Origin of the sequence: Flavobacterium croceum DSM 17960, from assembly GCF_002917885.1 — a bacterium.
Classification (GTDB): domain Bacteria; phylum Bacteroidota; class Bacteroidia; order Flavobacteriales; family Flavobacteriaceae; genus Flavobacterium; species Flavobacterium croceum.
The window spans coordinates 1-49,229 of the sequence record NZ_PQNY01000017.1 but is presented as its reverse complement, the minus strand read 5'-3'; the positions used below and the strand labels follow the sequence as shown (position 1 = coordinate 49,229).

Annotated in this window: 49 protein-coding genes; 22 read left to right on the top strand and 27 right to left on the bottom strand. The window is 31.3% G+C overall.

Going from position 1 to position 49,229, the window contains the following annotated elements:
• From Q361_RS13755 to Q361_RS13750, 4 genes are all read left to right on the top strand, one after another.
• Positions 1–2,805, top strand: a 2,805-nt coding sequence (locus tag Q361_RS13755; protein WP_169929301.1) for a hypothetical protein, incomplete at its 5' end; no start/stop codon positions are given.
• 56 nt (positions 2,806–2,861) lie between these two features.
• Positions 2,862–3,338, top strand: coding sequence for a hypothetical protein (locus Q361_RS11600; RefSeq protein ID WP_103726902.1), 477 nt, complete (start codon positions 2,862–2,864; stop codon positions 3,336–3,338).
• A 13-nt stretch (positions 3,339–3,351) separates the two neighbouring features.
• Positions 3,352–3,642: a hypothetical protein gene (locus Q361_RS11595; RefSeq protein WP_146047016.1), complete on the top strand. Its 291-nt coding sequence runs from the start codon at positions 3,352–3,354 to the stop codon at positions 3,640–3,642.
• A 440-nt stretch (positions 3,643–4,082) separates the two neighbouring features.
• The gene (locus Q361_RS13750) at positions 4,083–4,277 is read left to right on the top strand and encodes a hypothetical protein (RefSeq protein ID WP_169929300.1); all 195 of its coding nucleotides are present in this window, start codon (positions 4,083–4,085) and stop codon (positions 4,275–4,277) included.
• Positions 4,278–4,815: 538 nt separating this feature from the next.
• Here Q361_RS13750 and Q361_RS11585 read toward each other — a convergent pair.
• The 7 genes from Q361_RS11585 to Q361_RS11555 all read right to left on the bottom strand — a co-directional run bounded on the left by Q361_RS11585 (position 4,816) and on the right by Q361_RS11555 (position 9,438).
• Positions 4,816–5,040, bottom strand: a complete 225-nt coding sequence (locus Q361_RS11585) for a hypothetical protein (protein ID WP_103726899.1) — start codon at positions 5,038–5,040, stop codon at positions 4,816–4,818.
• Positions 5,041–5,231: 191 nt separating this feature from the next.
• Positions 5,232–5,420 (bottom strand): hypothetical protein, encoded by a 189-nt coding sequence (locus tag Q361_RS11580; RefSeq protein ID WP_146047015.1) that lies wholly within the window; start codon positions 5,418–5,420, stop codon positions 5,232–5,234.
• Between the two features lie 104 nt (positions 5,421–5,524).
• The gene (locus Q361_RS11575) at positions 5,525–5,899 is read right to left on the bottom strand and encodes a hypothetical protein (protein WP_103726897.1); all 375 of its coding nucleotides are present in this window, start codon (positions 5,897–5,899) and stop codon (positions 5,525–5,527) included.
• 67 nt (positions 5,900–5,966) lie between these two features.
• Positions 5,967–6,335, bottom strand: a complete 369-nt coding sequence (locus tag Q361_RS11570) for a hypothetical protein (protein WP_103726896.1) — start codon at positions 6,333–6,335, stop codon at positions 5,967–5,969.
• 6 nt (positions 6,336–6,341) lie between these two features.
• Positions 6,342–6,812, bottom strand: a complete 471-nt coding sequence (locus tag Q361_RS11565; protein ID WP_103726895.1) for a thermonuclease family protein — start codon at positions 6,810–6,812, stop codon at positions 6,342–6,344.
• A 62-nt stretch (positions 6,813–6,874) separates the two neighbouring features.
• Positions 6,875–7,441 carry a M23 family metallopeptidase gene (locus Q361_RS11560; protein ID WP_103726894.1) on the bottom strand — a complete coding sequence of 189 codons (567 nt, stop codon included), beginning with the start codon at positions 7,439–7,441 and terminating at the stop codon, positions 6,875–6,877.
• Positions 7,442–8,361: 920 nt separating this feature from the next.
• On the bottom strand, positions 8,362–9,438 hold the full coding sequence (locus tag Q361_RS11555; protein ID WP_146047014.1) for a hypothetical protein: 1,077 nt from the start codon (positions 9,436–9,438) through the stop codon (positions 8,362–8,364).
• 81 nt (positions 9,439–9,519) lie between these two features.
• On the opposite strand from Q361_RS11555, the gene Q361_RS11550 reads away from it, so the two are divergent.
• Genes Q361_RS11550 through Q361_RS11540 form a run of 3 tightly spaced genes read left to right on the top strand, consistent with a single transcriptional unit; the run spans position 9,520 to position 11,952 of the window.
• Positions 9,520–10,242: a SprT-like domain-containing protein gene (locus Q361_RS11550; RefSeq protein ID WP_103726892.1), complete on the top strand. Its 723-nt coding sequence runs from the start codon at positions 9,520–9,522 to the stop codon at positions 10,240–10,242.
• Between the two features lie 28 nt (positions 10,243–10,270).
• On the top strand, positions 10,271–11,536 hold the full coding sequence (locus tag Q361_RS11545; protein WP_103726891.1) for a Y-family DNA polymerase: 1,266 nt from the start codon (positions 10,271–10,273) through the stop codon (positions 11,534–11,536).
• Positions 11,533–11,952 carry a LexA family protein gene (locus Q361_RS11540; protein WP_103726890.1) on the top strand — a complete coding sequence of 140 codons (420 nt, stop codon included), beginning with the start codon at positions 11,533–11,535 and terminating at the stop codon, positions 11,950–11,952. Before Q361_RS11545 ends, Q361_RS11540 begins: the two co-directional genes overlap by 4 nt.
• A gap of 18 nt (positions 11,953–11,970) precedes the next feature.
• On the opposite strand, the gene Q361_RS11535 is transcribed toward Q361_RS11540, so the two are convergent.
• From Q361_RS11535 to Q361_RS11515, 5 genes are all read right to left on the bottom strand, one after another.
• Positions 11,971–12,171, bottom strand: coding sequence for a hypothetical protein (locus tag Q361_RS11535; RefSeq protein WP_103726889.1), 201 nt, complete (start codon positions 12,169–12,171; stop codon positions 11,971–11,973).
• On the bottom strand, positions 12,168–12,455 hold the full coding sequence (locus Q361_RS11530; RefSeq protein WP_103726888.1) for a hypothetical protein: 288 nt from the start codon (positions 12,453–12,455) through the stop codon (positions 12,168–12,170). Before Q361_RS11530 ends, Q361_RS11535 begins: the two co-directional genes overlap by 4 nt.
• A 333-nt stretch (positions 12,456–12,788) precedes the next feature.
• A complete protein-coding gene (locus tag Q361_RS11525) occupies positions 12,789–13,094 on the bottom strand; it encodes a hypothetical protein (protein WP_103726887.1) in 306 nt (101 codons plus the stop codon).
• Positions 13,084–13,590, bottom strand: coding sequence for a hypothetical protein (locus Q361_RS11520; RefSeq protein ID WP_169929299.1), 507 nt, complete (start codon positions 13,588–13,590; stop codon positions 13,084–13,086). Before Q361_RS11520 ends, Q361_RS11525 begins: the two co-directional genes overlap by 11 nt.
• A gap of 93 nt (positions 13,591–13,683) precedes the next feature.
• Complete coding sequence (locus Q361_RS11515) at positions 13,684–14,205, bottom strand: hypothetical protein (protein WP_146047013.1); 522 nt, start codon at positions 14,203–14,205, stop codon at positions 13,684–13,686.
• Between the two features lie 353 nt (positions 14,206–14,558).
• On the opposite strand from Q361_RS11515, the gene Q361_RS11510 reads away from it, so the two are divergent.
• Complete coding sequence (locus tag Q361_RS11510; protein WP_103726884.1) at positions 14,559–15,131, top strand: helix-turn-helix domain-containing protein; 573 nt, start codon at positions 14,559–14,561, stop codon at positions 15,129–15,131.
• A gap of 75 nt (positions 15,132–15,206) precedes the next feature.
• On the opposite strand, the gene Q361_RS11505 is transcribed toward Q361_RS11510, so the two are convergent.
• The 15 genes from Q361_RS11505 to Q361_RS11435 form a co-directional block, all read right to left on the bottom strand.
• The gene (locus Q361_RS11505) at positions 15,207–15,581 is read right to left on the bottom strand and encodes a DUF6876 family protein (RefSeq protein WP_103726883.1); all 375 of its coding nucleotides are present in this window, start codon (positions 15,579–15,581) and stop codon (positions 15,207–15,209) included.
• Between the two features lie 677 nt (positions 15,582–16,258).
• Positions 16,259–16,642, bottom strand: a complete 384-nt coding sequence (locus Q361_RS11500; RefSeq protein WP_103726882.1) for a hypothetical protein — start codon at positions 16,640–16,642, stop codon at positions 16,259–16,261.
• 497 nt (positions 16,643–17,139) lie between these two features.
• On the bottom strand, positions 17,140–17,460 hold the full coding sequence (locus tag Q361_RS11495; RefSeq protein ID WP_103726881.1) for a hypothetical protein: 321 nt from the start codon (positions 17,458–17,460) through the stop codon (positions 17,140–17,142).
• Positions 17,453–17,830 carry a hypothetical protein gene (locus tag Q361_RS11490; protein WP_103726880.1) on the bottom strand — a complete coding sequence of 126 codons (378 nt, stop codon included), beginning with the start codon at positions 17,828–17,830 and terminating at the stop codon, positions 17,453–17,455. The genes Q361_RS11495 and Q361_RS11490 overlap by 8 nt, the downstream gene beginning before the upstream one ends.
• A gap of 227 nt (positions 17,831–18,057) precedes the next feature.
• A complete protein-coding gene (locus tag Q361_RS11485) occupies positions 18,058–22,989 on the bottom strand; it encodes a DEAD/DEAH box helicase family protein (RefSeq protein WP_103726879.1) in 4,932 nt (1,643 codons plus the stop codon).
• A 62-nt stretch (positions 22,990–23,051) separates the two neighbouring features.
• Complete coding sequence (locus tag Q361_RS11480) at positions 23,052–23,516, bottom strand: hypothetical protein (RefSeq protein ID WP_103726878.1); 465 nt, start codon at positions 23,514–23,516, stop codon at positions 23,052–23,054.
• Positions 23,500–24,840, bottom strand: a complete 1,341-nt coding sequence (locus tag Q361_RS11475; RefSeq protein WP_103726877.1) for a hypothetical protein — start codon at positions 24,838–24,840, stop codon at positions 23,500–23,502. The genes Q361_RS11480 and Q361_RS11475 overlap by 17 nt, the downstream gene beginning before the upstream one ends.
• A 9-nt stretch (positions 24,841–24,849) precedes the next feature.
• Positions 24,850–25,227 carry a helix-turn-helix domain-containing protein gene (locus tag Q361_RS11470; protein WP_103726876.1) on the bottom strand — a complete coding sequence of 126 codons (378 nt, stop codon included), beginning with the start codon at positions 25,225–25,227 and terminating at the stop codon, positions 24,850–24,852.
• An 8-nt stretch (positions 25,228–25,235) separates the two neighbouring features.
• Positions 25,236–26,606: a hypothetical protein gene (locus Q361_RS11465; RefSeq protein WP_103726875.1), complete on the bottom strand. Its 1,371-nt coding sequence runs from the start codon at positions 26,604–26,606 to the stop codon at positions 25,236–25,238.
• 115 nt (positions 26,607–26,721) lie between these two features.
• A complete protein-coding gene (locus Q361_RS11460) occupies positions 26,722–29,052 on the bottom strand; it encodes a TraM recognition domain-containing protein (protein WP_103726874.1) in 2,331 nt (776 codons plus the stop codon).
• Between the two features lie 106 nt (positions 29,053–29,158).
• Positions 29,159–30,064: a hypothetical protein gene (locus tag Q361_RS11455; RefSeq protein ID WP_103726873.1), complete on the bottom strand. Its 906-nt coding sequence runs from the start codon at positions 30,062–30,064 to the stop codon at positions 29,159–29,161.
• Between the two features lie 17 nt (positions 30,065–30,081).
• The gene (locus tag Q361_RS11450) at positions 30,082–30,627 is read right to left on the bottom strand and encodes a hypothetical protein (protein ID WP_103726872.1); all 546 of its coding nucleotides are present in this window, start codon (positions 30,625–30,627) and stop codon (positions 30,082–30,084) included.
• Positions 30,628–30,696: 69 nt separating this feature from the next.
• Positions 30,697–33,066 (bottom strand): type IA DNA topoisomerase, encoded by a 2,370-nt coding sequence (locus tag Q361_RS11445; RefSeq protein WP_103726871.1) that lies wholly within the window; start codon positions 33,064–33,066, stop codon positions 30,697–30,699.
• A 54-nt stretch (positions 33,067–33,120) separates the two neighbouring features.
• On the bottom strand, positions 33,121–34,377 hold the full coding sequence (locus Q361_RS11440; RefSeq protein ID WP_103726870.1) for a relaxase/mobilization nuclease domain-containing protein: 1,257 nt from the start codon (positions 34,375–34,377) through the stop codon (positions 33,121–33,123).
• Positions 34,367–34,759 (bottom strand): plasmid mobilization protein, encoded by a 393-nt coding sequence (locus Q361_RS11435; protein ID WP_103726869.1) that lies wholly within the window; start codon positions 34,757–34,759, stop codon positions 34,367–34,369. Before Q361_RS11435 ends, Q361_RS11440 begins: the two co-directional genes overlap by 11 nt.
• 672 nt (positions 34,760–35,431) lie before the next feature.
• Between Q361_RS11435 and Q361_RS11430 the strand changes: the two genes are divergently transcribed.
• The 14 genes from Q361_RS11430 to Q361_RS11365 form a co-directional block, all read left to right on the top strand.
• On the top strand, positions 35,432–36,190 hold the full coding sequence (locus tag Q361_RS11430) for a ParA family protein (RefSeq protein WP_103726868.1): 759 nt from the start codon (positions 35,432–35,434) through the stop codon (positions 36,188–36,190).
• 4 nt (positions 36,191–36,194) lie between these two features.
• A complete protein-coding gene (locus Q361_RS11425; protein ID WP_103726867.1) occupies positions 36,195–36,536 on the top strand; it encodes a hypothetical protein in 342 nt (113 codons plus the stop codon).
• 22 nt (positions 36,537–36,558) lie between these two features.
• The gene (locus Q361_RS11420) at positions 36,559–36,864 is read left to right on the top strand and encodes a hypothetical protein (protein WP_146047012.1); all 306 of its coding nucleotides are present in this window, start codon (positions 36,559–36,561) and stop codon (positions 36,862–36,864) included.
• Between the two features lie 41 nt (positions 36,865–36,905).
• A complete protein-coding gene (locus tag Q361_RS11415; protein ID WP_103726865.1) occupies positions 36,906–37,229 on the top strand; it encodes a DUF4134 family protein in 324 nt (107 codons plus the stop codon).
• A gap of 7 nt (positions 37,230–37,236) precedes the next feature.
• Positions 37,237–37,512 (top strand): hypothetical protein, encoded by a 276-nt coding sequence (locus Q361_RS11410; protein ID WP_103726864.1) that lies wholly within the window; start codon positions 37,237–37,239, stop codon positions 37,510–37,512.
• Between the two features lie 9 nt (positions 37,513–37,521).
• Positions 37,522–39,942, top strand: a complete 2,421-nt coding sequence (locus tag Q361_RS11405) for a TraG family conjugative transposon ATPase (RefSeq protein WP_103726863.1) — start codon at positions 37,522–37,524, stop codon at positions 39,940–39,942.
• A 19-nt stretch (positions 39,943–39,961) separates the two neighbouring features.
• Complete coding sequence (locus Q361_RS11400) at positions 39,962–40,564, top strand: hypothetical protein (protein WP_146047011.1); 603 nt, start codon at positions 39,962–39,964, stop codon at positions 40,562–40,564.
• A gap of 3 nt (positions 40,565–40,567) precedes the next feature.
• Positions 40,568–41,536, top strand: coding sequence for a hypothetical protein (locus tag Q361_RS11395; RefSeq protein ID WP_103726861.1), 969 nt, complete (start codon positions 40,568–40,570; stop codon positions 41,534–41,536).
• A gap of 3 nt (positions 41,537–41,539) precedes the next feature.
• Positions 41,540–42,157: a conjugative transposon protein TraK gene (traK, locus tag Q361_RS11390; protein ID WP_103726860.1), complete on the top strand. Its 618-nt coding sequence runs from the start codon at positions 41,540–41,542 to the stop codon at positions 42,155–42,157.
• Positions 42,141–43,106, top strand: a complete 966-nt coding sequence (traM, locus tag Q361_RS11385) for a conjugative transposon protein TraM (protein WP_103726859.1) — start codon at positions 42,141–42,143, stop codon at positions 43,104–43,106. Before traK ends, traM begins: the two co-directional genes overlap by 17 nt.
• Before the next feature lie 3 nt (positions 43,107–43,109).
• Positions 43,110–44,027, top strand: coding sequence for a DUF4138 domain-containing protein (locus tag Q361_RS11380; protein WP_103726858.1), 918 nt, complete (start codon positions 43,110–43,112; stop codon positions 44,025–44,027).
• Positions 44,028–44,051: 24 nt separating this feature from the next.
• Positions 44,052–44,561, top strand: coding sequence for a conjugal transfer protein TraO (locus Q361_RS11375; protein ID WP_169929298.1), 510 nt, complete (start codon positions 44,052–44,054; stop codon positions 44,559–44,561).
• 16 nt (positions 44,562–44,577) lie between these two features.
• Entirely contained in the window at positions 44,578–45,003 is a 426-nt protein-coding gene (locus Q361_RS11370) for a TraQ conjugal transfer family protein (RefSeq protein ID WP_103726856.1), read from the top strand.
• 33 nt (positions 45,004–45,036) lie between these two features.
• Positions 45,037–49,229: beta strand repeat-containing protein (locus Q361_RS11365; RefSeq protein WP_146047010.1), on the top strand; the 4,193-nt coding region annotated here is incomplete at its 3' end.

Below are 49,229 nucleotides of genomic sequence, written 5' to 3'. Positions count from 1 at the left end.
GGTATAACCAAAACAATATCATTTACATATCCTGATTTTAATTTATCGACTTCAGGAGATGGATCATTGTTTTTAAATGCGCTAAAAGATTTTAACGTGTTCCTTTCACAAGTAGCTCAAAATAATGCGATAACATATCAAGTGCGCTATTCTATTGCATCAGGTTCTACAGGTAACGGACAAGTACTTGCCAATAATACCCCCGTAACACCTACAGTATATACGCCTATTGCACTTGGTTCTACTTCGCTACAATTTAAAGGAACATCGGTAGGAACTGTCAATTTACTTGTTGAAGTAAAAGATAGTAATGGTCTTGTACATTCTTCTACTGTGACTTTCAATGTAACGGCAGTTACTTTTACTTTTAGTGCTGCAGCGCAAAGTAATGCAATTTATCTAGGAGATAATACGCAATTAAATTTTGATATAACCGAAAGCGCTTCTTCAGGTACGAACTATGAAATGAAATACGTGTTCCAACAAGGTGATGGGCTTATATATAATGGTTCGTCTTTAATTTCATCAAATACTTGGTCGCCTGTTAATGTAGGTTCTTATGGTAGAGTTTTTAAAGCAAACACTACTGGTACAATAAAAATACTTTTCACTGTAAGAAATACTACAACGCTTGTAGAAGCCACGCAAGTTGTTACTATAAATGTAAGCCAACAAAACTTTACATTTACGGCAACCAACAGTAGTAATTCCATTACAGTTGGTAGCCAAACGCAAATTAATTTTACATTAACACCTCAAGGTTCTGTAGTTACAAGCTACACCATGCAGTTTACAACAACAGGAAACGGTACTCTTGTTTATAATGGAACAACTTATACGGCTGGACAACCAATTAATATTATGCCTGGTTCGTTCTCAGCACAATACATTCCAAATTCTCCAGGAATACACAACATAAACTTTACTGTAACAAATACTCTGCAAGTAAGTAACTCAAGTAATGTTAGTTTGAGTGTCTTAAACCCTGACTTTGTAATATCAACATCGGGTGATGGAACGGTAACATTAAACACTCAAAAAGATTTTAATGTGTTTTTTGCGCAATTACAAACCTACACATCTACCTACCAAATAAGATTTTCTTATGCTCCTTCAACAACAGGAACAGGAGAAGTAACAACGCAATCAGGAACAGTAATAACTTTAGGTGTATTAAATCCGATTACATTAGGAAATACAACCTTTAAATACAAAGCATTAAGTGCGGGAGTTGTTAAACTAAAAGTAGAAGTTATTGATTCTTATAATACAATACGTTCTTCAATTGTAGAATTTACAAATCAATCTATTAACTATACATTTAGCGGAGCTTCTCAAAATAACTCTATCTATACAAATCAAACATCTATAATAAATTTTAATATAACCGAAAGCGCTCCATCAGGTACGAACTATGAAATGAAATACGTGTTCCAACAAGGAACAGGTACAATACTCAATGGAACAAATACAGTATCTGCAGGAGTTTGGACACCAGTAAATGTAGGTGCGTTTTCTAGAACTTTTACCCCTAGTGTGGCAGGAACTGTAAAAATATTATTTACTGCCCGTAATACTGCTACTCTTGTCGAGCATACACAATTAATTACTATTGAAGTAAATAATATAGATTTTACTTTATCATCAAGTGGCGATGGAACTGTACAAATTGATAGTGAAAAATTCTTTGATATTTATCTTGCGCAAATTGGAAGTGCTTTTCCAGGTATTACATACAATATTAAATTTACTGTAGCAAGTGGCACAACAGCCAACACATTTGTAATAAAAGATAATAATAATGCTACAATAAATTTAACCCAAAATTATAATATCAATTTAGGAACAACTAGCTATAAAATCATTCCTTCATCTATAGGTGTGATAAGACTTAATGTTCAAGTAACAGATAGTAATACTATTACTCATACTACACTAGTGGAGTTTAACGTACCAGTACCAACATTTAATTTAACAAAAGACAATCAATTCCAATACAATACAACGCCTTCGTTGGGCTTTACCATTGGAAATGAAGTGGCTCTACAAAACACGTATGAAATTAAATATTCTATATCGAATTTAACGTATGTGCAGGACCCAAATTTAGCACCAAATTTTACTAGAGTTTATGCTTCAAATACTACCAATAATGGTATTGAAACAGATTTAGTTTCTCAAAATGTATTTTATCCATGCTCTGCGAGTATCACACAAGGGGTATCAGATAAAAACTTTACTTTATATTTAGATGGATATAAATATTCCTCGTTTAACTTAACTGTGATTGTAAAAAATCAATACGGCTATACCCAAACTCAGAATATAACTCATGTAGGTCAAAATTATCCAAATGTTGATTTTATTAATTGTTTTTCAAGACATGAAGTCTATAGTATAACCACTGATGCTTCATTAAATTATATATTTACCTTGCTAAATAATTATAAAAAATATTATATAAATTATTCTCTTCCATCAATTTCAGGAGCTACTGTATATAATGTTAAGATATATGCTAGAGCAAATAGTACGGATCCTTATACACTTTGGTACGATGGAGCAGTACAAACAGACTCTCAAGGAAACCCAACCTATGTAAAATTACAAAATGATGGTTTAAATTGGAAAGTTAAGATTGTGCTTACCTATTCAAACCTTAATACCCGAACTTGTATAAAAGACTCATATACAAATAGTGGTACTGTAATGCCTTGTTCAGGACCAGAATATCAAGGGTTTAGTCCACTAAGAGTTACTTATCCTCAAGGTCAATCAAATATTCCAAATTTTTGTATATATTAATTTTTAATATATAAAATATATGTGTATATTTGAAAAATAATTATAATTTATATAAAATGAAAAAACTACTAGTAATTTTAAGTGTTATAATATTATCAAGCTGTTCAAAAGATGATTGTAATTGTTCAACAACAACCCCTACAACACCTATTAATGATAATATTTATGAAAACCATAGCAAATTTACATTTGCTAAAAATACTCCACATATATGGTCATACTCAGGTACAAAAACAGGTTTATCGTATTTGATTACCAATACCAGTGCAGAGAACCCAAATATGGAGTATGAAATTAAATACACGATAGACAACCCTGCTATACAAACTATTAATGTCTTGGACTCAGCTTATGCTTTAACGCCAATTAGTGTAAATACATGGAACTCTGTAACCTCTCAACTTGTAAATGTAAGTGAGAATAAAAAAAGATTGTCACTAATGGTTCCTACTAGTTCTACCTTTACCATTAATGTTTTTATTATGGATAAAAATGGATACCAAAGAAAATTGGCAACTTACAACGGAAACTAAAATACACACCATTATGAAAAAATTACTAATTCTATCATTAATAGCAATCTTCTTATCATGTAAAGAAGAAAAAACAGAAAAAAAAGTGGTAGAGGAATTCAAAGCCTCTGTAACAAATACCAAAAACAGTAAAGATGAATTTGACAAAGAAATTTATCCAAAAGTTAAGGAGTTGTATGCCATGAATAAGAAAAAATATTCTTTAATAAACAACATTGCTGAAAAAGCAAAGAAGCAAAAGGATAAAAAAATATTTGAAGCAAATCTTAAAGATTTGAAAAATGAACTTAAGTATATCAAATAATACTTATATTTGCTAAAACTTTTAAAGTTTTAAAGATAGACAAAAAACCCATTCTGATTTATTTTAGAATGGGTTTTATCTTTATTGAAACTTTGTCAAAGTTATTTGATAGATATTATCCCTATATATTGCCCTTCCTGCCATTAATTTATGTTTAATGGTATATTTATATGCAAAAAGATAAATCTGCTCCAAAGAAGCCTTAGAATTGAAAATTAATATATACTTTCACTACAGTTAAAGATACTCTAACCTCTATAAACAATAATAAAAAAAATTTGTAATACATAAAATATATATGTATCTTTGAAAAATAATTATATTATATATAAAATGAAAATTCTAATATTAATATTAAGTGTTGTATAACGTAAACTAAAACCCATTCCATTATGAAATTTTTAATATTTTTTTCGACAGTTATATTATTATGGATAAAGATGAGTACAAATGAAAATTGGGAATTTATACAAGAAGATGAAATAGACATTACGTTGAAAAACTTAATATTTTTATTTATAATTATAATCTTCTTATCATGTTGTAAAGAAGAAAAAACTGAAAAAAAAGTGGTTAAAGAATTTAAAGATTCTGAAACGAACAATAAAAACAGTAAAGAAGAATTTGATAAATAAATTTTTCATAAAGCTAGACAAAAAACCCATTCTGATTTATTTTAGAATGGGTTTTATCTTTATTGAAACTTCGTCAAAGTTATTTGATAGATATTATCTCTATATATTGCCCTTCCTGCCATTAATTTATGTTTAATGGCATATTTATATGCAAAAAGATAAATATACTCCAAAGAAGCCTTAGAATTGAAAATTATATAGTGTGTATCATTATCGATATACATTTCATTTACAAGATGTTTGTTTTTACGTTGCATTAGGATATAGTTAAGATTGAATCTATTCTAAATTTACAAAATAACATTGATACATTACTCGGGTTCTGCATCTAGTTTGGCATTGAATAGTACTTGTTTTTTTTCCCTTTTGTTTAACCTCAATAGGGTAGAGCGCAGAAGTAAAGCTCTACCTTATTGGTATACATCGCTGAAGCTTTTATTAATTTTCGGATTTAGTGAAGTGCAGCACATAATCATTCTATGATGTGCAGCGCAAATGGTTCCGAAAATTAATAAGTGCTGTAAGATTGATAAAGTTCCTAAATACTTGATTTAAAAATATAGCAAAAATCGTTTTGGTAGTAAGTATCGTCAAAGTCAAATTTATACAACGTATGTATCGAAACATGAATTTTCTCAGCAACTGTATGGTTGTAAATGGCTTTAATTGAACCAAAATAAAAATGCGCTTTATAAGGAAATGTATTTTTTAAATGAACATGGTAAAGCGTTCGTTTTTTGGGTTTTGATTTTATTGTTTTCATTGTAATTAAAACTGGGTACTAAAATAGTAAATATAATAGTATTTTAAACGAACTATAATTTATCTTATGTAAAATAGAAAATTGGGTGTAAGTTTATAAAAAATTGAAAATATGTTTTATGCTATCTCTGTCTATTAATTTCATGACCGTTGTATGCATAAATCCGGTTTTTATAAGCAAGCTATGAAAAGCTAAACCCACAAATTAATATCATTAATAACACCTTTTATTATTTGTCTATCTATCTCAAAACTTTCTTGCAATTCTTTAATTGAAAGTTTCTTTTTTAATGCCTCATTTGTAGAGGGGCAATCCATTCCTAATTCCTCTAATTTATTTTTACGATGAATAATTTCTTTTTTTGTCAATTTATCTATCATTTTATTAGAATTTAGCCTGCTTATAACAGGTGTTTGTAGATACCAGCCGAAAATAAAATGCGTGTAGGCTGGCATCTACAAGCACCGAAACGTTGGCAGTAATGCTACAGCCAACTGCAATCTTTCCAAATTATTAATTTACCTGTAAAATTTTCTGTAAAAAATGTCTTCATTTCTTCCCAATTATCAAAGCCATCATTTACAGCAATATAATCTAGGTTTTCTTTCTCATAAGTGAAATTTTCTACAATTATTTTATTTTCGTTTGGATAAATTTCTATTGGCAAAACTCTATCAACAATTGCATTACCAAATTGATAAGGTTTCATTTTGCCACGAGTATTTCTTGGGTTTCCATTCCAAAATTGAATTGAATTACCAGCTTTCCAACGGTTAGTTTTATCAGCTCTAATTGTGTGTTGTTTGATATTTTTTTTTATTAAATCCTCAAACTTTTGTTTTGAAAATGTTAGTAACATAATTTTTAGTTTTATTTTATAAAAGCACTACTGCCAACAAGTGTTTGTTATAAAATTGGGTGTAAGTTTATGAAAAATTGAAAATATGTTTTATGCTTTCACTGTCTATTAATTTCAAATTATGTGAATAGCCAAATGAATTAGTATAGTCCAACCTGTTTTTAATCTTGATATTTACATCAGATTTTATTTCAAAGATTTCATACATTGTTGTTTTGAAAAACGGATTTTTTAATATTAAATGACCGTTGTATGCATCAATCCGTTTGGAAAAAGTTTGTATACCTGGAATTTTATAACCTTTAGATGTTATACATCTAAGTGTTTTTCTTAAATCAATAATGCTAGGAGAATAAAAAAATAGAAATTCATCAGGTTCTGTTAAAAAAAAATCATTTTTACTCTTAGCTGCTTTTAATATAAATTTTCTTGCCATAAATTATTAATTTCTTCTCCAGTTCCAAGGTGCTATAGCGTTTGGTTCTGCCCATAGTCCTCTCTTGCATCGGCGAGCTTCTTTCTCAAATTTATCCAATTCAATTGAATTTGAATAGCGTTTGTAGTGCCAGGCTAAACCTGCTTTGACCAGTTCTGAAGAAACATAGGTTTTTAAATTAGGTTCTAAATAAACTTTACATATTTCTCTACCATATTTATCAATATTTAATACTTGACAATAAACAGTTTTATTAAATATCAAGTCAGATAAAAATTGTTTTGCATTTTTTCCAAATGGCTGTCCGCTTTCTGGACAATCTATTTCTGCTAGTCTAATTTTATGTTGTGTTTTGGTATCATCTAAAAGAACAAATGTATCTCCATCATTTATTGCTACAACATAACCATTTAATGGTTTAGCAAATGATAAAGCAGAACAAAGAAATAAAAATAAGTAAAATTTAATTTTAATCATATTATGTGTGTTAGAATTTTTTATATTTCATATTGCGATATGAAATATAAAAAAGGAGTAATTTAAAATAAACCAAAAGGATTTAACACTTTTCCATTTTTCCACATTTCATAATGTAAATGTGGAGCTGTAGAGCTTCCTGAATTTCCTAAATAGCCAATAATTTGACCTTTAGTAACCTTCTCTCCAGGTTCGACAATAAATATTGATAAATGGAAATATTTTGTAACAAAACCAAATTTATGCGATATCGTGACGCTGTGACCTGCGTTCCCATTAAAAAAGCGAGCATTGGTTACAGTTCCATCAGCTGTAGCATAAACAGGCGTGTTTAAAGCTCCGGTAATATCAATACCGTTATGCGCTCTTTCGTTCCCATAAATAGGGTGTATTCTTTTTGAACTAAAAGAAGATGATATACGTGGGTTATTAACGGGGTTAATAGGGTTTATCGTAGGAACTGAACTAAATACTGAAGGAAAGTCGGTCTTTAGTTCAAAGATAATTTTCAATTCTTGCTCAGTTTTGCAAAGAGAAAGAATTTTTCGCATTTTACTTTCTTCAGTACTTACTTGAGAAAAGAAATGATTAAAAACTAAACAACACAAAAACGTTGCAATAGTTCTCATGGTCCTACTTTATGTTACTCACAAAAGCGGTTACAAACAATACAACCAATTTAATAGATAATTTGGCTACTGGAACGATCAAATTCTTTAAAACAAAGTCCATTAACCGAAGAACATTGTAAAGAAAATTCATGATGGTATAAAAAGTTTTCATAATACAAGCATTTAACTATAACAAATATAGTAAAAATAACAATACAAAATACAAAAATGTAAATATTTTATATGTTGTTTAAAAAAATAAATAAAATATATATATAAATTGATAGTCAGGACAAAACACCCCGAAATAAGAACAAAAACCACGAGCTGCATAAGAAAAGAAATTCATAAATATTATAAGAAAAAAAGTAAGAATATACTTGTTAAATCAAAGTTTATATAAAGTCAGATTTTTTCTTCCCTTTTGTTTAAAATTATCAACATACATTTTTAAATGATTTTTATAACATTTTAAATATATTTTTACACTTCTTATTTTGGGGATATTTGATTGTTATTAATTGTATATCAATACGTTAGAAAAAACAAAAAAGGACAAAGTCCCCCTAAAATAAGAATTTGCTACCCCCAAAACAAGAACTTACTCCCCCCAAAACAAGAATTTGCTATCCCCGAAACAAGAAAAACGGGCAAAAAACTATAATTTTATTATTTTTAAAAACGCAAAATAAATATTGGAAAAAATAAAATACTGTTATACAGTACTTTATAAAAAATATTATCCCCAAAATAAGAACAAAAACACCCCAAAATAAGAATAACATACGCTATATATTCATAAGTATTAAAAATATTAGCTTCAGGCAATTATAGGTACAAATATCCCCGAAATAAGAACAAATATCCCCAATATAAGAATAACCTATAAGGACATTAAACCAGTTATAAATAAGAGAATTAAGGTGAAGTATGAAAGATTAACTGAATAAATCTTCTTTGTCATTAAGATTTCTTTTCGATATTTCATATGCTTTCTCTACATACTCTTTACCTGTAAGGTTTTTTAGTTCAGGATTGTTTTTTATACGTTTGGAGATACGCTCGTAGCCGTATGTTTTGTACATTACTTCGAGCATCTGAAATTCAATATCTGATAATTTGTATTTCTTTTTTTGATACTTCAGAGTTCTCTTTATCGTTGTTGTGATATTTGGGTTTTCATAAACAGGTATAGCTTCAGGTTCTGATGTGGAATAGGAATGAATTTTTAGTTTATCCCCTTCTATCCAAAAATTAAAAGAAACATCACTTACTTCATCAAAGAGTTCTTTATATGGCGTTAAAAATTTCTCTTTACATTTTGACCAGTTTTTATAATTGGTGGAGAAAATATCATTAAAGGTATCAAGAAATAAACTACTATCATTATTAGTACCTAATGCTTTTAGGTAAAAATACCATACATAACAATTAATATGATTGTATTTAAAAATGATTTTATTTGAAAAGTTATTGGCATTAAACTTATTGTTTTTTCTGAGCAGTAAAAACATTTTATACCATAGAATATTCATTGTGAATTTTACCCCTCTTTTTCCCTCATTGATTAACAAGTCGGAAATTATAGAAGAAAAGAGTTTGATTTTCTCTCCTTTATCGTTTTCAAAATCATGTACTCCTCTATAATTTAAGAGTTCTTGAAGTCCTTTAAGCGCACTGGAATAATTTCTACTATTCTCAGGGAGTAAATCTTTCCAAAGAAAATTAAACTGTACCGTATAATTTGTGTGTTTGGTTGTATCTGTAAAATCTCGTTCAAATAAATCTAAATCTTTTTCAAATAAATCAAGTTGTCTTTCGGTAGTAATTTGATTTTCTTGCACACGAGCGAGCATGATCAATACAATTCTAAGTGAGTGAATGGTCAAACCTTGCTTTTTAGCATCAAGTAAAAAATCAAGGATGTTTCTAGGAACTCTAGAATACCCATTTTTATTTATGCCCTTGCGCTTTATCTCTTTTTTCAAAGCCATTTTAGAAGTCGTAATATTCATTAGCAATCAAATATAAAAAATATTAACAAATATACTAAATTTTTTTATACTTTTATATCGTACGATATAATTAATTGAAAAATGAAAAAACCTACCCAAGAGTTTTATACGCTACTGGATAATTTATATGAGTATTACAATCAAAAACTATTTTCAAATGAGTTACCTGCAGTGATGTTTGTCATTACCCGAAAAAAAAATGTGTTCGGGTATTTCATATCCAAACGTTGGCAACAAACACAAGAACTTGTAAGTGATGAGATTGCCATAAACCCATTAATGTTCGGCTCCTACCCTATGATAGAAATTCTCAAAACGTTGGTGCATGAAATGGTGCATTTGTGGCAGTATCATTTTGGAGAGCCTTCACAAAGAACGTATCATAATGCACAATGGGGCGAAAAAATGCAGGATATAGGATTGATGCCATCAGCAACTGGAGAAGTAGGTGGTAAAAAAACAGGGCAACAAATGATGGAATATGTTATCCCTAATGGAGTATTTGAGAGCGTTACCAAAGAGCTATTTCAATTAAGTGAAACTGATATAGAACTTAATAAGATATGGTTTGATAGAAATATTTTGAAAGGAAAATTAAACCCTGAAATAGCTCAAATTTTATTGGGTATAGTCCCTGAAGTTGCTGCAGCATCAAACATGGAATTACCCAATGCGCTAGAGGTAACACAAGGGAAAAAAAACAAACTCACGTATATCTGTCCTTCATGTAAAATACGGGTATGGGGTAAACCTGAATTAAATATTAATTGTAATGATTGCACTGAGCAGATGCAGGCGATGTAGTTCGAACTAGATTTAATATTTTTGCACTATGTTTGGCTTAGCAGATTGCAATAATTTTTATGTTTCTTGCCATAGAGTGGGTTCTCCTATGGTTCAAAACAAACCTGTATTGGTCTTATCCAATCAAGATGCGTGTGTGGTATCAAGAAGTAATGAAGCTAAGGAACTTGGTATACCTATGGGTATAGCTTTATTTGAGCTTAAAGACACCTTACAAAAAAACACCCTAACGCTATTCTCCTCCAATTATGAATTATATGGCGATATGAGTACTCGTGTCTTTTCTATTTTAAGAGAATATGCACCGAGTCTGGAGGAATATTCAATAGATGAGTGTTTTTTACATTTTTTAAAAATGCCTGAAAATTTTAACTATTCCAATTATGGCCATAAAATACGAGAAGATGTTTACAAACAAACACTTATCCCTGTAAGTATTGGTTTTGCTCCTACAAAAGCTCTTGCAAAAGTGGCCAATAAAATTGCCAAAAAATACCCAAAGCAAACGCAGAACGTGTATGTTATAGATACGCAAGAGAAAAGAATGAAAGCACTTAAATGGACAAAAATTGAAGATGTTTGGGGTATTGGTTCTCAATATGCTAAAAAATTACAGTACATAGGGGTAAAAACGGCATATGACTTTACGTGTTTACCTGACTTGTGGGTAAAAAAACATTTGACAATTCAGGGATTGCGAATTAAAAAAGATTTAGAAGGAATTCCCTCCATTGGTATAGAGCAAATCAAATCGAAGAAAAACATGACTTGTAGTAGGTCCTTTGAAAAAGCAACACAGGATAAACACTACATCAAAGAAAGGCTTGCTACCTTTAGTGCGAACCTTGCGCAGAAATTAAGAAAAAGTAAAAGTCATTGCAATTTAATATCGGTATTTATTAAAACCGATAGATTTAAAGAGAATGCGCCTCAATATTCAGCCTACAAAACCATAGCTACAAAGTTTCCAACTTGTAGTACTTTTGAAATTACCAAAATGGTTTTTCAACTACTAGATGAACTTTATAAAGAGGGTTACGAATATAAAAAAGCGGGGGTTCTTCTCTCGGGGATAACGCCTCAGCAGGCGTACCAAACCAATTTATTTCAAGGCGAGAACCCAAAGCATGATACTTTATTTAAGGTCATTGATAAAATCAACGAAAAACAACCCGACTTAATTAAGTTTGGTATTCAGGATTTAAAGGACAAATGGAAGATGAAAGAGAATTATCCTTCGAAAAGGTTTTCGACACGATGGAGTGAGCGATTAACGATAAATTGTAAAAAATGAATGTTACTAATTTGAGAATTGCCAGCGATAACAATAAAGAGATTTATGTTGCGCACTATGGCAGAATTGTTGCGGGTTTTCCAAAACCTTCAGAGGACTACGCCTATGATGAAATATCGTTAGATAAGAAGTATTTGTATAAAAAACATGCCACATACATTGCTACGGCAGATGGTACGAGTATGGAACCAACTATTTACGACAAAGATGAACTGATCATAAGAACGGATTTGCCTGTATTAAACAATTCTATTATTATTGCTTCAATCAATGGAGAGGAATATACCTGTAAGCGCATTGATTTAGAAAAAAAAATTTTGAATGCCGATAATAAAAAGTTCAAGGCTATTGAAATTGATAAAATTGAAAATTTCATAATTCTAGGTGTTGTAAAACATATCATTAGGAATTTGTAGCAAACAAAGAAGAACTTGTTAATCAACAAGTTCTTCTGCTTTTTCTTTGATATAGGAAATTAAGTTCCTGTAATTTTGCTCGTTAAAACAATCGCCATTGGTCTTATCACTTTTCTTTTTTCTAAAAGCAGCGTAAGATATTTTCATAGCTTGCGCCGCTTTGGTTCCACTCATACCAAAGGTATCGAGCACTTCTAAAATTCTATTTTTTAATTTCATAGTATCTCAAGTTCATGGTTTGGAAATGCGATAACTCGCTCCATTAATTTATAGGGTTTTAATCGTACAATATAACAAGCATCGATACCTTTCATTTCTTTTAAAAATAAGGAGCAGGACCTTGCTTGTCTGAAACTTGTACACGATTGGATAAGGTCAGGAGTTCTAACTCCAGTTTGAGTACTTTCAAACCAAACTTTAACTAAAAAATTACCAGTTCCTATAGCCATGCTGTTTTCTAGTTCTAAGGCTTCTCCAATGGAAAGAGTGTCAAATGATGTCATAGGTATTAAAATATTAGTTAAATAATAGCACAAATATACACTACAATTTTGTAGTGAACTTGTGTTTAAATAAAAAAAGTAGACTTTCTAAAAGTTCTTTTTCTTTCCCTTGTGTTCTCAATAATTTCGTTTTGAAATCTTTATTTAAAATAAAAGCCTCTCAATTGAGAAGCTTTTATGTTAGAATAAGTCTATCTATTTTTAACTTAGGCAAGCGTGACAACTCAGGTTAAAAAAACTAACAAATGTTCAAGTGGTTAGCTTTTGATAGCATCGCATATTTCAGCAAATATTCTAACTTTATATAGGTATCTATCCAAAATCAAAATTAAATTATATTTCTTGAAATTCAAAATAAAAGGCTTTAGCAACTACAAATTTTTGAGAAGCATCTCTATTAAGGTGCCATACACAATTTTTTAACACCCCCCAATTTTCATTAGATGCAACGCGAATGCAAAAATTTTCACCTCTACAGTAAAAAACATTTCCTTCTGTATTGAAATTCATTTCTGAATTTGGTTCAGCTAAATTTATAGCTATTTCAATAGCTCTGAAAAAATTATCATTTTCTCCGCAAATACTCCAGGTACATTTAGATTTAATCCAAAATGTATTTTTATTTAAATTATTCTCCATAAATTGTAAAATCGCTTGTTTTAATATCTATAATATCTTTTATATAATCTTTTCTAAACAGGTCTTTAGCCGATGTTTCATTTTTAGCATAATATATAGTCCATTGTTCGTTTGAATAATCGTTAATGTAGCATATACCAAATGCTATTAAATTAAATGAACTTGCTAGAGTTTCTTTAGTAGTTTTTAATATATCTAAAAGAGCATCATATTGTTGTTCACAAATAATAAAATCCACAATTCCATATATATCACAACCTAAATTATCTTTAATAACTTCATTGTTATTTTTAATTAAGATTTCGCATATACCATCTTTTTTTTCATCAAAAAAAGTAACTTTAATTAAATTAAAAAAAGTGGCTTCAATATAATTTATTAATTCTGAGAGAATTTCTTCATCAGACTTACCCTTATTGTCAAAATAATCAATATATTTTTTTATTCTATCAATTTTGATTTCATTAATCTCGTATTCCATAGTAAAAAAGCGCATAACTGATGCGTGGCAGTTTAAAATAATAATTTGATAATTTAAGAATATACTTACTAAGCCTCTTAAAAGAGAGGCTTAGTATTATAACAAGACCTATTCTAAAAATTCTTCGAATAATTCTTCAGCTTCATCCATACTAATATAAAGGCTGTAGTTGTAAATAGCTTGGATAACATCTTCTTTAGTATCAAACATTTCGGAAGTCATGGTAAACTTTTTATCTTGGTTTACATAATAGGGCGTTTTAGCGTTTAAGGTTTCAATTTTAGAAACGGCTATACCGTTGTTTTTAGGAAGGTAATGCAAAATAAATTTGCCATAATCTTCTTCTTTATATTGAGCTACATAAGTTTCGGAGAGCAATACTTCAAAAATATCATTCTCATCATTTAAGATAAGTTCTACTTCTTTAAATTCGCTTTGGGTTTCAAAGGTGTCAGTACATTGGTCAAGGTAGAACTGGTAGGCTTCGGGTAAGGTAGTAAATTCTATATCTTCACTATAATTTGCATCTCCAGTGTTTTGATAATTATTTTCTCTTGTTATTACGATAAAAACAGAAGATTGATTTACAAGGTTTTCAATTCTTTGGGTTAATTCGGTTAAAGTTTCCATACTAAAAATTTTAAAGGTTGTTATACGATAAATGATTATTACACTACAAATATACACTACAATTTTGTAGTGTGTACAAAAAACATAAAAAAATACACCCCTACCCCCTCCCGTTTTTTTTCCCTTTTGTTTTCTACGTTTTACGCTTAAAAATACTTCGTAATAAAAAGCAAAGCACAATAAGGACAAGGTAAATCACGCATTACTGTTTGTTTCTTCTCTAACTTCTTACAAATTAGAATAAAATTAATTTATTTTGCTTTGCCGTTACATATTTACAATATATTATATTTATTTGTATAAAGCATCAACAAGGATTGAAAATTGTATAATCGCATAGAATAAGGTTTGGTATGGAAAGTTTAAAACAAGTAGGAGAAATAATAAAAAAAGCTCGTGAGAATTGTATGTTGTCATTGCGAGAAATGGCAGATTTAATACATGAAGATTACTCTAATTTATCAAAAATTGAAAAAGGAGAATTAAATATAAAATCAGATAGATTATTAAAAATTCTAAATCTATTGGAAATTAAATTACATCATGAGAGTCCTATCTCTGAAAAGGTTATTGATAATTTCAAGATAATTAGTGCAAATTTAGGCGAAAAATCAATCAAACAAATAGCACAAGAAATTAAAATAGATAGGTTAAAATTAAAAAAAGACCTAACCCGATTAGTTGCATTAAAAAAAATTGATGCTAAACTATTAGAACCGAAAAAGCCTACTTTGAGAAAATACAAAGAGCAGGAACAATTAATTGAAAATTCAAAGATTGGAGAGATTATCAAAATAAATTGTGAATCAAAAAATCAAATCATTTACTTCAGAAGTTTTGTTTTTAATTTTAAGAAATCACAAACCAAAGATTTTTTAACCAAAGTGGAGAATGAATTAGAATTAATAATAGTTAGGATAAAATAATAGGTCTTAATTGAGAATAAGCACAAAAAAAATCCTAAGAATTCTTAGGATTTTAAAGTGTAAAGAAACAATATTTTAATATTCTACAGGCAAAAGTAGTGTATTGTCTACAAACCAAATATGATACATATCGAACTGAAAATTTGAAATATCATACTTGCGAACCAGTAAGGTTTTTTCATTGCCATCTTCACAAAAAAGCATAAACGATGTAGTGGGTTTATCCTCTTGAAAAACACGTTCAAGTTTCCAAACTTGAAAGGATTGGTTTTTGAGTTCGGTGCTAAGTTGAAAGCAGAAAATATCGACAATAAGCCAAAACGAATTTGATTTTTCAGCGATTTCTCGAATACCTTCAGTGTACACGAAGTTTGGAAATAACGGATTTTTATAAAAATTTTCTCCGCCATAATAGCCAGGAATAAGTGAAAGTGCGTTTGTGCGTGACATACTATTATTTTTAAAATTAAACAACGCATTTACAAGACAATAACGCACGATAAGCCAAAGAAATACGTTTAAATCTACGGTTTTCCAACGGATAAAAACCGTTTTTAAGGCGTATTTCTATTGGTGTTTGTAAGGTTTGTCTAGCTTTGTTTTTTAATTTAAAAATAAGTCATCGGCACAAACGCTGGGTTTTGTTGCTTGCAGGGCGGATAATACAGTAAAATAAGGTGTTTGCACAAATGATCATTGAGCAATACAGGTCGATACAACAAATTTAAAAGTGGTGTGCAGTTCGAGCGTTTTTTTAAACTTTTGCGCCATATCAAGGTCCTTAAAGGTCATGGCTTCGGATATATTAGAGCTCAGAACAAGCTGTTGCAAGAGGTATTCGACAAAATAGACTTGTTTGTCGTCAAGCATTAAAATATATATAGGGTATGTGGTATTCACTGGGTAAAATTATCTTTTTTTATAGTAATTACCAAGCCACGCCACCCCAAGGGCAAAACCTATCCATAAACACAAATCGAAAAAAGAAAAAGAAACCATAGAAAAAAGAGTTAAAGTTTAGCGCAAACGATAGAAGCGACATCCTTTTGGGTTTTGCAAAAACGCAAAAGATATAGCGAATAGCGTGGTGTGCAACATGCGCCCAAATAAAAAAAGAGAAACAGAAATCATGAATCAAACAAGCTATAGAGTACAGGGTTCTGAGAATGGGTATCACAACAAAAATAAACAGGTTTATCTAAGAGTTTATATACTTTGGATTTATAGAGTACTTTAACCTGATGTAAAAGCGAAAAAAAAGCAATTTTATCATGCACATACAAGTCAAAATTTTGAAACTTAAAATCTTCAAAAAAGACAAGATTAGGCTCTGAGTCAGACAAAGCAACAGGGAGAACCTTATAGGCTAAAACACGTTGGTTATCCAGGTGCAACGGAATATAATACGAGGCATTAAAAGTAAAAAAATCAGCATGATTATGTTCTAAATCAAAAGAGAAAAGAACTTGCAGGATATTTTTATAAAACGAATTGGAAACAGTATGGTTCATATACAATAGATTAGAGAGCAAAAGGGAAAGAAATTAGGTATACTGAGTTTTAAGGTTATTAAGAATATAAAGAGCGTATTTCAAAAGAGTATGATATGAAAACAAGCAAGAAGGCTTAATCACACGAGAGAAGCGCACGTTATGGGTATAAAACACTAAAGAAAAACCCACTAGGGTATCATTACCATTTTTAGAGGTTGAGAAATTCAAGCTATACGAATACATAGACAAAAAAAATTAAACAATAGAATAAGGAGCAAAAAAAATATAAAAAATTAGGGGAGTTTCAAAACCAAAACAACCACAACATCACTCCCCTAAAACAATATATAAATCGAGCAAATATAATTATAATTTATATACGATACAATTTTTAATATATATTTTATACATCTTTTTAATTAAAAAGTAAGAAAAAAACAAAGAAACAAAGGAAAGAAAACGGGTGCGCAGCACCCGCCGTTTTTCCAAAAAAAATTCCTTTTTCGGGGGTACTGTTATTGAATAACAATATAATTAGGGTTTACAGTAATATAGGACTTTAAAAAAAGAGCGTAATAGAATTTGGCATCTTTGACATATTTAAGTGCGATATAATTGACTTTAAAAGTTTTGAGTTTAAACAGAAATGAGGGAGGAAATTTCACTTCGGAATAAATAACACCATTTTTATCGAGTTCCAAAAGTCGGAGTTTATCCTCAATGGAGAACTCAGGAGCAACAAATAAATTGGTATGGGATTTCAAAAACGTTTTGGTTTTATAAGCAGGTAGAAGAAATTCTTCTTCTACCCTGCTTGAATAATTAAATTTAATCATAAAAAGCGTTGTTACATTGTTGTAATAGTTCATCATAATGTTTGTCAAAAGCACTTTGGCATCTGTCAGTCCAGTCCCAAAAAATGTGGAATTGGTCGGGAGCTTCTTTGCAAAGTGTTTGAATTAGGTCTTTATCATAGACGATACAAAGCACGTGGTAGGTTCCAAAATCATGGTTGCGTAGTTGCCAGTGAAAAAAAGCATCACGAGTAAAAAATTCGGGTACGGCATACAAAGGATTGTCAAGGAGAAAATTAAGTAAGATTTTCTTTTCAATGATGATGCGCTCTGCATAATCTTCTTGCCCTACTTGGGCAAAGCCAATAGTATCAATTTCTACTAGCTCATAGGATTTAACTTTTGTGTTCATAAAGATAGACATTTATTTATTAAACATACCTAAAGGTATGAATATCAAGGAGTAAAAACAATAAAAAACGCTATAAAATGGGATAAAATGAGTTTTGTTTTTATTCCCTTTTGTTCTTTATGCGCCCACGATAAAGAGCAAAAAGTATAACCAGAAGCAAAGCCAAAAAAAAGAGGCTCATAAAGCCTCTTTTCACTACACTAAAAACCTATAAATAAAAAAAACAACTATCTTTTAAGTGTTGAAGATTGGGATAAGGATTTGTTTTCATCTTCAATTTTTTGATTTAAATCTTTAATTTTTAATTCCAAATCAACAATTTGTTGGTGTTTGTCAAATTTTACGCTACCTAATTGTTCGTAATTATTTTTGGATTGAGTCATGGTATCACAAATACTTTGTTGTTCTTTAATGATGCTATCAATACGCTCTAAGCAATGCAAGGCATATAAGGCGTTATCTTTATCGTTCTTAACAAAGTTTTTACTGCCGTAGGTGTATATATTGTTCGGGGTTTTCAGCATGAGTAGATAAGCAGTTTGCCCTTCTTTTTCATAAATTTTAGCCTGAAGCTCGCACTGTTTATCCAAAAGAGCAAGTGTGAAAGTTCCATGAGTTTGTTCTTTGAGCTTCGGTTGTAGTTGTCCTTGAAAAAACTGCGATAATTCTTTGTCTGAAGTGTATATTTTTCCTTGTACAAGATGCGGATTGAAGTCTTTAAGGAGCTTCTTATCTAAATGGAGTAGCTCGATACTACTTTCAATTTTTCCTATCTCTCGTGTATAGTAGTTGATATGGATTTTATTGTTTTTTTCTCTGAAAATAAAGGAATTTCTAACATCAATGAGTTTTTGAAGTTCTTTTTCGGCTTTAAGTTTTTCGGTTAAATATTGGTTTTGTGAACACGCTGCCATATATTCTTCATAATTCAAACTGCCATCAGAACTAATAACGCCTTCGTCAATTTTACGTGTGTGTAAACTGGCGTTTTTGATTTGATAGATAAAGTTTTGTTTGATTTGAAGTAAATTAAAGATATAGGCATCGAGTGTACCTTTGGTGGCATAGATGTAATTTTTTATGGTATTGTCAATGTGTTGGGTAATCTTGTTGCCAGGTCGTTCGCCTCGACCATTTCTTTGGCTAATATCTGCAGGTCGCCAAGGCAGGTCTAAATGGTGCATTGCTACAATACGTTGTTGAACATTCACCCCTACTCCCATTTTGGTAGTAGAACCAATTAAAATGCGTATAGCACCTTGATTTACGGCATTAAAAAGGGTTTCTTTTTTCTTATCATAGTCGTGGATAAAAGCAATTTCGCCACTAGGAATGCCTTTTTGTACTAAAAGTTCTTTCATATAACGGTATACATTAAAAGATACCTCATTGCTATTGGGTACACCTAAATCGCAAAATACAAGTTGTGTGCCTTTAATATTTTGGTAATTATGGTATTGTTCAACGATTGTAGAAACGGCGGTATTGATTTTATCGTTTGGACTATCGGGTAAATCTGGGTGTATGAGTTTTAGGGTTAAAGCCGCTTTTTTTCCTTGCGAGGTGCAAATAAGTCCGACTGTAGACTTAATATCGGAGGAACTGCCTCGATAATAAGGTAAATCTTCTATGCGCTTACTGCTCCCAAAAGCACGAATAGAATCTAAATAATCTTTGAGCTCGGTGTGAGGCTCTACATTAATGAGTTGGTTCTGCAAAGTAGGGCGCTCAATAGGAAAGGTTCTAAAGTCGGCATAATGGGTAATGTCATTGTACATTTTAGCGAGTTCAGGAACTTTAACGAAATAACGAAAACGTTCCTTTAATTTGATGTTTCCTGTAACTCCTTCTTCATATTCTTGGGTTTTACGAGCAAATACTCTTGCCCATTTATCAAAGGTATCAATGCCTTTGGCTTTCAAATCATCAGGAATGATGTATTTAAACAAACTAAAAAGTTCAGAGATAGAATTACTGATAATGGTTCCTGAGGCAAAGGTTACGCCTTTGCATTTTCCTTTATCTTGGTTTACACTTTGAATATAGCGGATATAGGATAATAAATTAGCGGTTTTAGCCACTGAATCTTGATTGCCTATTCCTGAAACGTTGGCGTGTTTGGTTTTAAATTCTAAATTTTTAAAATAATGCGATTCATCAATGATAATACCGTCAAAACCTAAATCATCAAAAAAGAGCGTACCATTGACTTTTTTACTTTGTAAAGCTTCCTGTAGATACAATTGGCGTGCTTCTGCATCATTGACACGTTGCAATAATTTACGCTCTTGTGCAGGGGTTAATTTTTTGTCTGTATCGGATAATACGGCATGGCATTCGGCGATAATATCCTGTACAATTTGTTTTTCAGATTTGGGTGAAATAGGAAATTTCATCAAAGACGAATGCGAGGTAATAATAGCATCGTAATTGTTATTAGCAATTTGAAACAGGGTTTGTTTAATATTTTCTTTTTTAAGGTCGTTTTCTTCCAGTAGCCAAACTTTTGCCTCAGGAAAGGCTTGTTTAAATACGGTGTAGATGTCCTTGTAATTGGCATTAAAACCTACTATTAATTCTTTTTTATTGACTTTAAATTTCTTTTTGGTCATACAAAGCATGGCCATAGTGAGCGTTTTTCCAAAACCGACCTCATGGTCTATAATTCCTCCGTTATTTTTAGAGAGTTGAATACAAACATTTTTCTGATGATCATAAGGGGTAAAATGCTTAATGTTTGAGAAATCTAAATAATTCGGATTTACCTTTTCTTTGACAAAGCCATTGTTTAGAAAATGATAACCGTTTTCTAATTGCTCAGCTAACACATTGTTTTTCATCAGCCATTTTGAAAATTCTTTGTGTAACTGCTCGATGATGATACTCACGGCGGTATTGGTGTTTTTATCGGAAACGGTTATTTCTTTACCGCCTTGAAACACTTTCTTTTTAAAATCGGGTTGGTTTTGCATAAAGGCAAACCCAATAATGGAATTGTAAGTAATGAGCCTATCAGATGCGTTGCGTATAGAATAATTTATCATCCCTACTTTACTGCCTTTAGAATTTATTTTATAGCGGTCGTTAAGGGCTTGATATTCTAATGTAAGAAAAGCATCTTCTAGGTGTTCTTGTAAAAACTTTTGGTATACTTTTAAAGGAATCCAAGGCTCACCTAAAGAGGGGTCTATTTCCTCTATGGAGAGTTTTACTGGAAAGTTCTCCACCAGTAAATTGGTATTTTTGGTTATGTTAGTGCGGTTTAAATAGCCTTTATAAGGATTTAGCTCAACGTGGTCAATATCTAAAATGCGCTTGTATAAATCCGCTTTATATTCGACATAACCTGATAAAAAACTCTCTATGGTATCAATTGAAAAGCCTTTGATTGTAGGGTCATTATACTCAAAAATAGGATTAATAAAAAGTTTTTGCTCATTTATGGCTTCTTGTAGAAAGTCTTCGGGTTGTCTTTGTAAAAGTGCACCCATATACTGTACATCGACAAAGCCTTTATCATTCATGGTATGGTAAATGGCTTGTTCTATCGTATCGACTTTCTCAAGGGCAAGTTCTTGGGTGAAGTTTTTTGAGAAAATATCACTTTTTAGATATTCTTTTCCTGCTTGAACCTCTAAAGCTTTGAGTATTTCGCTTTCAAAATCTAAAACTAATACATTTCGGTTTTCATGGCTGTTGATGAAATTATAAAAGAATACAAAATTATCATACAAACCATTGAGCTTGTCTTGTTCTTGTTTTGCTTTATCAAAATCTTCAAGCCTGATACTATGGCGCATACTTAGGTAGGTATTGCGCATTTCGAGCAAGGAAGCAAAACGCTCTTTATCTTGAGTATAAACCGAAATAGGTTTTAAAAGCGTAAACTCAGGAAAATCGTCGTGTTTTTGGATTTTAAAAAATTGGTTGTTCTCACAAACCACATTCCCAACACTCAGTAAAGGGTATTGTTCTGTGATGCGGTTGTGGTTCTCTTGGGCAATCGTAAGTTCGGATTTTACTTTCTCTTGGTCTTTTTCTTGAAAAACATGAGTAAAGGTTTTCTCTTGGATAAACTCCTGAAGGAGCTTTGTAAACTCCTGTTGTTTTGATTGCTCAGTTTTAATCGATAAAGTGGGTTTTCCTGCAATGCCTGTTGTGGGGTAATACTTCCCGAGTATACGCTCAGGATTGTTTTGAAAGTAATGGTTTACATTGTAGTTAATATCATGCTCCAGAGCTAAGGGCAATTTAGAACTTTCTATAAAGGTCTGTTCCTCTTTACTTAGGGTTTGTTTTGGAAGCAGTGGTTTTTGAAAAATCAAAACATCGGTAATCACTTTGGTATCGGCATCTTTAAATACTGCTTCATCAAGGCGTATAGCTCCCGTTAAATTAAGATGTTGCACCAAATGTTCTCGTAAGGCTTTCTCTTGCAAAGAGTCTGCTATTTCTCGTGAGGTAATATAAAGTAATAGTCCTGCTGGTTCTAGGTAATCAATAGATTTTAAAAAGAAGTAATTGTGAATTTTACCCCCTACTAAATCGCGTTGTTCTTGGCTTAGGTGTTTATCAAAAACGGTAAAGTTTCCAAAGGGAATATTACCGATTATCAGTTGGTAGGATTGGTGTAGTTTTGCCTGTTCAAATGCGCTTTGGTGTACGGTTACTTCAGGATTTTGTTTAAAGTTATGCTCTAGAATATTGGCTGTAAAAATATCTTTTTCTAGGGCATCAATCTGCAGTTGTAATGGCTTATCACTTGATGCGTTTTGCTCTATTAGAGCTTTAATAAATGCCCCACTTCCTGCAGAGGGTTCTAAGATAGAAACCTTTTGATTGTCTGTGTTTTTAAAATAGTTTAAGGACCATGTAGCTAAACTTTGGCAATACGCTTCAGGGGTAAAATAAGAGGTATTGGTGGCAAAGGCTAAGGATTCCACCTCAGTGGGTTCCAATGCCGACAAGGTTGAATAAAGCCTTTTGCTTTGAGGGGATAAAGTATCTACCTCTTGTGGGTTTGTTAGGGCTTGTCTAGCCTGAAAAAAGTGTTTACGAAATTTGGCTATACCATCAAGGGTAATTTCTTGGTTGGGTAACTGTTTGTTTTTGTAAAGTTCTATAAGGTTTACAAAGTCTTCTAAATTTTTTATTTTCATGGTTCTTCCTTAATAAGTGTGGCAAGCGGAAGAAAGTCGGTGGGTTTAAAAATGTAAAAGCGTTATAAATTTTCGATATAGCCGTGTTTGTCTAAATCAAATTCAGAAAGGACTTCTTTCTCTTGGGTAATAACCTCTGCAATGTGCAAGGAGTCTTTACTTTGATAAGAAGTACAGGTAAAGTGAAATTCAGATTTAGAGAGTAAATTTTCCAACAAACTTAATTCACTTGAAATTAAAGTACTTATATCAAGAAACGCTAGTTCTAATTCTGATGAGTTTTGATAGCCTTGCGCTCTATAGGAATCTATCAGATCCAAATATTTTTGAGCCTTTACAAACATATAGGCTTCAAATAATTCAGATTGACTCAAACTTGCAAAACAAAAGGGAAAGGTTGTTTGGGTAAAATCTTTCAAACTAGCAAATTTTTGAGCCTCTAAAAAATCAAGCTCTTCTTGGCAAACGCCATACAATGGTAAGGATTTAAATTCCTTACTAATCATGTTTTTAATTTCTAATTCCATACGATATTTCTTTTACTGGTTTTGGGGTTTCAACGGTATTTTGTTTGAATACCTGATTTTTTTTTTCAATGATATAATCGTTCCAATCTTTATGCTTTGGAGCTTTGTGTGAAATGTACAAATTTTTATTTACTTTTTCAATAAAATCGGTAAAACCATTTTCCTCAAGCGGTAATTTTTTAGGAAAGAGCAGTTGTATTTGCTCTTGCTGTTTTTTAGCTATAAGGTACATTCCAAATTTTTCTGTACTTGGCCAATTCAATTGGTCAATACTTTGATTTTGTTTGGCAACAAGGGTATCAATCTTTAATTTTTTCGCCTGTTCTACCTCAAGGGTAAGGGTATAATACAGTGGGTTTTCTGTACTATAGGCAAGCTTTGTGCCAAAGTGATTTGCAAGAGCAGCGCTGATAAGAAAATCATATTTTTTACCTTCTTTTTTCTGTTCTACCTTATCTAGATCATTATCGGTTATCGATATGAATTTGCAAGAGGGAGATAGCGGTAAGTTTTGAATTTCTTTTAGAAAACTATCTATTTTTGAAGGGTAAATATTACCACCAAAAGAAACAAATACAAAATCATGGGCTTGGGTATTGAAATTTTTGTTTTGTTGCAGTACTTCAAAATAAGCTAATACATCTAAGGCACTTTCTGCATAAAATACATACTTTACATCTTGCACTTGAGCAGTATTGGATATAAAAAGTCCTTCATGGTCGCCTAAAACGTTTTTAAAGTTTCGGTTACACACCTCCATACCCACAAGCTCATTGTTTTTATATTTTCCAAAACCATAATTACAAATAAGATGTTCCGATTCTTGGTTTTTAAAATACGTGTTAAAGAGCCTGTCTTTAAATAAAGGGTGTTCAAGGGTTGATTTCTCAATTTTTCGCTCCTGAAGCAAATAACTGAAATTGGTCATCGGGTGATGGTTCCATGTTTGTCCTTGTAGGTTTTTCAACAATTCTTTTTTCTGCACAAATTTTTCAGCCTGGTGTATTCTTTCTTGCATATCCACATCATGTATTTGACCTGAAAAATTCTTAAGTGCTAACATCGCTTGGTAGTAATCTTCCTTTTGATGTGTTACATGGGTATAGCCATGCAAACGATTGGCAACAAGTTGTATGATATCGCCTTTATCCTGCGCATCATTGGGGTTAAAATATAGGTTCTTACCTATAGTGACAATCACTTTTTCGCCACTTTGGTTCTCAAGTAGCATACTATTGAGTGTTGATTTCTTTTTATCTATACTATAATTTTGAGCGAGTAGATAATCTGAAATCTTTATGGATTTGAGTTCATCGGCTTTCATAGTTACAACTTATGTAATTTTATTAATGATACGATTGATTTTGTTAATATGTTTCTTGACCTCGTGTATTTGTTCTTCGAGCGACTGTGTGGCTTCTTTTAATTCGATTTTATCGATTTGAAAATCCACAAGTGAATTGTATTTTTTAAGTTCATTGGAATTATTATCGAGTATGAACCATTTTAAATTATAGCCTTTTTTGTGGAAATAATTCAATATGGTAATTAAAGCAGGTATGGTCCCTCCTTTTCCGTTTTCAAGTCTTTGTACTGTGGGTGGGTTTAAGCCTGTGTCTTCTTCGAGTTTCTGTTGGGTTATTTGTAATTCTTTGCGAATTAAACGTATCCTCTCTCCTACCATTTTTAAATAATCGGTTTCTTGGCTCATTCTTCTATTTAGTTATATATTAATATTTCGTTTTTTTCCACAAGTTCAGTAAAATTGGCTATGCGATTGCCAAATTTATTTTGATTCACCCAGTTCATATATTTGGGTTTCTCAATGATGATTGTGGTTTTTTTGTTGAATATTTTACACAAAGCCGTTTCTATTTTATAAAACGTTTTGTAGTTCTTCGGAACATTGATCAGTAAATTATCGCTTGCATCGGTACTGACTGTTATAATCAAATTCTCCAAATAGGTATTGGAGCTTCTCCCTAGTGCATTAAGTGAATATTGTATGATATCATTGTTGATGTTTTTTATTTCTTTAATCATATCCAAATACTCTTTCTCATGCGCTTTGTCAATCACAATAGAAAATGTATTGTTGTAGTTATGGTTAAATTTTATATTAATATCAAGTAGATACGAAAGCAATTTAATCTCTTTATCAAAGTTTATATTCTCGATACTTAGTGAAAGGTATATGTTGTAGTAATTAAATTGTTTGAGTTTCTTTTTAATGATTTCAATTGTACTTTGATTGATATCATAAATTGATATATAATACCTTTTATCGCCACAGTAATCACTATGGGCTAAAGCTTCAATAGGACTATTGACAATGGTTACTTTGGTGGTAGCATTGACAAATTGCTCGGGAGCTTCAGAATGCCATATACCTGTTTTATCGGCTCCAGGTACAAAAAAGTCAATGATTTTTTGATTGCCTTCTTCGAATTCTATGACATTGATGGAATGCAAACCGCATTCATTATCATCAATATCATAAATAGGAAACGATATATTAACAGAATTATACAATTTTTGGTTGATTTTTAAGCCTACAGTACTGAATATTTTATTTACAAATACAGCATCTTGAATGGTTTCTGCACTGATATTAAAGTAATCAAATACTTCGTAGGAAAAAATATCATCTTTGGCATTATAATAAGCTGTAAAAGCATTTTTTACAATATTTTTAAACTGTTGCTGTGTAATACTTTGGCTTAACGCTGTATCAGGGATATCGCTGTCTTGTTCACTGATAAAGGCGATGAGTTTTTTACAAGCTTCAATTAAATTATCTTTATCGGCATCAAAGAAGAAATACGGTTCTAATAATTCAATACGATTGGTTACAAAATTGATAATATCTCCTTTGTCTTTAAAGGACATCGAGTAATAGGTTGTTTTACCTTCTATATTACTAAGAAGTATTGTATCGTTTACAAATCCCATGTTTTTTTCGTAAAAAGCTATCGCTCCATCTGGGAGGTTCCTTTGTGTTTTTACATAACCATTTTTGGTTAAGTATTTCTCAAAATCACAATGTTTGATGATTTTGGGTATAATTTCATTTAATTTAATTGCAACCATTTTGTTTGATTTATATAATGTATAAACTTAAAAACATATATATTTTAAAGTTTCAAATACAAAGTTACATATTTTATATATATTTTATTGATACATTATACCAAGTGTAAATCAATTACTCTAGTTCTTCAGGTTCTACATTATCGAGTTCAATAGGTTTTGCATTTTTTAAAATCGCACTGATAAAACCTTGATTGAGTTGTGTTTCATTCTCGTTGCTCTGAACGGGTTCTTGCATTTGTTTATAATACATGGTTTGATTTTCAAAATCCATTCCGCTATCCGAAAAAGTATCAATCGGTGGAAATTCCTCCATAGGGGGTATTGCTTCTATGGGTGGTATCGGCTCAGTATAAGGCTCTACACTTTCTTCGGGCTGGTCTTCTTCTCCAAAGGTTGCATCTTGCGTGTCTTGTTGGTATTGCGCTTGAAGATTCTCTTGGTCCTTTTCTAGTGCTTCATTGGCTTTTTCATAATTTTCAAGATTAATTCTCTCGCATTCATCTTCAATTAATTCTCGGACTTCATCTTGTATTTTCTTTTGGTAATCAAAGAGGTACTGTGCATCAATCTCAGGGTGTAGCATCGGCACCTCCAATGAACCTAAATCACTTTTTGAAGGCGACACCATTCCTCTAAAAACTTTATGCGGTAGGGGTTGTTTGAAAGTATCTACCAAAATACCTACAAATTCTCCTTGAGAAAATTGGGTAATATCTTCAGGGGGTATCATATACTCTCTGTTGGTATTAAAAGAGGTTGATGTGCTTTCGTTATTTATCGATATACTTTGGGTTTGGTAATTCATCTTCCCCACGTTCTTTGCGATGCGCTCGGCTGTTTCATTCGATACGGCTCCTGAAACTACATTACCAATTGTGGAATAAATCGTTTCGGCTATTTCTTTGCCATACTCTTGTACAAGTTGAGAATAGTCTTGTACTGCAAGAACCGTACATACTTTATTACTTCTACCTGTTGCTATAAGTGTGTTCAAGCCGTTTATAAATATTGTTGGCAATTCATCCACATGAAAACAACAAGGAACTCTTTGTTGTGCATTGATTAATTTGGAGGCTTGGGACATATATAGTCCAATGGCAGGTGCGTTGGTTTTTTGGGTTTCAGGGTTGTTGGCTAAATTCAATACCGTTACATTTTCTTTTCTATTTACACGTAAATCTACCCCCGTGTTATCAGGGTCGGTCATAACATAAAACATCTCAGGTGTGGCACATTTTCCAAGAGGTATACGAGCCGATGCGGTTTGACCTGATAATTGCTCAAAGGATTTTTTACTTAACGCATCTGAAAAAGAGGAAGTAAAATAACGTAAATCGGGATAATAATCGAGTATCTTTAAAATTTTCTCGTCAGGATTTTGAATAAACTCAATCAAATGCGGAAAACTACAATATTTACCTTCTTTATAGGTTCTTAAAAACCAAAGAGAAGCAGAAGTAATAGCCATTGCCGACATTTGGAAAAAGTCTTGCGAGGTAGCCGATTTTTTATCAATATTGTAAAATATCGTGTATACGGCATCGATGGCTTGCGCTTTTGTCGTTAATATATTTACCGCAAGCGGATTGCATCGCTCGCTATAGCGAGGGTCGTCAATATTAATTGTGGCAAAGGTAGCTTTGGGGTATTTGGCATACGAACCTTCATCATCTTTATAGCGCATATAATAATTGTAAGCAATATTAGTAAGGGTTGGGAATTTAAAATCATAATTGACAAAGGAAAAACCTTTCATGATAAATTGGCGAATAAATTCTTCATTAAACGAATAGGATTTACCGCTACCAGGTTTTCCAAAAATGATAGAAGCTCTATCGGGTGCAATAAAATTAATATATCCTTGCTCGAGTACAGGTTCCATGATTTCCCTTTTGTTTCTGTTGGTAATCTTATATTCCTTTACATATTGGTACGGAATATTTACCGATAATTCATTCTCTATAAGCTCTTGGGTTTGTTCAAAGGTTTTATTGACTTTATTGAGTCTATCACTCATAACATTTGTTGGCAATAACCTATGCAGATTATTAAAGGATACCACAATAAATAAAACTGATGCTAAAACAAACAAGCAGTAGAAAAAAACATTTAAAAACGGTATAACAAATGCCGTTGATAAAAAAAGTACAGTGGCCATAACAGCATATTGTATGGCTACATTTTTATCCATTTTACTGTCTTTTCTTCCTGTATCTAATAAGACAAAAAGAAAAAGTAAAATGATAATGGCAATTTTAATATACACTGGGTGGTTGAGCAGTCCTGTATTGCGAATAACTTTTAGGATTGAAAATACAAGGGGGTGTTTGTAATTTATCGAGATAAAATACTCAAGATAGTTGTAGTATATATCCACAACGAAAAAGAAAAATGCAAACCCCATACCGAGTTGTTTGTATTTTTGAAATTGGTCTTTATCCATACGAAACTTTTTATAATGAATGATGAAAATTTTAGCAATAGTAAAGCCCAACTATGGAGTTGGGCTAAACCGACTTTCTATTGCCACATAGATTAGTAATTAAATACTAAACCTTTACGGTTTTAGTTTTTTTTTGAGTTTGTTCTTCTGCTTTCTCTTTGATTAAACCAAATTCTAAGGCTTTAGCATACGAATAGGTTTTAATGCCATCTGCCTTGTTTGATGCAGCAGAAACAGCCATGTAAATTTTTTCGTTGTTTTTTAAAGTAACTACGGCTCCTTCTCCTTTTTTTAATAGGTTTTGAGCTTCTTCTGAAACTGGAGTTCCAAATACAAATTTGATATTTACATCACGTTCTCCTTTGGTAACAACTTGGTTTAATTTTGGGTCTACTGAAACCCATAAATTAAAATCTTTTGCTCCTGATTTAAAAGCAACAAGTCCAAGCTCTCCGGTTGTTTTTAATTGACTTTTCTGCGCTTCTGTAAGTTCTTGTCCATAAACGGGTTTGTCTAAATTGAGTTCTTTAAACTTCGTTATATGATTAAAAACAGGCAAACCATCGGCATTGCGTTTAAGTTCAAATTTTCCTTCTACAGTTGCCATATTGTCCTTAATTTTTTTGGCAAATTTTACAAGGTCTGTACGATTTCCAAGCATTAATGAGGTAATCATATCTTTTTCAATAGACGCTTTAAAATCAGGTGTGTTTTTCTGCGCTTCCATAATTTCAGTGTAAGAGAACTTCGTCCAAATCTTGAGTCCTTCTTTGTTTTCAAAAAACAAAGGTTGCAATGATTTTACATCGGTGGTAAGTTCAGATACATCTTTAAAGTTTTTTACTTTCATCAGAACCTGGTCCTTATCGATATTCTCGATAGTTCCAATATACTTTTTTCCTTCGTAAGTAGCCACCACTGGGTCGCCTTTTGCATATACTACTACTTGTTTGTCATTGGCATCTTTTGCCGATTGAACAGGAATGTCTTTAGGGTCTTTTTCTTGAGCCATACTGTAAAATTTTAAAATTAATTATTAGTGTTTTCCCAATGGGAGATTGTTCGATTGGATTGTTTTTTGTGCAATTGGTCTACTGCTACTGGGGTAAGTAATGAAAGAGAATTTTTGCCAAGAAAAAAACTAAAATCAGCCACAAGTGCAATCTCTCTTTTTTGGGTTTTGATTTCTAGTTTATTTTTTTGAGAATATACTTTGGTATCATAAGCATTAAGGGTAATGTCTTTGCCTTGATAGAGTAATTCTTTTTGTTCATTCGAGAGAGAAAGCTCCAGTTCGGTTGCCTCAAAAAAAGCATCTTTATCTACGATAATAAACATTTTTAGTTCTTCATCAAAGAGATACCCAACTCCTTTATGATATACATAAGCCTGTTTAGGCGCTTGGCTTAAAACAGGCTTAACATTTTTTACAGGGTGTAACCCTCCTACATTACACAAACGAAAACGTTCTTTTGTTTGAGGGTCTAAATATACTTTAGAGTAAAAACCTTTGGGTAATTTTTGATTTTCTTGCTTGGCTTTCTCCAGTATCGTTTTGTCGTTACTTTGTTCCATAAAATAGAAATTTATAAAACAAAGATATAAATATTTTATTTATGTTTAATTTTTTTACATATATTATTATTATCTTTTTGGATTTTCAAACTCCATTTGTACCTTAAAAGCACTGTCCAACTTTAATACAGCACTAAAAGTACCTTTCTTACCTACAAATGTGCTTTTCTTTATCGGCTTACCCCCTACTAAAGCTTTTACATCGGAAACGGATAGTTTGGCTTTAGCTATTTCTTTAAAAATAGAAAAGTCGCATCCTGTTTCTTTGTATTTTGTACAGCTGTAACTCAAATTAAATTCTTTAAGTGGTGCTTTGCATTTCGGGCAGTTCCCCAGTTCAGGTGTTTCAAAAGCAAATGAAAGTGTATTGTCAGTTCCCACAACCAAACACGCATCAAATTTTTTACCTTCTTTCGAGGTAAAACCTTTGATAGTTTTCGATTTCTTTGTACTAAACAAGGCTAAAACTTCTGCCGTAGGTATTGTTTTCTCCGATATGGTTTTCCAAATAAACGGCATAGAACAGGTTTTGGGTTTGTTTTCTTTATCTTGGGTATTACTACAATAATACCCTTTAGAATGCTCTATAATAGCTCCTCCACAATGGCAAACCCCCAGTGAGGCAGTATTTTGAAAACTTGCAATATTTACTTCTTTAATCGCTTGAACCAAACCACTGGTAAAGCTTTGAATTTGTTTGTCAAACAAAGTTTTGTCAAATTCGTTTTGTTCCATAAGATACAATCGATGTTCCCAATCACCCGTAAGTTCAACCTTTGCTATGTCTAATTCCTTTATAGCTTGGTAGATTTTCAAACCTTTATCAGTAGGAACTAACTGTTTCTTATCTCTTTGAATGTACTCTCGTTTAAGTATATTTTCAATAATTGAAGCTCTTGTGGCAGGAGTTCCAATACCTGCTTGTTTTAAGGATTGGCGCAGTACTTCGTCCTCCACTTCCTTAGCACAGGTTTCCATAGCAAGAAGCAGTGAAGCTTCCGTGTACAAACTCTTGGGTTTAGTATAATGGGTTGTAAGATGCGATGCGCTTAATCCAACCTGCATACCAGGCTCTAGTTTTGGCAATACCCCTTGCGGTTCATTTTCCTCTTTCTCTTGTTGTTCATCTACTGATTGTAAGGTCCTCCACCCTTTTTTCAATACCACAACACCTTTTCCTTGAAACAATAAACTGCATGGCTCTACTCTACAACTAAAACTTGTTACTTCTTTTATACAATCCTCAGCGAAAGATTCTAAAATGCGTTCTTTAATCAAATTGTATATTGCTTTGTGTTTCGGGGTTTCAAAATCGCTCTCTTTGGGTTGAATGCTTGTTATTAGTAAAGCATGATGGTCTGTTACTTTAGAATTGTTGATACACTTGTATTTTTTTTCTGTAATACCTGCGCTAAGTAATTCTTTGGCTCGCTCTGCATATCTATCACCCTCAAGAGCCAAACATTGCATAATCTCTTGCACTGTAGGTAACATATCCTCACTAATATAACAACTACCTGTTCTTGGGTAAGTAATGAGTTTGCGCTCGTACAAACTCTGGGCAATGGCTAAGGTATCAGAACTCGTATAAGCATAGCGGGTATTGGCTATCCTTTGCAGTGAAGTTAAATCATGGAGTAAAGGCGGAGTTTCACGCATCTCTTTTTTCTGCACATCAACAATCTCGGCATTCTTTTTATCCTGTAGTAATAGATGATGCGCTTCGAGTTCTTGGAGTACATCAAAATGCTCACTTAAGGCATTAAAACCAATGGATTGATACGCTAAATCAAGCTTTATAGAATAATACGGCGTGGGCTTGAAATTTTTATGCTCCAGATACCTTTGGCATATCATCGCTAAGGTAGGGGTTTGCACCCTTCCAAGACTCAACAAACCTTGATTTACTTTACTTGTAAGGGTCATAGTTGCATTTAAACCAACCAAATAGTCCGCTTCATTACGACCTCTAGCTGCACGATAAAGAGCCTCAAACTCCGCTCCATCTCGCAAATTATCAAAACCTTCAGCTATCGCACTCGGGGTTAATGAACTGATCCATAGCCTTTGTATGGGTTTTGTGCATTGTAAATAATCATAGATGTACCGAAAGATAAGCTCTCCCTCTCTCCCTGCATCTGTGGCACAGATAATGGTGTCGCTCGTGGTAAAAAGCGAATCAATAACCTGAATTTGCTTAAGTACACTACTATCTCTAGGTTCTAAAGTAAATGAATCAGGAAAGAAGGGCAAACTAGATAAGGTCCATTTTCCTGTATAACCTAATTTTTCCATAGGTTGTATTTGTACCAAATGTCCAAATGCCCATGTAACTTGATAGTTATTTCCTTTAAAATAACCATCTTCTTTGGAGTTTGCTCCCAAGAATTGGGCAATCTCACGAGCCACTGAAGGCTTCTCTGCTAAAACAGTAATCATATATATATTTTATTTATTTTTTACAAATATATATATATTATTATTATCTTTTCCTTATCTTCTTTTTTTGCGCTTTTTCGGTGGTTTTAAACCAGGTGTTTGTTGTGGTGCATCCACTTGGTTTGCCACACTTTCCATAAGCAACGAACTCAATAGTCCATCAAGAAGTACAGCTCCAGCACTCGGTGCTTCTCTTTGAGTTCGTGGTAAAGGAGCACTTGGTTGTGCATTGGATTGAATTGCATCGAGTTTCTTATTATCATAAATATACTCCATAATCCTTTTAGTACTCATATTAAACTCTGACGCATTATAACGGTTTCCTGTGGCATAATCAGTAAACACCATGCCATATACCATGCCCTTGTTTTTCTCTGCCTCAACTCTTTTCACTTCAAGCTTAATACCTTTTTTGCGTAATAAAACCTCTAAGTCTGAAAGTTTCATAAACTTATCTTTAGAGAGTGTATCAATGACAGATTTTACTTTACCTTTTACTTTAGAGTGTCCTACTTTTTTTGATTTTTCATTCACTTCGAATTGGTATTGTAAAGCAGGCGATGAGAAATTTACATCAATCTTTACTCCTTCCAACCCCACAGAACTGCGTTTAAATTCTTCAAGTTCAAACACAAATGTATTTCCAGTTTCCGTTGCTATACGTTTGATGTGGTGTTTGGAAAGCATCGCATCAAAATCGGCATAATCAATAGGTTTTTGTTTTACCACATCAGAAATAGCCTCATGAAGCAAATCCTTAGCACTATGTACACCATATTTTGTGTGTGAAACAATACGCTCCTGTAACGACTGACCTGTAACGGCTTTTTTTCCCTTTTGTTTGACAGCTACAGTTAAACCGTATTTATACTCCAAATCTCTTGATATGGATTGACTTCTACGAAAAATATTACTATCCGATATACGCTTACCTTCAATGGATATACTGCTACTTACAATATGGATATGTGGGTGTTCTTTATCATAATGCCGATAAATGGCAAAGGGTTGGTGTCCATAGCCAAGTTCATCCATATAATCTTGTGCTATTTGAAGTAAACTATCATTGTCAATTTTGTCTTCTTTTACAAAGTTTAAACTAATATGAATATTAGGTTTACTAACTCTAGTATTCATCATATTATGACCTACAAGGGTTGCAACTATCGTTTCATAAGAAGTAGAAGCGATATTATTCACCCCCAATAATTCTGCTTTTTTATCCTGATTAAAGTCTTTTTCTTTGGTCTTATCATGGTTGTATTTTACCATACCTTCTACAAATTTTCCAAAAGATATTTTAGCTATCATGTACTAAAGTTGCATTTATTTTTATATATAATTCTTCAATTTCTTGCAATGTTTTGTGTAATTCTAAGAGCAATTTCTTATCAATAAATTGAAGTTTTTCACGATTTAAATGCTTAACCAATTGATTAAGATTAGTACCAATTCGTTTGGATTCACCAAGTAAATGAGAACGCATTAAAAACATAGAATGGTCTAAAGTATAGACTTGATATTTATTATTGATAAAAATATCGATAAACATATCCGTGCGGTTTTTATAATTTGATTGCTCAAACAAGGCATCAAGTTTATTTTTTTGGTCATCATTAACTAAAAATTGTATACGATGCGACTTGTGTATCTCTTGTTTGGGTCTACCTGTTTTTTTCTTGTATGGTTCCATAGAAATAAGGTTTAATTTATTGAATTATTAAAATAAGTTTGACTTGAAAAACACGACTTCGGAGTGTTTTTAGTCCTCAATATCCAGAGGATTTGAGGCAAGGTAAAAATTGCAAATTTTTAGTTTTTATGCTAATAAAAACACACCTTGCTTTTTTAATTAAACTTATTTTTCAAAGATAAACAAAAAACCAGTATAAACAGCTACCATGTTAAATAAATAGGTACGAAGTTGAATAAATAGGTACGAAGTTGAATGAATAGATACGAAGTTGAATGAATAGATACGAAGTTGAATAAGTAGGTACTATGTTAGATGTTAATCATTCCTTTTATTTATGTTTTAACTAGATATATAAAGAAAAACATAATTACATGAATATGGAAGTGTGTAAATATGTATAGAGTGATACAAATGTTTAAGTGTACACATTTATGAATATCTAAATATACACATATATATGTATTTATGTGTTTACATAAATACATATATATGTGTTTATGTATTTGATTATATATGTTCATAGATAATTGCGCACATACATAAATACATATTTAAGTAAGCATTTATTTATTTGTGTGTGTAAATATTTGCTTAAATATTTAGATAAATATTTGCGTGTGTAAATATTTATGCTACATTTGTAGTGTCTTAACATTAAAACTTTAAAAAATGAAAAAAGGTAAAATTATCGCATTTATTAACCAAAAGGGGGGAGTAGGTAAATCTACATTAGCTTGTCATTTTGCTACTAATTTGTACTTGAATTATAACCCAAAAAAAGAAAATAATTTTGTCGCTGTCTATGATAGTGATAACCCTCAATGGAGTTTGAACTCTTGGAGAGAAGCCGAAATGGAATTTTTAAATTCTCCTGATAGTCAATTTTTCGTCAATAAATTGAATTCAGTGTATACAGAACACGACAATGGAGATGGATTTAGTCCATATAAAATATACAAAGGGGATTTAGGTTCTTTTATTGATAAACATGCAGATAAATTAAAATCTTTGTATCAATACACAATACTTGATGTAGTTGGAACTGTAAATACTGAAGGTATGAGTCTTGACCTTTTTAAAAAAATTGATTACATAATCATTCCTATGTCTACTAACTTCGAAACAGTAAGAAGTACTCTTGATTATGTTCGTTTAATTATCGCTCCTTTGGCTTATAAAAACGAATTTGAATACAAGATATTATTAAATGATGTTCCAAGTAATCAAACAACTGATGTTGCACATATTAAAGATTCATTAAGACAAATGAATTATTCATTTTTTGACACTATTATCAATTCAAGAGAAAAATATGTGCGAATGAATATTCATTATAGAAAAGACGGAATTTTAAGTACTCTATTGCCAAATTACGACAGGGCAATTGGAAGTGTTGTTGAAGAATATTTACAATCAATAAAAAACTAAAATTATGGCAAAAAGTAGAACAAATTTTATTTCACAGGTTATTGAAAAGAGGGCGTCGATAAATGATTTAGAAAATGAACTTGAAACAGGACTAGAAGAAGTAGAAACTGAAAACATAAAAACAGAAGGGAAAAAATTATCTATTTTTTCTAAAATAACGCCAAAAAAAGGTGTTAAATATGACTCTCAAATTTACACCAGTAAAGAGGTTGCAGATAAGATAAAACTTATTGCTAACGTAAGTAATATACCTGCGGCTCATATTACAGATTATATATTAAGTGAATTTATAAAAAAGAATAAAGATACCATTAATGAATTTTTAAAAAGCAATTCTTTTATTTAAGGTTATGAGTACGTTTTTAAGTATGAGCATACCGATAATACTATTGTATTATTGTTGGTTCTATTATTACTATTATTATAGAAACCAAAGAAAAAATAAAAATGTAAATATTTTAACTAAGAAAAATAATAATATTGAAAATATTACTATCTTTGCTCAAAATGAAAAGGTATTGGAAACTGATATCTATGATGTAGAGATAGGCATTACCAAATCTGAAACCAAAACGGATTGGAAAAAAGCTTTAAAGGAATTAGAAGATGTGTCACATCAGATAAAACACGAAAAGCAAATAGATGAACTTCTTAAAAAGCATGATATAAATTAGTTTTCTCCTTTTCATAAGTAATAAACTTAAAATTAATATTTATGAAAAAAAAACTGTATGTATTAGTTCCTCTATTTTGTTTAGCATTTAATGCTTTTGCACAACAACCTGCACAGAGTAATACTTTAACTACGGCTTTGCAACAAGCTACAACCCAGACATCATCATTAGCTAATTCTGTAAAATTATTTCTATATGCTTTAGCCGCTATAGTTGCTTTGTATGGTGCTTTTAAAGTATTTACTAAACATCAAAATGGAGACCAAGACACTTCAAAAGCTATGGGACAATGGGCCTTTGCTTTTATCTTTTTAGTAGTTGCAGGTTATGTTATTGGTGGTGTTTTTGGTGTTTCTTTAAACTAATTACCAAATGTTTATTCCCTTTAAAAAGGTAATTACCCCTGCTGCCGTAAAAGGCATAAGAGGTGATTACCTTATGTTTTTTATGATGAATATAGCAGGAGGCTTACTGGTAATCTTTTTGGCTGTAGTTATACCTATAAATACATTTCTTAGACTTTTAATTGCATTAGGTGTTATAGTTTATTTGTTACATAAATACAATTCTTTTCGGAAATTATCGAAAGGTGATATTTATAAAGAAACCAAAAAAAATGCAAGAAAGAATATATATATTAAATCATAATAGATAAGTATGCTAAAAAAAACAACATTAGACTCTATAAGACCTGTTTGGGAGTTTTTAGATAATGATACAGTATTGATGCGAAATGGGTCATACTCAAGATGCTTTGAGTTGGAACTCAGTTCAATATTTACATTGAATAGAGCAGATTATGAAAAAATCAATGAAGAATTTAATTCAATTCTGAATCTTTTACCTGAATACAGTGTAATTCATAAAATGGATATTTATGAAAATAAAACTTTTAATAAAACAACATCTAGCGAAAACTTTTTACAAAAGTCTTATTTTCAAAAATACTTAGAAAAAAATTACTTAAATCATAAATCATATATTTTCATATCTAATACTCATTCTAATATTTTTAAACAATCTTCATTAAGTTCTGTTTTGTTTAAAAATAATATTATTCCAAAAAAACAAACAGATAATCAAAACCTTGAAAATTTTGATACAATTGTTAATCGTATCATACGGTTGTTAAACGATAGTAAGTATTTCAAGATAGAACCATTAGACATTCAGCAAATAAAACGATTACAACAGCAGTATGAGTCGTTAGATTTTACAAATAAAATTGCTACATCTGATATATATCAAGATAATTATAAAACAAAAATTGGTAAAAAATCAGTAGCTGCTTTGTCAATAAATTCTCTAGATTGTCTACCCAATGAATATGATATTGTCTATCGTGATAACAAATTTTCTACTGAAAAAAGTAATATTAATTTTTCGTTATTTCATCCAGTAGGGTTGGGGTTAAATTTTGAACACATTACCAATACTATTTTTATCAAAACTGACAAAGAGGCAATTAAAGAACTTATCACAAAAAATGAAAAACTAAACGTAACCTTTAGAAAAGCCGACCTTTCTAATGAAGATAATATAAACGATTCCTTAGCATTTAAACAACAAATGGAAAAGGGGTTTTATCCAATAAATTACCACGCAAACATTTTAATATATGATGAGGATATAGAAAATTTAAAAGTTAAGATTGATAAAACCATTTCTTCTTTAAACCAAATTAAAATAACTCCAAATATTTCAGAAAACGAAATACTACCACTTTATTGGTCTTGCTATCCTGGTAACGCATCGGACATTGGTTTTATTGACCAAACATTTCTCCTTCTTGATAATCAAGCATCAGCTCTTAATATATACGAAACAACAAATAAATCTGATGTTTCAGAATTTGGCGTTTACCTTATAGATAGAATAAGTGGCTGTCCATTATTTGTTGATATATCTGATGTACCAATGAAATTGGGACTTACAAATAATAGAAATAAAATAATCATTGGTCCATCAGGTAGTGGTAAATCTTTTACAACAAATCATTTAGTAGATAGTTATCTAGCCACAGATACACATGTGGTAATTGTAGATGTGGGTCATTCTTATGAACGCTTAAACAAACTGCATAAAGGAACCTATCTATCATATGAAGAAAATTCACCAATAAGTTTCAATCCTTTTTATACAGAAATTGACAGTAATTTAATTGAAAAAAAAGAAACTTTAATTGCACTAATTTTTACTTTATGGAAGATTAATACTTCTGGAACTGCTGATGAAGATGCAATCATTAGAGAAGGACTAAATGAATATTATGATTATGTAACCAAAAATAATGCATTTATGTGTTTCAACACATACTACGAATTTATGGTTGAAATATTTCTTCCAAACTTGCCAAGTGAAACAAAAGCATTGTTTAATAGTGCTTCATTTCAAAATGTGTTGAAAAAATTTTACAAAGGGGGAGAATTTGACTATTTATTAAATTCCAAGCAAAATATTAATCTATTAAACGAAAAGTTAATCATTTTTGAATTGGACAATATAAAAGACCATCCTATTTTATTTCCTATAGTATCATTAATGATTATGGAAACTTTCATTACAAAAATGAGATTATTGAAACACACAAGAAAAGTAATAATTATTGAAGAAGCCTGGAAAGCCATTGCAAAAGAAGGCATGGCAAACTTTTTAAAATACCTGTTTAAAACGGTAAGAAAACACTTTGGGGAGGCTGTAATCGTTACCCAAGAACTAGAAGATATCTTAGGTAATGAAATCATAAAAGATACTATATTAAAAAATTGTGGAGCTAAGATTCTACTAGATATGAGAGAGTATGCTTCAAATTTTCTTGAAATCCAAAAATTATTGTCTTTAACCGATAAATCCAAAGACTTAGTGCTTTCTCTAAATCAAAATCTATTGCCTGGAGATAGATATAAAGAAGTATTTATTGGATTAGGTAATGAAGGAAATGTGTATGGTGTTAGTCTATCAAAACAACAATACGCTTGCTTTACCACAGAAAAAAAAGAAAAAAACATTATTGATAATGATATTGAAAAATTCGGTGATATAGAATTAGCACTTCAAAATTATTCGGAAAAATTATAAAATCTTTAAACCCAAAAATATGAAAAAACAAATCTTAACACTGCTAAGCATTCTTTGTGTTCAATCAATGTTCTCACAAATGGCTGTATATGATGCATCGGCAAATGCAACTGCTGTTGAAACTAAAGCTACTGCTGCTCAAACTTTGGCTAAAACAACAGCTATGTTGAAAGAGCTTACGATATTAAAAGAAAAATACAATGAAATGCGTGATGATGTGGAAATGGTTTCTGATGTCATATCAACAGGTATGGAAATTCAAAAACTCATTACAACTTTAAGTAATATGAATAACAATGTTGAAACAGCAGTAAATTACATTTATCAGCAAAGCCTTATTTCTACAGAAGAAAAAATAAAATTAATAGATGCCTTTTATATTTTAGCAAATAAAGGTTTAGATGCTTTAGATAAAGCCACTGATGTTGTGACAACAGGAAATTATAAAATGACAGATGCTGAGCGATTAAACATATTGAATGAAACACTAAAAGAAGTCAATAGGCAAAACAATATAATCATCTATTTTTTTCAGAAACTAAAATCATCTGTCAATAATGTTAAACAAAAAAAGAATAATACTAGAACCGTAAATAAATTATACAATGATACTAAAAGATAGATTATGGTAGATAATATAAATAGTTTTTTAAATGCTATACTAACGGATTTTTTAAATTCAACCAGTAATTTTTTAATGTATGCTAAATTAATTGCTGGTTTAGGAGCGCTTATTGTTTCATTTGTTACATTTCGTAAAATTCAAATGGAGGGCGATGTTGATGGTTCTATCAATAGCTTTGTTATAAAAGTGGTATTAGTTTCATTTGGAATTTCATTCTATGGAACGTTTGTTGGTTTAATAAATAAACCATTAGAATTAATGACTGAGGGAATTAAAAGTGTTTCTCAAGCACAAACACAAGATACAAATAATATATTTGCAACAGTTATCGAGGGTGGAGACACTAGCCAAAGCACAACATCAACCAATGAAGAATATCAAGCAGAAGTTAATGATGCTTTAAATCAAGCAGGTATGAACAATGCAGGTTCAGGAAATCCTGATTCAGAAAGTATATTAAATCAAACCTCTAGTGCTGATACTTCGGATATGTTTTCCAGTTACATTTACAATGCTATATTTAATGTGCTGTGTTTTATTGCGAGTATAGCACTTGTCATATTAAATATTATTAGAACTTTTATTTTGATTATATTATCAATGTTCGGCATTTTTGTTATAGCTATATCCATGTATCCTGGATTTGAAAATTCGTTTTACCAATGGCTTCAAAAATACATTAATGTTTATTTATGGTTACCTATTGGTTATATATTAGACAGTGTTTTAGCAAAACTTTTTTCATACCAAGGCATAACAAACGCCTCTGTAATGGATCAAACAATTGCTAGTACTGCTCTAATAAACTTAATGGCAATATCTTGTATTTTAGCCTATACACAAATTCCTACAATAGCCAATTGGCTTATATCTGCTTCAATGGGTAATTTTGCATCAAAAGCACAACAATCAACAGTTAATTATGTCCAAAGTGCAGCTAAAAATTTAATGAAAGGACCAAATTCATAAAACATGAAAGAATTAAAAAATTTAGATTACTCAATCAAAACTTTTCGAATATTCGGAATTGCAGTTATTCTTATTTGCTTTGTGTTTAGCATATCCGTTTATTTTTATTCAATGAGTCTGGTTGAGAAAAGTAAGGATAAAGTGTATTTACTTAATAACGGAAATGCTTTAGAGCTCGTTAGAAGTAGAAACCTATTGGATAATGTAAAAGCAGAAATTAAAAGTCATGTTACAATGTTTCATGAATTTTTTTTCAATCTTGATCCTGATCCTCAAGATATCAAAAAAAGAGTAACCAAAGCCTTAAATCTTATCGATGATACAGGTAGACAATTAGAGTCCTCAAGGAATGAAAGTATGTATTATCATAAAATGATAGAGGGAGCTATTTCTTCAAGGTTTTATTTAGATTCAATATCATTACAACAAAATAATAATATCTATTATTGTAAGATTTTTGCCAAGCAAAAACTTGAACGTTCCTCAAAAATAGTTTTTAAAAATTTAATAGCTGAGTGTAGGATTAGACAAACAAGTAGAACTGATGATAATCCACATGGATTACTAATTGAAAATTACTTAATAAAAAATAACGAAACAATAAATGAAATCAATAAATGAATTTTTACAGAAAAATAAAAAACTCATGTTTATTGCTCCAATTGCAATAGTTGCTTTAGTTTTTGTCGCCAATGCAATGACTCCAGAAGCTACAAAAGTTGAAAACAAACAATTGTTAGACACTTCATTGCCAAGTTCTGATTCAACAGCTTTAAGCAATGATAAACTTTCAACTTATCAAGAGTTAGAAAATTATAAAAGAAGTCAAGAAACGGACCAAAATTATAATACAGATTTAAGTATAGAAGATGTTTCTGTTTCCTCTACTACTTCTTCTCCAACCAAGCCAAATTCTGTTTATCAAACAAGTACAACAAATGATAAATTAGATATAATGCTTAAAAAATTAGAAAAAGAGCAAGCTAGTAGAAGAAGAATTAGTAGTAAACCAAGAGAAACAAATAGTTCTACAGCAAGAGATGAATATGTAAGTGCTGAACCAAAAATTCAATATGTAGAGCAAAGCAACAATATCCCAGTTAAAAACAATAATTTAAATTCATTTTTTAAAAAAAATAAAACTGAAGTTCAATTTGATGATAAAATTTTGGCTGTCATAAAAGGTGACCAAAATGTAAAATACGGAGATAGAATAACCATGATGCTTTCTAAAGATTGTACCATAAATAATAAAACATATAAAGCCAATACATACCTGTATGGTTTTGCGAGTTTTAGAGATAATAGATTAATAATTGATGTTTCTAACATAAACAATGATAGAATGAAAATCGTTGTATTTGATGCGCAAGATGGGGGAGAAGGTGTATATGTTAAAAATTCTGTGGTAGAAGATGCAAATAAAGGTGTACAAGATGAAATATCTGATGATATTAATGTAAGTAGAATACCTGGAGGCAATACGATAAAAAAAATGTTTAAAAAGAAAACTACAGAAAAAAAGGTATTGTTGTTGAATAATTACAGATTAATATTAAAAATATATTAAAATATGTTAAAACTATTTTTTCCCTTTTGTTTGTTATTTGTTTTTGGTCAAGCAATGGCTCAACTAGAAAAAGATAAAGAAAATAACATAATTGTTTATGTAAGTTCATCAAAAAATACAAATTTATTTTTTCCAACGCCAATAGAAAGTGGTGTTTTAGGTAAAGATAACTACGAATTTGCTTTTAGTGATGAAACAAAAACAAAACTTGGAATATTAAGAGGTACACAAGGTCCTGAAACCAACTTATTGGTTACTACAATTGAGGGTAATGTTTATTCTTTTATTGTAAGATATTCTGAGGATTTACAGAAACTCAATTACTTCATGTCTTTATCAGATAAGATAGGTAATATGAATGGAGATACTACAAATACAGAAGGGGAAAAAAAAGAAAATAATAATCTAGTTTCAAAAAATATTAGTGTTAATGATTATAATGCAGAGGCAAAAACAATTGAAAGAAAGAATGAAAGTACTAGAGCAAATGAAACTAATGAATTGTATAAGTTTATAATTGAAAAAGGAAGGTATTATAAAAGATATTATAGCGAAGCCACTGGTGTAAAATTACATCTATATAATATTTTTAACGATAATGGTGGAAACTTGTTTTTTTATCTAAAACTTGAAAATTCAAGTTCTGTTACTTATCAAATTGATACAATTGAAATAAATATTGTTGCTAGTAATTCGTATAAAAAAACATCAACTCAAACCATACCTATTGAGCCAATAACGATATACAAAGAATATGCAAATGCACTACCTAATTCATCTTCAGACTATATAATTGTAGTTAATAAATTTACAATAAATAAAGAAAAACAACTCCAAATTAAGTTTTCTGAACTTACTGGAGAAAGAGATTTGGAACTTGTTATTCCTAACCAATACATTAACAACCCTAATTCTAAATAAATGAAAATAAAGTTTATCATATTCTTGATATGTATAATTACATTTCAAACAAGAGCACAAGATGCAGCTATTGCTGTATCAGGTGGTCTTACGCAAAATGGATTTGCAGGAATGCTGTCCTATAATTATTATTATAATAGATATCAAAGTTCCTTTATTCAAGGAAGTATTTTATTTACATCAGCTAAAAGTAAGTCCTATAAAATACCATACAATGAATTTACTTTTAATGCTGGTATGTATTTCTTAGCTTTAAAAAATAGGTCTGAAGCTATAAAAATTACAGTAGGAGCAGGGGGGAGCTTCGGTTACGAAAGCATCAATAACGGATCCAATGAATTATCAACTGGGGAGGTTATTGTTTCCAAACAAAAATTCATTCACGGCGTCTTCGCAGGAGTAGATGCAGATTTTTATTTAAATGATAGACTTTCATTTGTTGTAAAAGCTAATGAATACTATCACTTCAATAGTGATATAGGTAAGTTTTTTCCTTATATGGGAGTTGGATGTAGAATATTTTTAGATTATTAATTATAAAAAAAACTATATGAAAAATTATAAAGTAACACATAAATTAGCATTTATCATCTTATTTATACTAAGCATAGTAGCCTGTACTGAAAATGATGAAGTCCAAAATGAAGTTACAAATGAGCCTGTAATTTTTACAGCGGTTACTCAAGCAGAATGTATGGTAAATCAGTCAATACCAATAAATTTTACATTAACACCTCCAGTAACAACTTCAAACACCACATATTTGATGAACTACGTCCTATCATCAGGCACTGGATATTTAATCGATTTAAATTCAACTATACTACCTCAAGGGGTTTATGATGATGTAACTATAGGAAATTTTACATATACCTACTATCCAACTACAGCAGGAACGCATACCCTTACCTTTAAATTAATGGATAGTAACGGAGCTATTTATACAGCGACAGTGACTATAACGGTATCAAGCTAGAATATTTTAGAATACTATAATAAAAAAAGAATTATGAAAAATTATAAAGTAACACATAAATTAGCATTTATCATCTTATTTATAATAGGTATAATAGCCTGTACTAAAGATGTAGAAGTTCAAGATACCTTTGATTTTGATTTTGATGTTGTAAAACCAACTGAGGCGTATTTGGGGGTAAATTCAAATTGGCAGTTGATTGTATCTCCATCAAGAAAAGTAGATGGGGTAACCTATAAAATGTATTATGAGGTCCTTAATGGATCTGTAGGACACTTTGTCCAAAGTAGTGTTTCTTCCGATTATACATTACCCACATTAAGCACACCTTTACAATATGTTGGTACAACCGAAGGAATACATACTGTTAGAATAACAATTAAAAGTTCAAAAGGAGTTGTTAAAACAAGGGAGTTTCAAATTAAAATCAATTTTCAACCTTTTGTTTTTAATTTAGCTTTAAATACTACTTCTACATTTATCAATACTCCAATAGATTTAACAAGTACAATATTAGATTCCAACAACCAAATAAACAATACAACGCTATATAAATTTGTGTATACAGTGTCTGGAGGAACTGGAATTATTTCAAAAAATGGAACTGATTTAGCACAAGCGGTTCAACATGATTTTAATTTAGGAAACACATCGTTAAAATATAAACCCTCTACATTAGGTACTCATGTTATTACAGCGATAGCCACTGCTCCTGATGGAAATACCATTACAAGGTCTGTTACTGTTGAAGTTACAAATGTACCTGTAATTTTTACAGCGGTTACCCAACCTGAATGTATGGTAAATCAAATTATTCCTGTAAATTTTACCATAACGCCTCAAGTAACAACAACAAATCCAACTTATTTGATGAATTATGTGCTTTCTTCAGGCAGTGGAGATTTACTAAATACAAATACAACTTCAGTAGCTCAAGGAGTTTATAATGCTGTAAATACTGGTAATTTTACCTATACCTATAAGCCAACTACTGCAGGAACACATACCCTTACCTTTGTTTTAAAAGATAACAACGGTGCGCAATATACAGCGACTGCGACAATAACGGTATCAAATGTATCATTTAACCTATCCACATCGGGCGATGGAACACTATTTTTAAATGCGCAAAAAGATTTTTTTACGTATTTAGTTCAAAATGTTCCTGATAGTACTGTATCATACCAAGTTCGATATACCATTGTATCAGGTTCTACGGGTAATGGTAAAGTGTATCACAACTCTAATCTTCTAAATTACGGAGAATTTTACAATATTAATTTAGGTTCAACACCATTAGTTTTTAAAGGAACCTCAATTGGTTCAGTAAACCTTCTTGTAGAAGTTAAAGATAGTAATAACGTTATACATTCCTCAACAGTTGTCTTTAACGTTCAAGGAATAGCTTACACTTTCAGCGGAGCTTCACAATATAATTCTTTGTTTATTGGCGAAAATTCAATGCTTAACTTTAATATAACTGAAAGTGCTTTTTCTGATACTAACTACGAAATGAAGTATCAATTTACACAAGGAAATGGTACTATATTAAATGGCACATCAGAAATGTCTACCAACGTTTACTACCCAGTAAATACAGGTACATTCAATAGAACCTTTACTGCTACAACCTCAGGAGTAGTTAAAATATTATTTACTGTAAGAAATACAACTACTCAAGTCGAGGCAACTCAAGAAATCGTAATTAATGCCAATTCTTCAGCATTTTCATTCTCTGCCACTACCACTGCAACTCAAGGAAGTGTTTCTTCTGCCATTCCAGTAAACTTTATGCTTTCCCAACAAGGTAATGCTCCAACAACATATGTAATGTCTTTTACCACTTCAGGTAATGGCGTATTTGTGTACAATGGCACTACCTATACAGCAGGTCAGCCAATAAATGTTACTCCAGGTTCATTTAATGGAACATACATTGGAAGTACTACAGGAACGCATAACGTTTCGTTTACAACTGTAAATAATAATTTACCACCACAAAGTGTATCATCATCTATATCTATCGCTCTAACTTCTCCTGACTTTAATATTTCCACTTCGGGTGATGGTTCTATGGTAAACAATACCATGAGAGATTTTTATGTGTATCTTACTCAATTAAGTACTACTTCCGTTTCAACCTATCAAGTTCGCTATACAGTTTTAACAGGTTCTACAGGCTCGGGTGAAATTTACCAAAACAATACCCTATTGCCATATGGCGTATTTAATACCATTAATACGGGGGCTACGCATTTAACGTTTAAAGCATTAACCGTTGGTACTATCTCTATTTTAGTTGAAGTAAAAGATAATTTCAATGTAATACATTCCTCAACTGTAGTGTTTAATAGTACAGGAGTAACCTACACTTTTAGTGGAGCTTCACAATTAAATACTGTGTACAATGGCGATAGCACTCCAATAAATTTTGATATAACCGAAAGCGCTCCATCAGGAACGAACTATCAAATTAAATATCATTTTACTCAAGGAACAGGTAATGTTTTGAATGGTTCTACAACTATGTCAGCCAATACATGGTATGAGGCTAATATAGGTGCGTTTTCAAGAACCTTTAATGCAACGGCTGTAGGAGAAGTTAAAGTATTATTTACAGTTAGAAATACTACAACTCTTGTAGAAGCTCAACAACTCATAACAATAAATGTAGCTCAAAGCACTTTTAGTTTTGATGCTTCTAATACTGTAAATACATCAGCTATAAACACATCAATCGGTGTAAATTTCACGCTAACGCAACAAGGTAGTGTAAATGGGGGATATGTGATGACTTTTACCACCACAGGTACAGGTACTTTTACCTATAATGGAACTACCTATACAGCAGGACAACCTATTAATGTGAATGCAGGTAATTATAGTGGTACATATAATGGAAATAGCGCAGGAACTCACAATGTTACTTTCAACGTTGTACATCCTACAAATCCAAGTAATTCGCTCTCAGATACTGTTAGTATGAATTTTACTTCTCCTGGTTTTTCAGTTTCCACTTCAGGCGATGGTTCACTTGTTGTAAATACTATGAGAGATTTTTATGTGTATGTAAACAATCAATCAACTACAGCCAATAGTTACCAAGTACGTTATTCTATAGCTTCAGGTTCTACTGGAACTGGTCAAATATGGTTGAATAACCAACCTGTAAATTACGGAGTATTTTCAAGTATTTCTACAGGTTCAACTTCTCTACAGTTTAAAGGTACTTCTATTGGTATTGTTCACGTTTTAGTTGAAGTAACCGATTCTTTCGGGGTAATTCATAGTTCAACATTAAATTTTGAAGTAACCAATATCGCTTTTACTTTTAGCGGAGCTTCACAAAATAATGGAATTTACATAGGAGAATCAACGCCCTTAAATTTTGATATTTCTGAGGTAAATAATTCAGGTACGGCATACCAGTTTAAATATGTGTTCCAACAAGGTAATGCCGAAATATATGAAGGAAGTAATTTATTGAATGTAAATACTTGGTATCCTACCACAACAGGTTCTTCCTCTAAAATATTCAAAGGTACTTCTCTTGGAACCATTAAAGTAATGTGCTACGCAAGGAATGTAGTTACTCTACAAGAACTCAGTCAGCTTATAACAATAAATGTAAATGAAACTTCCTTTACATTTTCAGCTACACCAGTATCTAATACTGGTTATGTAAACACATCAACACCAATTAATTTTAATATTAACCAAACTGGTACATCAGCCACATCGTATACGATGCAGTTTACAACCACAGGTGGAGGAACACTAACGTATAATGGCACTACCTATACAGCAGGACAGCCTATAGTGGTAACACCTGGAACATTTTCAGCTTCGTACTTTGGAACCACAGCAGGAGCTCACAACATAACCTTTACAGTAACCAATAACAATACATCACCACAATCTGTTAGTACAACAAAAACTATTACTTTATCAGCGCAAGATTTTAATTTATCGACTTCAGGCGATGGTTCGTTGTTTGTTAATACGCAAAAAGATTTTAATGTGTTCCTTTCGCAAATAGCCGTTGATAATAGCATAACCTATCAAGTACGCTATACAGTAGCATCAGGCTCTACAGGTAATGGACAAGTACTTGCTAATAATACCCCTGTGCAGTTAGGAATTTATGCGCCAATTTCACTTGGCTCTACATCTCTGCAATTTAAAGGAACATCGGTAGGAACTGTCAATTTACTTGTTGAAGTAAA

Bases quoted from the DNA above. Each gene is read 5' to 3' on its own strand.
- Q361_RS11580 (WP_146047015.1), bottom strand. From the start codon at position 5,420: ATGATAGATAAATTGACAAAAAAAGAAATTATTCATCGTAAAAATAAA.
- Q361_RS11460 (WP_103726874.1), bottom strand. From the start codon at position 29,052: ATGGATAAAGACCAATTTCAAAAATACAAACAACTCGGTATGGGGTTT.
- Q361_RS11595 (WP_146047016.1), top strand. From the start codon at position 3,352: ATGAAAAAATTACTAATTCTATCATTAATAGCAATCTTCTTATCATGT.
- Q361_RS11410 (WP_103726864.1), top strand. From the start codon at position 37,237: ATGTTTATTCCCTTTAAAAAGGTAATTACCCCTGCTGCCGTAAAAGGC.
- Q361_RS11445 (WP_103726871.1), bottom strand. From the start codon at position 33,066: ATGATTACTGTTTTAGCAGAGAAGCCTTCAGTGGCTCGTGAGATTGCC.
- Q361_RS11405 (WP_103726863.1), top strand. From the start codon at position 37,522: ATGCTAAAAAAAACAACATTAGACTCTATAAGACCTGTTTGGGAGTTT.
- Q361_RS11395 (WP_103726861.1), top strand. From the start codon at position 40,568: ATGGTAGATAATATAAATAGTTTTTTAAATGCTATACTAACGGATTTT.
- traK (WP_103726860.1), top strand. From the start codon at position 41,540: ATGAAAGAATTAAAAAATTTAGATTACTCAATCAAAACTTTTCGAATA.
- Q361_RS11570 (WP_103726896.1), bottom strand. From the start codon at position 6,335: ATGGCAAGAAAATTTATATTAAAAGCAGCTAAGAGTAAAAATGATTTT.
- Q361_RS11485 (WP_103726879.1), bottom strand. From the start codon at position 22,989: ATGAAAATAAAAAATTTAGAAGACTTTGTAAACCTTATAGAACTTTAC.
- Q361_RS11575 (WP_103726897.1), bottom strand. From the start codon at position 5,899: ATGTTACTAACATTTTCAAAACAAAAGTTTGAGGATTTAATAAAAAAA.
- Q361_RS11430 (WP_103726868.1), top strand. From the start codon at position 35,432: ATGAAAAAAGGTAAAATTATCGCATTTATTAACCAAAAGGGGGGAGTA.
- traM (WP_103726859.1), top strand. From the start codon at position 42,141: ATGAAATCAATAAATGAATTTTTACAGAAAAATAAAAAACTCATGTTT.
- Q361_RS11555 (WP_146047014.1), bottom strand. From the start codon at position 9,438: ATGAATATTACGACTTCTAAAATGGCTTTGAAAAAAGAGATAAAGCGC.
- Q361_RS11535 (WP_103726889.1), bottom strand. From the start codon at position 12,171: ATGAAATTAAAAAATAGAATTTTAGAAGTGCTCGATACCTTTGGTATG.
- Q361_RS11415 (WP_103726865.1), top strand. From the start codon at position 36,906: ATGAAAAAAAAACTGTATGTATTAGTTCCTCTATTTTGTTTAGCATTT.
- Q361_RS11500 (WP_103726882.1), bottom strand. From the start codon at position 16,642: ATGAACCATACTGTTTCCAATTCGTTTTATAAAAATATCCTGCAAGTT.
- Q361_RS11455 (WP_103726873.1), bottom strand. From the start codon at position 30,064: ATGGCTCAAGAAAAAGACCCTAAAGACATTCCTGTTCAATCGGCAAAA.
- Q361_RS11450 (WP_103726872.1), bottom strand. From the start codon at position 30,627: ATGGAACAAAGTAACGACAAAACGATACTGGAGAAAGCCAAGCAAGAA.
- Q361_RS11490 (WP_103726880.1), bottom strand. From the start codon at position 17,830: ATGAACACAAAAGTTAAATCCTATGAGCTAGTAGAAATTGATACTATT.
- Q361_RS11505 (WP_103726883.1), bottom strand. From the start codon at position 15,581: ATGTCACGCACAAACGCACTTTCACTTATTCCTGGCTATTATGGCGGA.
- Q361_RS11470 (WP_103726876.1), bottom strand. From the start codon at position 25,227: ATGAGCCAAGAAACCGATTATTTAAAAATGGTAGGAGAGAGGATACGT.
- Q361_RS11600 (WP_103726902.1), top strand. From the start codon at position 2,862: ATGAAAAAACTACTAGTAATTTTAAGTGTTATAATATTATCAAGCTGT.
- Q361_RS11465 (WP_103726875.1), bottom strand. From the start codon at position 26,606: ATGGTTGCAATTAAATTAAATGAAATTATACCCAAAATCATCAAACAT.
- Q361_RS13750 (WP_169929300.1), top strand. From the start codon at position 4,083: ATGAGTACAAATGAAAATTGGGAATTTATACAAGAAGATGAAATAGAC.
- Q361_RS11380 (WP_103726858.1), top strand. From the start codon at position 43,110: ATGTTAAAACTATTTTTTCCCTTTTGTTTGTTATTTGTTTTTGGTCAA.
- Q361_RS11520 (WP_169929299.1), bottom strand. From the start codon at position 13,590: ATGCGCTTTTTTACTATGGAATACGAGATTAATGAAATCAAAATTGAT.
- Q361_RS11530 (WP_103726888.1), bottom strand. From the start codon at position 12,455: ATGACATCATTTGACACTCTTTCCATTGGAGAAGCCTTAGAACTAGAA.
- Q361_RS11475 (WP_103726877.1), bottom strand. From the start codon at position 24,840: ATGAAAGCCGATGAACTCAAATCCATAAAGATTTCAGATTATCTACTC.
- Q361_RS11550 (WP_103726892.1), top strand. From the start codon at position 9,520: ATGAAAAAACCTACCCAAGAGTTTTATACGCTACTGGATAATTTATAT.
- Q361_RS11400 (WP_146047011.1), top strand. From the start codon at position 39,962: ATGAAAAAACAAATCTTAACACTGCTAAGCATTCTTTGTGTTCAATCA.
- Q361_RS11565 (WP_103726895.1), bottom strand. From the start codon at position 6,812: ATGATTAAAATTAAATTTTACTTATTTTTATTTCTTTGTTCTGCTTTA.
- Q361_RS11510 (WP_103726884.1), top strand. From the start codon at position 14,559: ATGGAAAGTTTAAAACAAGTAGGAGAAATAATAAAAAAAGCTCGTGAG.
- Q361_RS11560 (WP_103726894.1), bottom strand. From the start codon at position 7,441: ATGAGAACTATTGCAACGTTTTTGTGTTGTTTAGTTTTTAATCATTTC.
- Q361_RS11370 (WP_103726856.1), top strand. From the start codon at position 44,578: ATGAAAAATTATAAAGTAACACATAAATTAGCATTTATCATCTTATTT.
- Q361_RS11540 (WP_103726890.1), top strand. From the start codon at position 11,533: ATGAATGTTACTAATTTGAGAATTGCCAGCGATAACAATAAAGAGATT.
- Q361_RS11585 (WP_103726899.1), bottom strand. From the start codon at position 5,040: ATGAAAACAATAAAATCAAAACCCAAAAAACGAACGCTTTACCATGTT.
- Q361_RS11495 (WP_103726881.1), bottom strand. From the start codon at position 17,460: ATGATTAAATTTAATTATTCAAGCAGGGTAGAAGAAGAATTTCTTCTA.
- Q361_RS11525 (WP_103726887.1), bottom strand. From the start codon at position 13,094: ATGGAGAATAATTTAAATAAAAATACATTTTGGATTAAATCTAAATGT.
- Q361_RS11425 (WP_103726867.1), top strand. From the start codon at position 36,195: ATGGCAAAAAGTAGAACAAATTTTATTTCACAGGTTATTGAAAAGAGG.
- Q361_RS11515 (WP_146047013.1), bottom strand. From the start codon at position 14,205: ATGGAAACTTTAACCGAATTAACCCAAAGAATTGAAAACCTTGTAAAT.
- Q361_RS11435 (WP_103726869.1), bottom strand. From the start codon at position 34,759: ATGGAACCATACAAGAAAAAAACAGGTAGACCCAAACAAGAGATACAC.
- Q361_RS11420 (WP_146047012.1), top strand. From the start codon at position 36,559: ATGAGCATACCGATAATACTATTGTATTATTGTTGGTTCTATTATTAC.
- Q361_RS11480 (WP_103726878.1), bottom strand. From the start codon at position 23,516: ATGGAATTAGAAATTAAAAACATGATTAGTAAGGAATTTAAATCCTTA.
- Q361_RS11545 (WP_103726891.1), top strand. From the start codon at position 10,271: ATGTTTGGCTTAGCAGATTGCAATAATTTTTATGTTTCTTGCCATAGA.
- Q361_RS11440 (WP_103726870.1), bottom strand. From the start codon at position 34,377: ATGATAGCTAAAATATCTTTTGGAAAATTTGTAGAAGGTATGGTAAAA.